The sequence below is a fragment of the Liquorilactobacillus mali KCTC 3596 = DSM 20444 genome, from assembly GCF_000260415.1.
Lineage (GTDB): Bacteria > Bacillota > Bacilli > Lactobacillales > Lactobacillaceae > Liquorilactobacillus > Liquorilactobacillus mali.
Genome location: NZ_BACP01000003.1, coordinates 57,672 through 115,342 on the forward strand (window position 1 = coordinate 57,672; position 57,671 = coordinate 115,342).

53 protein-coding genes, 2 tRNA genes and 1 pseudogene (2 of these 56 cut by a window edge) are annotated in these 57,671 nt (G+C 37.0%); 53 read left to right on the top strand and 3 right to left on the bottom strand.

Translation table 11 applies throughout. The annotated features are described in order from the left end of the window. The 6 genes from argR to GSM_RS00885 all read left to right on the top strand — a co-directional run. Nucleotides 1-173 carry the 3' portion of an arginine repressor gene (gene argR / locus GSM_RS00860; protein ID WP_003688032.1) on the top strand. The gene continues 292 nt to the left of window position 1, outside the view, so the window shows 173 of its 465 coding nt (coding positions 293-465); its start codon lies off the left edge, out of view; the stop codon is at nt 171-173. 108 nt (nt 174-281) lie between these two features. Continuing rightward, nucleotides 282-2,402: a PBP1A family penicillin-binding protein gene (locus GSM_RS00865; protein WP_003688031.1), complete on the top strand. Its 2,121-nt coding sequence runs from the start codon at nt 282-284 to the stop codon at nt 2,400-2,402. A 73-nt stretch (nt 2,403-2,475) separates the two neighbouring features. Continuing rightward, nucleotides 2,476-2,814 (top strand): YlbF family regulator, encoded by a 339-nt coding sequence (locus tag GSM_RS00870; RefSeq protein ID WP_003688030.1) that lies wholly within the window; start codon nt 2,476-2,478, stop codon nt 2,812-2,814. Between the two features lie 167 nt (nt 2,815-2,981). Next, the gene (locus tag GSM_RS00875) at nt 2,982-4,193 is read left to right on the top strand and encodes a metallophosphoesterase family protein (RefSeq protein WP_235720324.1); all 1,212 of its coding nucleotides are present in this window, start codon (nt 2,982-2,984) and stop codon (nt 4,191-4,193) included. Then, on the top strand, nt 4,174-6,408 hold the full coding sequence (locus GSM_RS00880) for an ATP-binding protein (protein WP_003688028.1): 2,235 nt from the start codon (nt 4,174-4,176) through the stop codon (nt 6,406-6,408). The genes GSM_RS00875 and GSM_RS00880 overlap by 20 nt, the downstream gene beginning before the upstream one ends. 21 nt (nt 6,409-6,429) lie before the next feature. Next, a complete protein-coding gene (locus GSM_RS00885) occupies nt 6,430-7,386 on the top strand; it encodes a 3'-5' exoribonuclease YhaM family protein (RefSeq protein ID WP_003688027.1) in 957 nt (318 codons plus the stop codon). A 445-nt stretch (nt 7,387-7,831) separates the two neighbouring features. Here the strand turns inward: GSM_RS00885 and GSM_RS00890 are convergent. After that, a tRNA-Leu gene (locus tag GSM_RS00890) sits at nt 7,832-7,915 on the bottom strand. A gap of 220 nt (nt 7,916-8,135) precedes the next feature. On the opposite strand from GSM_RS00890, the gene GSM_RS00895 reads away from it, so the two are divergent. The 4 genes from GSM_RS00895 to GSM_RS00910 all read left to right on the top strand — a co-directional run bounded on the left by GSM_RS00895 (nt 8,136) and on the right by GSM_RS00910 (nt 11,084). Then, nucleotides 8,136-8,585 (top strand): universal stress protein, encoded by a 450-nt coding sequence (locus GSM_RS00895; protein ID WP_003688026.1) that lies wholly within the window; start codon nt 8,136-8,138, stop codon nt 8,583-8,585. A gap of 16 nt (nt 8,586-8,601) precedes the next feature. Continuing rightward, nucleotides 8,602-8,934 (top strand): hypothetical protein, encoded by a 333-nt coding sequence (locus GSM_RS00900; protein ID WP_003688024.1) that lies wholly within the window; start codon nt 8,602-8,604, stop codon nt 8,932-8,934. A gap of 127 nt (nt 8,935-9,061) precedes the next feature. Further along, a complete protein-coding gene (locus tag GSM_RS00905; protein ID WP_003688023.1) occupies nt 9,062-9,478 on the top strand; it encodes a hypothetical protein in 417 nt (138 codons plus the stop codon). Between the two features lie 163 nt (nt 9,479-9,641). Further along, complete coding sequence (locus tag GSM_RS00910) at nt 9,642-11,084, top strand: APC family permease (protein ID WP_010077677.1); 1,443 nt, start codon at nt 9,642-9,644, stop codon at nt 11,082-11,084. Nucleotides 11,085-11,235: 151 nt separating this feature from the next. On the opposite strand, the gene GSM_RS13790 is transcribed toward GSM_RS00910, so the two are convergent. Then, complete coding sequence (locus GSM_RS13790) at nt 11,236-11,793, bottom strand: nucleotidyltransferase family protein (RefSeq protein ID WP_010077678.1); 558 nt, start codon at nt 11,791-11,793, stop codon at nt 11,236-11,238. Nucleotides 11,794-11,965: 172 nt separating this feature from the next. Between GSM_RS13790 and GSM_RS00920 the strand changes: the two genes are divergently transcribed. The 14 genes from GSM_RS00920 (at nt 11,966) to purD (ending at nt 26,978) form a co-directional block, all read left to right on the top strand. Beyond that, on the top strand, nt 11,966-13,186 hold the full coding sequence (locus tag GSM_RS00920; RefSeq protein WP_010077679.1) for an acetate/propionate family kinase: 1,221 nt from the start codon (nt 11,966-11,968) through the stop codon (nt 13,184-13,186). Between the two features lie 123 nt (nt 13,187-13,309). Further along, nucleotides 13,310-13,513, top strand: coding sequence for a hypothetical protein (locus tag GSM_RS00925; RefSeq protein ID WP_010077680.1), 204 nt, complete (start codon nt 13,310-13,312; stop codon nt 13,511-13,513). Nucleotides 13,514-13,773: 260 nt separating this feature from the next. Next, complete coding sequence (gene purE, locus GSM_RS00930) at nt 13,774-14,238, top strand: 5-(carboxyamino)imidazole ribonucleotide mutase (RefSeq protein ID WP_040538148.1); 465 nt, start codon at nt 13,774-13,776, stop codon at nt 14,236-14,238. After that, the gene (gene purK / locus GSM_RS00935; protein ID WP_010077682.1) at nt 14,231-15,352 is read left to right on the top strand and encodes a 5-(carboxyamino)imidazole ribonucleotide synthase; all 1,122 of its coding nucleotides are present in this window, start codon (nt 14,231-14,233) and stop codon (nt 15,350-15,352) included. The genes purE and purK overlap by 8 nt, the downstream gene beginning before the upstream one ends. A gap of 12 nt (nt 15,353-15,364) precedes the next feature. Continuing rightward, nucleotides 15,365-16,660, top strand: a complete 1,296-nt coding sequence (purB, locus tag GSM_RS00940) for an adenylosuccinate lyase (protein ID WP_010077683.1) — start codon at nt 15,365-15,367, stop codon at nt 16,658-16,660. A 547-nt stretch (nt 16,661-17,207) separates the two neighbouring features. Next, entirely contained in the window at nt 17,208-17,927 is a 720-nt protein-coding gene (purC, locus tag GSM_RS00945; protein ID WP_003688334.1) for a phosphoribosylaminoimidazolesuccinocarboxamide synthase, read from the top strand. A gap of 2 nt (nt 17,928-17,929) precedes the next feature. Beyond that, nucleotides 17,930-18,178: a phosphoribosylformylglycinamidine synthase subunit PurS gene (gene purS, locus GSM_RS00950; protein ID WP_003688332.1), complete on the top strand. Its 249-nt coding sequence runs from the start codon at nt 17,930-17,932 to the stop codon at nt 18,176-18,178. Then, on the top strand, nt 18,178-18,867 hold the full coding sequence (gene purQ / locus GSM_RS00955) for a phosphoribosylformylglycinamidine synthase subunit PurQ (RefSeq protein WP_003688330.1): 690 nt from the start codon (nt 18,178-18,180) through the stop codon (nt 18,865-18,867). Before purS ends, purQ begins: the two co-directional genes overlap by 1 nt. Nucleotides 18,868-18,872: 5 nt before the next feature. Beyond that, the gene (gene purL / locus GSM_RS00960) at nt 18,873-21,092 is read left to right on the top strand and encodes a phosphoribosylformylglycinamidine synthase subunit PurL (protein ID WP_003688326.1); all 2,220 of its coding nucleotides are present in this window, start codon (nt 18,873-18,875) and stop codon (nt 21,090-21,092) included. Next, a complete protein-coding gene (gene purF, locus GSM_RS00965; RefSeq protein ID WP_003688324.1) occupies nt 21,077-22,534 on the top strand; it encodes an amidophosphoribosyltransferase in 1,458 nt (485 codons plus the stop codon). The genes purL and purF overlap by 16 nt, the downstream gene beginning before the upstream one ends. Continuing rightward, complete coding sequence (gene purM / locus GSM_RS00970) at nt 22,531-23,568, top strand: phosphoribosylformylglycinamidine cyclo-ligase (protein WP_003688322.1); 1,038 nt, start codon at nt 22,531-22,533, stop codon at nt 23,566-23,568. The genes purF and purM overlap by 4 nt, the downstream gene beginning before the upstream one ends. A 10-nt stretch (nt 23,569-23,578) precedes the next feature. Beyond that, complete coding sequence (gene purN, locus GSM_RS00975) at nt 23,579-24,160, top strand: phosphoribosylglycinamide formyltransferase (RefSeq protein ID WP_003688320.1); 582 nt, start codon at nt 23,579-23,581, stop codon at nt 24,158-24,160. A gap of 6 nt (nt 24,161-24,166) precedes the next feature. Then, complete coding sequence (purH, locus tag GSM_RS00980; protein ID WP_003688318.1) at nt 24,167-25,705, top strand: bifunctional phosphoribosylaminoimidazolecarboxamide formyltransferase/IMP cyclohydrolase; 1,539 nt, start codon at nt 24,167-24,169, stop codon at nt 25,703-25,705. A gap of 16 nt (nt 25,706-25,721) precedes the next feature. Further along, the gene (purD, locus tag GSM_RS00985) at nt 25,722-26,978 is read left to right on the top strand and encodes a phosphoribosylamine--glycine ligase (RefSeq protein ID WP_003688316.1); all 1,257 of its coding nucleotides are present in this window, start codon (nt 25,722-25,724) and stop codon (nt 26,976-26,978) included. A 125-nt stretch (nt 26,979-27,103) separates the two neighbouring features. On the opposite strand, the gene GSM_RS00990 is transcribed toward purD, so the two are convergent. Then, on the bottom strand, nt 27,104-28,288 hold the full coding sequence (locus GSM_RS00990; protein ID WP_003688315.1) for an aminotransferase-like domain-containing protein: 1,185 nt from the start codon (nt 28,286-28,288) through the stop codon (nt 27,104-27,106). A gap of 134 nt (nt 28,289-28,422) precedes the next feature. Between GSM_RS00990 and GSM_RS00995 the strand changes: the two genes are divergently transcribed. The 29 genes and pseudogenes from GSM_RS00995 to dinB form a co-directional block, all read left to right on the top strand. After that, nucleotides 28,423-29,310 (top strand): LysR family transcriptional regulator, encoded by an 888-nt coding sequence (locus GSM_RS00995; protein ID WP_003688313.1) that lies wholly within the window; start codon nt 28,423-28,425, stop codon nt 29,308-29,310. A 108-nt stretch (nt 29,311-29,418) separates the two neighbouring features. Further along, entirely contained in the window at nt 29,419-30,777 is a 1,359-nt protein-coding gene (locus GSM_RS01000) for an MATE family efflux transporter (protein WP_003688311.1), read from the top strand. Between the two features lie 100 nt (nt 30,778-30,877). Then, the gene (locus tag GSM_RS01005) at nt 30,878-31,090 is read left to right on the top strand and encodes a hypothetical protein (protein WP_003688309.1); all 213 of its coding nucleotides are present in this window, start codon (nt 30,878-30,880) and stop codon (nt 31,088-31,090) included. 43 nt (nt 31,091-31,133) lie between these two features. Further along, nucleotides 31,134-31,204, top strand: a tRNA-Gly gene (locus GSM_RS01010). A gap of 237 nt (nt 31,205-31,441) precedes the next feature. Then, nucleotides 31,442-33,137: pseudogene (gene argS, locus GSM_RS13795) on the top strand (arginine--tRNA ligase). Nucleotides 33,138-33,406: 269 nt separating this feature from the next. After that, complete coding sequence (rny, locus tag GSM_RS01020; RefSeq protein ID WP_003688306.1) at nt 33,407-34,972, top strand: ribonuclease Y; 1,566 nt, start codon at nt 33,407-33,409, stop codon at nt 34,970-34,972. Between the two features lie 228 nt (nt 34,973-35,200). Further along, nucleotides 35,201-35,998: a TIGR00282 family metallophosphoesterase gene (locus GSM_RS01025; protein WP_003688304.1), complete on the top strand. Its 798-nt coding sequence runs from the start codon at nt 35,201-35,203 to the stop codon at nt 35,996-35,998. Between the two features lie 23 nt (nt 35,999-36,021). Then, nucleotides 36,022-38,649, top strand: a complete 2,628-nt coding sequence (gene mutS / locus GSM_RS01030; protein WP_003688303.1) for a DNA mismatch repair protein MutS — start codon at nt 36,022-36,024, stop codon at nt 38,647-38,649. A gap of 28 nt (nt 38,650-38,677) precedes the next feature. Then, nucleotides 38,678-40,636: a DNA mismatch repair endonuclease MutL gene (mutL, locus tag GSM_RS01035; protein WP_003688302.1), complete on the top strand. Its 1,959-nt coding sequence runs from the start codon at nt 38,678-38,680 to the stop codon at nt 40,634-40,636. A gap of 16 nt (nt 40,637-40,652) precedes the next feature. Then, nucleotides 40,653-41,267, top strand: coding sequence for a Holliday junction branch migration protein RuvA (gene ruvA, locus GSM_RS01040; RefSeq protein WP_003688301.1), 615 nt, complete (start codon nt 40,653-40,655; stop codon nt 41,265-41,267). 24 nt (nt 41,268-41,291) lie between these two features. Continuing rightward, a complete protein-coding gene (ruvB, locus tag GSM_RS01045; protein WP_003688299.1) occupies nt 41,292-42,305 on the top strand; it encodes a Holliday junction branch migration DNA helicase RuvB in 1,014 nt (337 codons plus the stop codon). 14 nt (nt 42,306-42,319) lie between these two features. After that, entirely contained in the window at nt 42,320-43,363 is a 1,044-nt protein-coding gene (queA, locus tag GSM_RS01050; RefSeq protein ID WP_003688297.1) for a tRNA preQ1(34) S-adenosylmethionine ribosyltransferase-isomerase QueA, read from the top strand. A gap of 29 nt (nt 43,364-43,392) precedes the next feature. Further along, nucleotides 43,393-44,538, top strand: coding sequence for a tRNA guanosine(34) transglycosylase Tgt (gene tgt, locus GSM_RS01055; RefSeq protein ID WP_003688295.1), 1,146 nt, complete (start codon nt 43,393-43,395; stop codon nt 44,536-44,538). Between the two features lie 81 nt (nt 44,539-44,619). Continuing rightward, on the top strand, nt 44,620-44,973 hold the full coding sequence (gene yajC / locus GSM_RS01060; protein WP_003688294.1) for a preprotein translocase subunit YajC: 354 nt from the start codon (nt 44,620-44,622) through the stop codon (nt 44,971-44,973). A 550-nt stretch (nt 44,974-45,523) separates the two neighbouring features. Continuing rightward, nucleotides 45,524-45,970: a 3-hydroxyacyl-ACP dehydratase FabZ gene (gene fabZ / locus GSM_RS01065; RefSeq protein ID WP_003688293.1), complete on the top strand. Its 447-nt coding sequence runs from the start codon at nt 45,524-45,526 to the stop codon at nt 45,968-45,970. A 75-nt stretch (nt 45,971-46,045) separates the two neighbouring features. Then, a complete protein-coding gene (locus GSM_RS01070; protein ID WP_003688291.1) occupies nt 46,046-46,486 on the top strand; it encodes a MarR family winged helix-turn-helix transcriptional regulator in 441 nt (146 codons plus the stop codon). A gap of 21 nt (nt 46,487-46,507) precedes the next feature. Further along, nucleotides 46,508-47,482: a beta-ketoacyl-ACP synthase III gene (locus GSM_RS01075; protein WP_003688290.1), complete on the top strand. Its 975-nt coding sequence runs from the start codon at nt 46,508-46,510 to the stop codon at nt 47,480-47,482. Nucleotides 47,483-47,503: 21 nt separating this feature from the next. Next, nucleotides 47,504-47,746 carry an acyl carrier protein gene (locus GSM_RS01080; RefSeq protein ID WP_003688288.1) on the top strand — a complete coding sequence of 81 codons (243 nt, stop codon included), beginning with the start codon at nt 47,504-47,506 and terminating at the stop codon, nt 47,744-47,746. A gap of 15 nt (nt 47,747-47,761) precedes the next feature. Next, on the top strand, nt 47,762-48,700 hold the full coding sequence (locus GSM_RS01085) for an ACP S-malonyltransferase (RefSeq protein ID WP_003688286.1): 939 nt from the start codon (nt 47,762-47,764) through the stop codon (nt 48,698-48,700). A 12-nt stretch (nt 48,701-48,712) separates the two neighbouring features. Further along, nucleotides 48,713-49,444: a 3-oxoacyl-[acyl-carrier-protein] reductase gene (gene fabG / locus GSM_RS01090; protein ID WP_010077685.1), complete on the top strand. Its 732-nt coding sequence runs from the start codon at nt 48,713-48,715 to the stop codon at nt 49,442-49,444. 11 nt (nt 49,445-49,455) lie between these two features. Next, the gene (gene fabF / locus GSM_RS01095; protein WP_003688273.1) at nt 49,456-50,691 is read left to right on the top strand and encodes a beta-ketoacyl-ACP synthase II; all 1,236 of its coding nucleotides are present in this window, start codon (nt 49,456-49,458) and stop codon (nt 50,689-50,691) included. Between the two features lie 2 nt (nt 50,692-50,693). Beyond that, nucleotides 50,694-51,155, top strand: a complete 462-nt coding sequence (gene accB / locus GSM_RS01100) for an acetyl-CoA carboxylase biotin carboxyl carrier protein (protein WP_003688272.1) — start codon at nt 50,694-50,696, stop codon at nt 51,153-51,155. Between the two features lie 2 nt (nt 51,156-51,157). Beyond that, on the top strand, nt 51,158-51,583 hold the full coding sequence (fabZ, locus tag GSM_RS01105; RefSeq protein ID WP_003688271.1) for a 3-hydroxyacyl-ACP dehydratase FabZ: 426 nt from the start codon (nt 51,158-51,160) through the stop codon (nt 51,581-51,583). A 14-nt stretch (nt 51,584-51,597) separates the two neighbouring features. Then, entirely contained in the window at nt 51,598-52,962 is a 1,365-nt protein-coding gene (gene accC / locus GSM_RS01110) for an acetyl-CoA carboxylase biotin carboxylase subunit (protein WP_003688268.1), read from the top strand. 3 nt (nt 52,963-52,965) lie between these two features. Then, nucleotides 52,966-53,823, top strand: a complete 858-nt coding sequence (accD, locus tag GSM_RS01115) for an acetyl-CoA carboxylase, carboxyltransferase subunit beta (RefSeq protein ID WP_003688266.1) — start codon at nt 52,966-52,968, stop codon at nt 53,821-53,823. Continuing rightward, nucleotides 53,816-54,604, top strand: a complete 789-nt coding sequence (gene accA / locus GSM_RS01120; RefSeq protein WP_003688263.1) for an acetyl-CoA carboxylase carboxyltransferase subunit alpha — start codon at nt 53,816-53,818, stop codon at nt 54,602-54,604. Before accD ends, accA begins: the two co-directional genes overlap by 8 nt. A 21-nt stretch (nt 54,605-54,625) precedes the next feature. After that, on the top strand, nt 54,626-55,384 hold the full coding sequence (fabI, locus tag GSM_RS01125; protein WP_003688261.1) for an enoyl-ACP reductase FabI: 759 nt from the start codon (nt 54,626-54,628) through the stop codon (nt 55,382-55,384). Nucleotides 55,385-55,486: 102 nt separating this feature from the next. Continuing rightward, nucleotides 55,487-56,941 carry a glucose-6-phosphate dehydrogenase gene (gene zwf, locus GSM_RS01130; protein WP_003688260.1) on the top strand — a complete coding sequence of 485 codons (1,455 nt, stop codon included), beginning with the start codon at nt 55,487-55,489 and terminating at the stop codon, nt 56,939-56,941. Nucleotides 56,942-57,266: 325 nt separating this feature from the next. After that, on the top strand, nt 57,267-57,671 hold the 5' portion of the coding sequence (dinB, locus tag GSM_RS01135; protein ID WP_003688257.1) for a DNA polymerase IV. The gene runs 681 nt beyond the window's last position; 405 of the gene's 1,086 nt are visible here — the first part of the coding sequence; the start codon lies at nt 57,267-57,269; its stop codon lies off the right edge, out of view.

The following is a 57,671-nucleotide window of genomic DNA, read 5'->3' on the forward strand; positions in this document are numbered from 1 at the left end:
CATTGCCTAGAACCGCCAATGTTTTATCTGCAATTATTGATGATCTTAAAAAAGAAGAGGTAGTTGGAACAATTGCCGGATATGATACTATTTTGGTTATCAGTAAGAACAAGGAAGACGCTAAAATCATGAATGACTTATTCAATAAATATTTGAGAATTGGAAGATCATGAGAGTAAAGCAATTTTTAATTATTTTTAACGCTTTTGTTTCAAAAATGAGCATTATTTACAAGTATGATAAAATCATAGAAATACTTGTAAAAGGATTGGATTAAAACAATGGGAAATGGTTCTTTTTTAGAAAATTTGTTGAGTAAAGTGAAGTACTTCTTCAAAAAATTTGGTAAATGGTTAAAAAATAAAATTAGAAGATATCAGTTAATTCGCTGGCTAATCATCGTTTGTTTAGCGTTATTTTTGATAATGAGTATTTACTTGGTCTTTATTGCTAAGACTGCAAATGTTGGAAATTTGAAAGATGAGTTGGAACAAACGACAGAGATATATGACCACTCGGGTAACAAAGCAGGATATTTGTACTCTCAAAAGGGCACGTGGGTGGATATGGATAATATTTCGTCCAATATTACTGATGCTGTTTTGTCAACTGAAGATCGGAACTTTTATCACGAGTATGGTTTTTCGTTCAAGGGTATCGGACGTGCGTCCTTATTGTTATTAAAAAATAAGATATTAGGCAGAAATTATATTAGCGGTGGAGGTAGTACACTTACACAACAATTAGTCAAGAATGCGTTCCTGTCACAAGAACAGACTTTTTCACGTAAAGCAAAAGAGATTTTTATCTCGATGCAGGTTGAAAATGAGTATAGCAAAAAAGAAATTTTAGAGATGTATTTAAACAGCGCCTATTTTGGAAATGGCGTCTGGGGTGTGCAAGATGCTGCAGAAAAATATTTTGGTGTTTCGGCTAAAAATGTTACTGTGGGGCAAGCTGCTACCTTAGCAGGAATGCTTACCAATCCAACGAAATATAATCCGATTGATCATCTAACAAATGCGACAGACCGACGAAATGTTGTTCTGGGGCTGATGGTCGAAAATAAAAAGATCACAGAAGCTCAAGCAAAACAGTATAAGCAGGTTGCGATGACTGTTCATGACAATTATCAATACGAATCTGGTTATAAGTATCCATACTATTTTGATGCAGTAATTAGTGAAGCAATTAGCAGGTATGGATTGAGTGAAACCGAAATTATGAATGGCGGATATAAGATTTATACTTCATTGAACCAGACATATCAGACAAAAATGCAAAACAGTTTTGCTAATTCAACACTATTTCCATACAATGCAAGCGATGGTACTAAGGCACAAGGCTCTTCAATCGCGATTGACCCAAAAACCGGAGGTGTACTGGCACTTGTTGGTGGTAGGGAAGGGTCCCATGTTTTCCGTGGATATAATAGGGCAACACAGTTGATTCGCTCACCTGGTTCTACAATTAAACCGATTGCCGTATATACACCGGCATTGGAATCAGGATACCATTATGATTCTATATTGAAAGATAAATTACGTTCTTATGGGACAAATAAATATACTCCACACAATATAGATGATGATTATGCAGGTAATATTATGATGTACAAGGCACTTGCTGAAAGTAAGAATGCTGCGACAGTTTGGTTGTTAAATAAGATAGGCGTTCAGAATGGATATAATATGGTGAAAAAATTCGGCTTAAATGTCTCAAAAAGCGATGACAATTTGAGCCTTGCCTTGGGGGGACTGACTAAAGGCGTGTCTCCATACCAGATGGCCGAGGCGTACACAACATTTGCCAATGGTGGCGTAAAAACCTCACCGTATTTGATTACAAAAATTGTAGATGCTTCTGGGAAAACAATTGTAAATAATAAGGTCTCTTCAAAACGTATAATCAGTAAGAAGACAGCAAACGAAATGACAAGCATGATGATTGATGTATTTAATGATGGAACTGGGGTAAATGCAAAACCTTATGGTTACACGATTGCTGGTAAAACGGGAACAACAAAGGCAGATTCTGGGACGGCCACAAGTGATAAGGATCATTGGTACATTGGGTATACTCCTGATGTTGTTGTAGCAACATGGGTCGGTTTTGACTCAGCAAAGTACAGTCTTGATAATGAAGGTGTTCGCGGAGGGTCGGCATTATTCAAGAATGAAATGGAGAATATTTTGCCATATACTGCTAAAACATCATTTTCAGTCAAGAGTGCTGCTACTAGGCTTGCGAATACAAAGAGTAGCAGTTCTGCAAACAGTATCTGGAATGGTTTAAAAGATGCGGGAGAAAGTGTTTCTAAGTCTGCCAATAGTTTAAAAGAGAAAGCCAGTGGATTATTTAGTGAAGGAAAAGAAAAAATCCAACAATGGTTTGGAAATTAGACTATTAAAATGTGGAGTTCTGAGGAACTAAAATGGTACAATTGGCATGGATACTAATAAAGGGGGCTATATTGTGATCAATATATATGATTCGGCAAATCAATTAGAAAAGGACTTAAGAAGTACACAGGAATACAAGGATTTAAAGGCTGCGTATGATGTAGTTAAAGCAGATGAAAGTGCTTATCAACAATTTAAAGAATTTCAAAAAGCTCAAATTGATTTTCAGAATAAACAGGTACAGGGAAATATTCAAGAATCTGACCTTAATGATATTAAGGAATTGGGAGAACAAGTTGAAAAAGTCGAAGTGATCATGAATTTGATGAATAAAGAAAGAGCGTTAGCACAATTGATTGATGAAATTAATCAAATCATGTTCAAACCAGTAAGCGAGTTATATCAAGGATAAATGTGGATATTGACTAAAACTACAGGCAAGGTGTTATTTTGTTGTGACTAACTTGAAGTTAGACGAAGAATTTTGATTTGTGGAACGAATTTATATGTAATCAACGGAGGGGATAGGACAAAATATAAATTTTGAACCTACCCCTTTTTATTGTTTGAAATTAAGAGGTGATTAATTTGAAATTTATTCATTGTGCCGATTTACATCTGGGCAGTTCCTTTGAAGGCCTAGATGGTATCGATGATTCACAATTGAAAGTCTTGATAAATTCTGGAATAAGAGCACTCACAAAAGTGATTGCTGTGGCTGTAGCAGAGAAAGTTGATTTTATAATATTTGCGGGTGATATTTTCGATGGACATCAAATTAATTTATCCTTGCAGCTTAAGCTTAAAAGCTTGTTTGAAGAACTACAAAATCATAATATTTATGTATTCATAGCATTCGGAAATCATGATTTTCAAAATTTAGATAAAGTTAATTTTTATTTTCCCGAAAATGTTTATATTTTTCCCAATCAGGTAACAACTAAAAAAATAATAATTGGAAATGACGAAATTGCTGTAACTGGATTCAGCTATGGTGAACGATGGGTAAAAAGTGAGATTGCGAACTATCCCCAACATCTTGATGTGAAATGGCACATTGGCATGTTGCATGGTGCTGCTGTGGAGGACGACAGTTTACAAAATTATGCACCATTTAGACTGAATGAGTTGTTAAGTAAAAATTATGATTACTGGGCTTTGGGACATATTCATAGTCGACGCATCCTTAATGAAAAACCACCAATTATATATGCTGGCTCGCTTCAAGGTAGAAATAATAAGGAAGTTGGAGCAAAAGGTTTCTACATGGTTGGAGAAATCGATGGGCGGCTTTGTCCTGAATTTAGGAAAATCGATGGGCTTAAATGGGAAAATATAGATAAGAGTATTTCAAAAGTTCAGATGTATGAGGACGTAGAGGCTGAATTAATCCAAGATATAGAGCATAAAACAAGTGGAAATAACAAATTGACAGTGATTAGTATTAATTTGAAAATAAATGCAAAAAATACTGAATTGTTGGCAAATATTCAAAATGAATATCTTTTGCGTACTTTAAGAAGAAGTGTAAACAAAGAAGTTTTCATTCGAAAAATAAATTATGAAATAGTTACAGTTGCCGAAACTATTCGCCTAGACCAAGAAATTTTGGAAAAAGTTAAAGATGATGTTTTTAATAAAGAAGTAATTAGTGATCTATTAGGTAAATTAAAGAATTTTGAATTCATTGATGATCATTTTAAAAATGAAGATGTAACCAAGGAAATTTTAGAAAAAGCAAAGTTAAATTTGATTGAGGATGTTGATGACTATGAAGATTTTAGAAGCTAACATTTACGGATATGGTCGCTTTGTTGATCGTCATTTTGATATTTCAAATGATTTTCAAGTTGTTACGGGGGAAAACGAGTCCGGTAAGTCTACATTCATGTCATTTATTAGCTCAATTTTATTTGGATTCCCAACTAAACGAGAAAAAAATGAGAGTTATGTACCCAAAAAAGGTAGTATCTATGGTGGCAATTTAGTAGTTTTACAACATGGGCAAAAGTATTTGATTGAGCGCATCAACAGTGATAAAGGCAATAATTTATCAATAGTAAACAAACAAAATGATGAAAAAATTCCAGAAAGTATATTAAAGAAATGGTTATCAGGAATCGATAAACAGCTATTCAATGAAATTTATGCTGTAAATCAAACTGGTTTACGTGCAATATTGGATTTAAAGCCTAATGAACTCGAGAGAAATTTTTACAGCATTGCAACCAGTGGCAGTCAAGAAATCTTTGAAATGCAAAAGAAGTTTTTGAAGGCAGCTGGAGAATTATATAAACCTAATGGCAGAGTCCCTAAAATTAATGTTATGCTCAAAGACTATGATAGGCAGCAAAAAAACTTACAACATTTAATTAATAGAATGGACGAGTCCAAGCAGCTTGAAGAGAAAATTGTCGAGTTGCAGGAGCAAAATTCACTGTTTCAACAGGAAAAAGGACAATATGAACAGAAAGTATTAGAGCTGCAGCAGCTAATCTCTTCATGGGATTCATATCAAGAGATGTTGAGTACCTCAAAAATGGTTACAGGTAATAAGGCAAAAATTACACTGGCAGTATTTGAACAAATACAGCTTCAAAATAATAAAATCAATGCAATTGAAGAGACACTTAACAGCTTAGAAAAACAAATGGCACATGTAAAATCACAATTAGAAGAAAAAAATTTTGCAGAATTAGATTTTTATTTACGAAATAAAGATGATTTTGATAAATTATTTGTATCATTAAGTTCTTCAAGAAATCAGTCCAAACAGGCGACGGATAATACCAAAATATTAAGTAGGAGAAATAAAAAGTCAAAAAATAGTGAAAATAATCTGATGTTTTTTGGGATACTTGGAATATCGATTTTAATATTGTTTTTTGTTTCCAACGTAGTAATAAAAAGTATTGGATTGATAGGCATTATTGTTGGAATATATGGTTTTAGCAAAACAATCAAAAAAAATTCAGATAATAAACCTGATAGTAGGCTTGAGCAGATTTCAAGGCAGAACAATTTTGATTTTTGTAAAGAAGAATTGGGACTTTCCACTGATTATCCAGAGAATTTAAAAAAAATCTTGAATTTTCAAAATCAAATTAAAGAACAACAAAATCATAAGGACGAGTACGAGGCAAAAAAAAGATTTTTGATTCAAGAGCAAAATGATAAACTATCTAAATTAAGGCAGGAACAAATCCAACTTGATACTCAACTCAAAGAATTTGGATATGATAACTTTACAGTTCTGAGGAATACATACTTTCAACAGCAAAATCAGATTGAAACAGAAAGCAAGTTGCATGGTTTGAAATCACAAATTCCAAGCAGTGTAATTGGAAAATTGAAAAAGTATTCGAGCCAAAATGAGATTGAAGAAGAGAAAGATTATGTTAGTAATGAATTTAAGTTGAAAAAGGATGATTATGATAAGCGGCTTGAACTTGTCATAAATTATAAAATTCAATTGGAAAAAATCGGGGATTCAAATGAGATAGCTGTCTTACAGCAGGAGGCAGCAAATCAAAGAGCACAGATTAATACAAAGATTGAAGAATGGTTAGCATTGTCTCTTACTGACAGATGGCTGGATGATTACTTAGGTAAGTTATCCAAAAATAGATTGCCACAGGTAATTAATCTTGCCACCAATTTTTTTGAAAGATTAACTAGGGGGCATTTTACTAGTATTATTTTAAAAGAAAGCCAATTTATTTTGCAGACCAGCGATAATCAAAGTTTTAAGGTTACAGAACTATCAAGAGCGACGGCAGAACAATTATACCTATCGATGAGACTAGCATTTGTAGTTACTTTCAACAAAAAAATTGGGTTGCCAATTATAATAGATGATGGATTCGTAAATTTTGACAGAAAGCGTAAGTTCCAAATTATTGATTTATTGTTAGAAATCAGTACTGAAACACAAATATTATGTTTTACAGTCGATATTTCTGCCATATGTGATAAGGTAAGTAACGAAGGAATTTTGGTTATTTAGAAAATAAAAGGAGGATTAAGTTTGAGTCAAAATAAAATATATGACTATGCAGTGGACGAAAGTATGGAATTATTCATGCTGATAAAGTCTGCAGATGTCCGGATTGCAAAGAATGGTAATAAATTTATTGCTTTTATGTTTGCCGATAGTTCGGGTGAAATAAGTGCAAAGTTTTGGGATGCATCTGATAATGATATTGCATCATTTGTACCAGGAAAAATAGTTTTTGTTAAGGGTAAGCGGGAAGTTTACCAAGGAAATCCTCAGGTTAAAATATTTAAGATGCGCTTGGCAAATGAACAAGAACCGAATAATGTCAATTCGTTTGTAAAAAAGGCTCCTGTTTCTGTGGATGACATGGAAGATGAGTTTAATGCTACGCTTTTTGAAATTACAAATGCAAATTGGAATCGGATTGTAAGATACCTTTTGACTGAATATCACGATCAATTTTTCAGCTATCCTGCGGCTAAGAAAAATCATCATGCATTTGCGGGAGGGCTTGCCTTTCACACAATATCAATGTTGCGTTTAGCACATGCTGTTGTTAAGGAATATGATAATATTAATGCTCCATTGCTGTATGCTGGGACAATCTTGCATGATTTGGGCAAGGTAATCGAATTATCTGGCCCCGTTGCAACACAGTATACTTTAGCAGGTAATTTGCTAGGACATATCGTACTTATTGATGAACAGATTATTAAAGCAGCTGATAAGTTGAAGATTGATCTTGAAAGTGAAGACATGATCTTACTTCGCCATATGATATTATCACATCATGGGTTATTGGAATATGGATCACCAGTTCAACCTCACATTTTAGAGGCCGAAGTATTGCATCAAATTGATCAATTGGATGCCTCTATTCAGATGTTAAAGGGAACGCTTGAGCATACTGAACCTGGCACGTTTTCTGAAAGAATTTTTGGGATGGACGGGAGAAACTTTTATCGTTCTACAGAAGATAAGAACTAACTAGTTCAGGATACCATTTTTTTAAATGAGAAGATCATGGATTCGAGTTCTAAAGGGATTTCACAATGGTTAAGGTAATAAAAGCTGATTCTTTACGTAAGTTTATGATATAGCATAGTTACTTTGTAGTTATTTTGCACTTAAAATTAAAGTCACACTTCCTATGAAGTGCCCCACAATGATAGCCTTATTATCTAATAATTGTGAGGAACTCAAAGCATGTGGCTTTTTTGTCATAGCAAACATTTTTAATGATAAGCACAAAAATGATCAAGTGTGGAGCATGATAGGGTTATAAAGAAGTATATTTTTGGTATAATAAGGGAAGCTAATGGGTTACAGCGACAAGAATACAACATAAGATATCTTACAGAAAATATGCAAACAAAAAAGTCTTAAAACGTTGGTTTTAAGGCTTTTTTGTTTGCATAAAATGCATAAAGTATGCCCTCGGCAGGAGTCGAACCTGTACTTGGAAACCCAAACAGCGACCTGAACGCTGCGCGTCTGCCAATTCCGCCACGAGGGCAATAAACAATAACACTAAAATATTATACAACAAACTTCTATTAAATAAAAGGATAAAAAACGAAACACTTGCATACTATTTGAATAACATTTAAAATTAAGTAAAGAAAACGTAACCATTTATATCTTGAAGATTAAGATTGCTTAATGAAGCAGTTAGTTAAAGTAAAAAGTTGGAATAGTGATGTTATAATGGTTGCAGGGAATAAGGGGTGAGCTCAATGGAACAAAAATATCATAGTATTCTAGTTCCCGTTGATGGTTCAAAAAATGCAGAGAAAGCGTTAAGAAGGGCAATTGAAGTAGCAAAACGAAATAATGGAAAAATCGAGATCCTGAATGTGATTGATACAAGACAATTCACAAATAACTTTGGTGGAATTGTCAGCATGTCGGGTGATATTATTTATTCTACTTTTGAGGCAGTACAGGAATATCTTGAAAAGCTAAAGAAAAGTATTATAAAGGAAGAAGGCCTTTCTCATGTTGATGTTCATGTAAGATTCGGTTCTCCAAAAGTTGTGATTGCCCATGATTTTTTAGAAGATTACCCAGTAGATTTAATTATTTTGGGAAAAACTGGTATGTCTGCGGTGGGACGCATATTCGTGGGCTCCGTGACAGATGGTGTTGTCAGGGCCGCAAGGTGTGATGTATTGGTTGTAGGCTGAAAGTGAGGTAATGATGATGTCAACACTAGAAATGATTGCTTTATTTAGTTTAATACTATTAATGGCATATAATATTAGGTTAGGTTTGATGGTGAAAAAACTACGTGATAAATTAAGTAAGGGTAAGGAAATTGAACTTACTGAATCTACTAATAAAGAAATTGTTGATGCGATAAAGACAAGAAAAAAATGGACTGTTTTGAGTCAGTGCCTATTTTGGATATCAATTGTTATGATGCTGTATGGCTCAATGGGACTATTGATTTATTTTCTAGACTTGTATACTATTGCAGTAATTTATATAAATCTGGTAAATCGGAAAGTCTTTACCGAGCTCATAAAGTTATAATTAAAGGTAAGTAAGGAAATAAAGCTGGGGTGATTTTCTTAACCTTAGCTTTTTTAGTGAAATAAATTATGTATAAGAGATATTAATTTAAGCATCAAGAAGGATAAGATGAATTGAGGAATGGAAAATGGGAAACTTTGCAAAGTATAGTAGAATTTTAATTAATAGTTTGGTATCATTTGTTATTTTATTGGCATTGGCACAATTAGTTATTCCAACTAGTTGGAAGCTAGTGCTGGATTATTATTTAATTAGCAATTTTTTATTATTAAACCCTTGTAATATGATGCATATTGGAGCGAAAGAAGATGTCAATGTCACTGCTGATACTATGAGTCGAACAAAAAGAACAGTTGAAAAAACAGAAACTCCTGAAGAGGCTGATGCGACTGACCAGATGTTAAAAAGATCAAAAAGAAGAGCAGCTCAAGAAAATGATACAAGAGATATTTTATTAAATTCTTTTTTGAGCTTTATGAAACACTGCTTTTTAATAATAGCAGCGCCAGTAATTTTTATGCAAAAATTGTTAATTAATAACTAAGGTATATATTTTTTCTATATTAACAAAAGAAACAATATGGAAAACAAACTTACTTTTATTAAGATTAAATGAGTTTTTGATAAATAAAAATTAGTTTAGTGGTTGACTTCTCTAATATTCTTGATATAATTTTATTATTTATTAATTTATTGGAGGAGTTTTAATGGGAAAATTTTTAAAGAGATTGCTTTTAAAAGAAGATCCAAATGTTTATCAAGTTAAAGATGCGCATTTGTCTCAAGTACTGACTGTCAAAGATTTTTTGGCATTAGGTGTTGGAACGATTGTTTCTACCTCAATATTCACTCTTCCAGGAGTGGTCGCAGCTACACATGCGGGCCCAGCCGTTGTTATTTCTTTTTTACTGGCAGCTGTTGTTGCAGGACTTGTGGCATTTGCATACGCTGAAATGTCTTCTGTCATGCCATTTGCAGGTTCTGCATATTCATGGATAAATGTTGTTTTTGGTGAGTTTTTTGCGTGGATTGCAGGATGGGCACTTTTAGCGGAATATTTCATTGCAGTTGCCTTTGTAGCCTCTGGGATATCTGCAAATTTTCGCGGATTAGTAGAACCACTCGGTGTCAATTTTCCAAAACAGCTTGCCAATGCTTTTGGGACTGAGGGCGGAATTATTGACTTGGTAGCCATGGTTGTAGTTTTGATAGTTGCTATTTTATTATCAAGAGGTGTTTCAGGAGCAGCACGTGTTGAGAATATTTTGGTTGTTCTTAAAGTTCTTGCAATTATTCTATTTGTAATCGTCGGAATGACTGCCTTGCATAAGGCTAATTATTCGCCATTTATTCCTAAGTATCATCTAAATGCGGATGGCTCCGCTTTTGGCGGATGGCAAGGAATATATGCCGGAATTTCAGCAATTTTTCTTTCGTATATCGGGTTTGATTCAATTGCAGCAAATTCAGCTGAAGCGAAGGATCCTCAGAAAACAATGCCACGTGGAATTTTAGGCTCACTTTTGATTGCTGTTGTATTATTTGTGGTTGTGTCATTAGTAATTGTAGGAATGTTTAAGTATACTAACTATGCTAATAATGCTGAACCAATTGGCTGGGCATTGCGTCAAAGCGGACACCCAATTGTTGCAACAGTCGTACAAACAATTGCTGTTATGGGAATGTTTACAGCTTTAATAGGAATGATGTTGGCGGGATCGCGTTTACTTTACTCATTTGGTAGAGACGGTATGCTTCCAAAATGGTTAGGAAAGTTAAACAAGGACAAATTGCCTAATAATGCAACACTTACACTTTCAACGATTGGTATTGTAATTGGTGCATTGTTTCCATTTGCATTTTTAGCACAATTGATTTCTGCGGGAACGTTGATCGCATTTATGTTCGTTTCTGTAGGGATTTACGCTGTACGTTCGCGTGAGGGTAAAGATTTACCAAAACCAAGTTTTAAAATGCCATTTTATCCAGTGTTACCAGCATTAGCCTTTCTTGGTGCTTTCGGTGTTTTTTGGGGATTAGGAAACGATGCTAAGCTATATGCGCTGTTGTGGTTCTTTATTGGATTGATAATCTATTTTTCGTATGGGATTAGAAATTCATATTTAGGAAAGAAGAACAAAGAAAACTAAATCTATTATAAAAAACAGGGGCTGGTCAAAAGTTATATTTTGATCCAGTCCCTTTATTTATTCCATATAAAAATGTTTCATAAGTCAAAATTTTCCGTCCGATTTCAAATTACCAATAACAAGCATATATATTTATTTTGTCCACATCAGGCTAGTCTACAAAGAAACTGAGTCTTGGCCATTTGACCTGCCATTTTTTATTAATAACACGTGTTTTATATTGCTCAAGTAATGTTTTATCAGATTGGAAACGCGGAGTTGGATGGATCTCAAAATTAAAGAGATGTTCCAAAGAAAATGGTGAAATGATGGTAGATTCAGCGTCATTTAAATTTAGAGCAATGCTATTACAAGTTTCGGGTACATTTTTTAGCGCTGACTCAATGTCTTTTCCGAATGGTTGTATTGATTTTGCATCATTCAAACGGATATTTTCAAGATTCCACAGATATTTGGAATATTTCTGTGAGAAAATTGCTTTTCTCGTTAAGAATTGCTCATATGATTCGCTGGAATCAGCATATAGTACATCAATGTTTTCTAAAACCAAATTGGTTTTCTGAGATGACAGGTTATTCCAAACGATTGTCCGAAGAGCTCCGCTGCAGACAAATGCAGTGCTTAAATGTTCCTTTTTCAAAATCTCAAAGATTTCGGCGAGCTCTGTATTAGTAATCAATGTATCAAGTAATTGTTTTTTGTAGTCCATTAATATCCTCCGTAAAAATTACTAAGATTAATTGTAATGTTTTTTCGTGGAGAATGAAAGGCAAAACTTGTTGAATAATTATTAAATCCGCATTAGTACTAGTGAAAAATATTTTAAAATTTGGTATATTATTATTGTGTAAGCGCTTTGAATATAATGAGGGGGAATTCCCATGTCAAAGATAATTGCAATTAATGCTGGAAGTTCGAGTTTAAAGTTTAAGCTGTTTGAAATGAACACAGAACAAGTTTTAGCACAAGGCCTTTTTGATAGGATTGGCTTAGCGCAGGGAGCAATAAAAATCAAGTATGGCGCTGATGAAGAATTTAAAACCAATGAAGAAATAAAAGATCATTCATATGCTGTTAAGCGTCTACTGGGATTAATGCTTAATCTGGAAATCATTCATGAATTCTCAGAAATAAAAGGTGTGGGCCACCGTGTTGTTGCAGGTGGTGAATACTTTAAACGGTCGGTCGCGATTAATAGTAAAGTTATCCGAAAAATTAATTCATTGGCCGAGTATGCTCCAATTCATAATCCAGCAAATTTGATGGGAATCAAAGCATTTAAGAAAATTCTTCCAACTGCAACAGCAGTAGCGGTTTTTGATACATCCTTTCATCAGACTATGCCAAAAGAAAATTACATCTTTAGCGTACCATATGAATGGTATCAAAAATATGGTGTAAGAAGGTATGGGGCACATGGGACTAGTCATCGGTATGTCGCAGATGTCGCTGCTTCAATGTTAAAGCGTCCATTAAAGGAACTCAAACTAATTAGCTGTCATCTTGGAGCAGGAGCATCAATTTGTGCTATTAAGAATGGTAAATCCTTCGATACTTCAATGGGATTTACTCCTTTAACTGGAATTACAATGGCTACTCGTTCTGGGGATACGGATGTTGCAATGATAGCATTTATGATGCAAAAATTAGATATGCATTCTATGCCTGAAGCAATTTACGATTTGAATAAGAAGTCAGGATTATTGGGTATTTCGGGAGTATCATCCGATATGCGTGATGTCATGGAAGAAAGCACTACAAATTCTCGTGCACAGCTTGCTGTTGATATTTTTGTCAAGGATATTGTTAAGTATATCGGCTCGTATACTGCTGAAATGGGTGGAGTTGATGGAATAATATTTACGGCAGGGATTGGAGAAAATTCTGCGGAAATCAGAAGTGCAGTTTTGAAAAGATTGTCCTACATGGGAATTGAGGTTGATGAAGAGAAAAATTTATTAAGGGGAGAGAACATTGTGATTTCTACAAGTAGCTCAAAAGTCAAGGCTCTTGTGATTCCAACCGATGAAGAATTAATGATTGCACGAGATGTTGACAAAATAATGAAAAAAAAGAATGTCAAAAGTGCAAAATTGGTATAGATAATTTGTGTTCAAGAAAGCAATTTTGTAACGAAATCGTAACATAAAACTGTTCACAAACATGACAAAAAGTGTTAGATTATTCAAGTCGATAAATTAACTAATTTTGGGAGGACTTTTGTCATGGGTAATAAGTTTGATATTTTACACGATTATCAAGAGACAGTTGCTAAAATTGCTGAACTTGACGAAGTTTGTACGAGGATTAGCAACTCAAAACGTGGACGCCACTTATTGAATGCTTACGATGAAAAGAAACGAAATGTTGAAGAAGAACGTGAACAACTTGAAATCATTTTAGAAGCAATGAACGCCGCAGAAGATTAATCAAAGTAAGCAAGAATAAAAAAGAGTTAATAAATTAGAAAATCTCATTAGTAGATTTTCTTTTTTTTATGATTACAAAATAAAATACGAAATAAAAAGTTTTTTTTGAGATAATTAAGGTGATATACTAGCTTAATGCGTATGAATGTACAATTATTACAAATAAAGTTCGATTTTAGCTTTGACAATTATTATATCCTTTGCTAAGCTAAGGCTGTACTTTAGGAGGGATAACGGTGAGCAAGGAAATCAGTATTATAATGGGAAGCTCTTCTGATTGGGAAACAATGAAAGAAGCGGCCAATATAATAGAACAATTTGGTGTTAGTTTTGACAAACAAGTTATTTCAGCACACAGAATGCCACAGGAAATGTTTGATTTTGCCAATAGTGCTGCAGATAATGGAATCAAAGTAATAATTGCAGGGGCTGGTGGTGCGGCACATCTTCCTGGAATGATTGCAGCAAATACGATTTTACCAGTGATTGGAGTACCCGTTCAAAGCCATGCACTTAGTGGACTTGACTCGTTATTATCTATTGTGCAAATGCCTGCTGGAATCCCAGTGGCAACGACTGCAATTGGTGTTGCTGGGGCGAAAAATGCGGCATTGTTAGCATTACAGATACTCGGGATTACTGATTCTCAGGTTGCACAAAAGCTTACAGGCTATCGTAAAGAGATGCATGATAAAGCAGTGAAGAGTGGTGAGACTCTTGTCTAAGATGATTACGCAAGGACAAACAATTGGGATTATTGGTGGAGGACAATTAGGACAGATGCTGGCATTTTCCGCTAAATCCGCAGGTTTTCGTGTACTGATCTTAGATCCTAATCCAGATTGTTCCGCAGGACAGGTTTCTGATGACCAAATTGTTGCAGAATATGAAAATATTTCTGCAATTGAGGAACTAGCGGCACGTTCAGATGTATTAACATATGAATTCGAGAACGTTGATTTAAAAGCATTAGAAGATGTTACACGGATGGTTTCAGTTCCTCAGGGAACAAAATTGTTAGCAATTACTAAAGATAGATTAAATGAAAAGACATTTTTAGCAGATAGCGGCCTGAAGGTAACCCCCTTTGCAGCAATTAACTCTATTACTGACTTAAAGGAAGCAATTCAAAAGTTCGGATATCCCGCGGTTTTAAAGACATGTCAAGGCGGCTATGATGGAAAAGCACAGCTGGTGCTGCATGATGCTGCAGATTTGGCCGAAGCACCTGAACTGATTGAACAAGGACAGTGCATACTTGAGGATTGGGTTGAGTTCTCTAAGGAAATTTCTGTAATGGTTGCAAGAAATGTTGATGGTGCAATTTCGCTATTTCCTACAAGTGAGAATATTCATAGAAATCAGATTTTGCATGAGAGTATTGTACCTGCAAGAATTTCGCATGTTCTACAAGAAAAAGCACAAAAGATGGCCGAAAAAATTGCGACCAAGATTAATCTGTGTGGTATCCTTGGTGTGGAGATGTTTGTAGGCAAAGATGGTGAACTTTATGTAAATGAACTTGCCCCACGTCCACATAATTCGGGGCATTATTCAATTGAGGCATGCAATTTTTCACAGTTTGACGTACACAACCGAGCAATTTGTAACTGGCCAATGCCAAAAATTGAATTACTAGAACCGGTTGTTATGGTCAATATCCTCGGGCAGCATGTTGCAGGAGCAGCAAAATTGGTTTCAGAAAAGCTACAGTGGCATTTTCATGATTATGGCAAGGCTGATGCTCGGCATGATAGGAAGATGGGACATGTTACAATTTTGACTAATAACGTTGAAGAAACACTTTCTGAGATCGAAAAAACAAAAGTATGGGATTAAAGGAGCAAACTAATGATTTCAAGATATTCACGACCAGAAATGGCAGCAATTTGGGAAGATCAAAAAAAATATGAATGCTGGCTTGAAGTAGAGATAGCGGCAGATGAAGCTTGGTCTAAACTTGGACATATTCCTGCTGAAGATGTTACAAAAATTCGCGAGAATGCTAAATTTGATGTTAATAGAATTTTAGAAATCGAAGAGACAACACATCATGATGTAATTGCTTTTACCCGCTGTGTGTCGGAGTCGCTTGGCGAGGAGAAAAAATGGGTTCACTATGGGCTGACTAGTACTGATGTTGTTGATACGGCTTATGGATACCAATTGAAGCAAGTTAATGAGCTATTACGAAAAGACTTGGCACATTTCAAGGAAATTGTTGCCAGTCAAGCGAAAAAATATAGGAATACTGTAATGATGGGTAGGACTCACGGAGTACATGCCGAGCCTACTACTTTTGGTCTGAAGCTTGCAAGATGGTATTCGGAAATAAACCGCGATATTGAACGCTTTGAACATGCTGCCAAGGGAGTTGAAGCTGGTAAAATCAGTGGTGCAGTGGGAACATTTGCCAACATTGATCCATTTGTTGAAAAATATGTTTGTGAGAAATTGGGAATTCGTCCCCAAGAAATCTCAAGTCAGGTTCTACCACGCGATTTGCATGCTGAATATATTGCAGTATTAGCGTTAATTGCAACAAGTCTAGAAAAATTTGCAACTGAGATTCGGGGATTGCAAAAATCTGAAACGAGAGAAGTCGAAGAGCATTTTGCAAAGGGGCAAAAGGGATCATCTGCAATGCCCCATAAACGTAATCCGATTGGCTCGGAAAATATTTGTGGATTGGCACGTGTGGTTCGCGGACATATGGTGACAGCATTCGAAGATGTTACTCTGTGGCATGAAAGAGATATTTCACATTCTTCAGCCGAAAGAATTATTTTACCTGATACGACTATTTTGATAGACTACATGCTGAATCGTTTTGGCAGAATTTTAGAGAATTTGACAGTTTTTCCAGAGAATATGCTGCGTAATATGGGTCGAACATTTGGCTTAATTTACAGTGGAAGAGTTCTTCTTAAACTGATTGACACTGGTATGAGTCGAGAAGAGGCATACGATTTAATTCAGCCCAAAACAGCTGAATCATGGGATAAACAAGTTCAGTTCCGCCCATTGCTCGAACAAGATAAGGAGATTACTAGTCGGCTTTCAAAAGAAGACTTGGATGATGCATTTGATTATCACTGGCATTTACGTCATGTGGATGAAATTTTTGAGCGTGTCGGTTTAGGTTGAATGCAAGAAATTTTTAAAGATAAACGGTAAAGAAACATTGAAGAGTGTGATGTAGGTCTGCGAAACTCAGGCATTAACTTGAGATTATGGGAATAAGAATTCGTTGTTATAAGTAATTTGAAGTTATATTAGAAATTTGAACTTATGGAACATGTCTATATGAAATTAACAGAGGCCGGATCAAAATTTAATTTTTGACCCGGTCTTTTTATTTATTACCGATAGTCATGCAATATAAGTTTTTTTTCTCTAAAAAGCAAACAATAGATATAGTAATACTTTTATGTAATGTCAAATGAATTATAATTACTTATAGTTGGTGTGCAATTTATTGTTCGGTTTAATTATATAATGAAAATATACTGTGTAATTGATTTTGCTATATTCATAAGAAAACAAACAAAATGTAAAATATTAGAAAATAAAGTTCGGATTTTACATATTGACTATTTGTTTTTTATTGTTAATCTTTAAGTGAATTAGTGACCATTTATGGCAGGAGTTGCTCTTAATATTCGCTTATAGTTGAAAGGATTGAGTTTGAAAGATGGAAAAAATGATTTATGCAGGAAAAGCCAAACAAATGTGGACAACTGCAGATGATGAGATTTTAAAGGTAGTTTACATGGATCAGGCAACGGCATTGAATGGTAAAAAGAAAGATCAGATTTCAGGTAAAGGAATTCTGAATAACCATATATCTTCCTTAATTTTTGAATATCTGACACGGCAAGGAATCGAGAATCATTTTATCAAAAGAATTTCAGATACTGAAGAACTTGTTAAGAAAGTAACTATTCTGCCACTTGAAATGGTCACGAGAAATGTAGCAGCTGGTCACTTTACGACTCGCTTTGGAGTTGAAGAGGGCAAGGTATTTGAGACACCAGTTGAGGAAACATATTTTAAAAGTGATGAACTAGATGATCCCTTTATGAATAATTCCCAAATTTTGGCACTAAAAATTGCGACAAAGAGTGAAATCGAAAAGATGTGGGATATCTCACGAAAAGTAAATAGTTTATTGACAGAATTATTTAAGAAGATGGATTTACGTTTGATTGATTTTAAGCTTGAATTCGGAAAACTAAAAGATGGTGAAATTGTTTTAGCAGATGAATTTTCTCCAGATAATTGCCGGCTTTGGGACATGAAGGATAATGCCCATATGGATAAAGATGTGTACCGCCGTGATCTTGGTGATTTGACGATTGTATATGAAGAAGTATTAAAACGACTAGAAAAAGTTCTTACGGAGGATATGTAATTATGGTGAATGTGCGTATTTTTGTGACTTATAAGCAATCAGTTTTTAATCCCCAAGGAGAGACCATTACAGATGCTATCCATAGTTTAGGCTTTTCTGCAGTAAAAAAAGTAAATGTTGGCAAGTTTTTTGATTTACAGATAGAACCTAATGATAAATCAGTCGAAGAAATTGTTAGTCAGGTTTCAGAACAATTATTAGTTAACTTTAATTTAGAAACATATCATTATGAAGTGATGGAGGAAGCGTAATGAAGATTGCTGTTGTGGTTTTTCCTGGTTCGAATTGCGATATTGACCTTTTTGAAGCACTTCATACTGTTTGTGGTGCTGCAGTAGAGTATGTTTCACATAAGAGAGACAACTTAGATGGTTTTGACGCAGTCATGTTACCAGGTGGATTTTCGTATGGTGATTATTTAAGATGTGGCGCAATTGCTCGTTTCAGTAATATCATGCCAGCAATTGTTGAATTTGCTAAGCAAGGCAAACCAGTCTTTGGAACTTGTAATGGTTTCCAGATTTTAACAGAAGCTGGGCTCTTGCCTGGGGCTTTAAAGCAAAACGATAGCTTGAAATTTATTTGTAAGACAGTCTCATTGACAGTTGAAAATAATCAGACTCTTTTTACAACACAATATAAGAAAAAAGAAACAATAGCCTTACCAATCGCACATGCCGATGGGAGCTATTATGCTGATGAAGAAACCTTGGCGGAACTTGAAGAAAATCATCAAGTCGTCTTTCGCTATGCTGGAGAAAACCCAAACGGAAGTTTAAATAATATTGCTGGTATTACAAATAAGGCGGGTAATGTTTTAGGAATGATGCCACATCCTGAAAGGGCAGTTGAAGCAATATTAGGAAATCTGGATGGTCTGCGTTTGTTCAAATCATTACTCGAAAATGGGAAAGTCACTACTGAGGAGGCTGTACGCTAATGGCTGTGAAAGTTGAAATGAGCCCTGTGGAAATAAAAAACAAAAAACCTTATCTTGAGTGGGGATTGACAGAAAAGGAGTATGACTTCATCTCTGAAAAGTTGTTGGAAAGATTGCCCAATTATACTGAGACAGGTCTTTTCTCAGTGATGTGGAGTGAGCATTGTTCTTACAAGAAATCAAAACCAGTATTGCGCGAATTTCCTAACAGAAATGAACGTGTATTGCAAGGACCTGGTGAAGGTGCCGGTATTGTTGATATTGGTGATAACCAAGCGGTTGTATTCAAGGCTGAAAGTCATAACCACCCATCTGCAGTTGAACCTTATGAAGGTGCAGCAACTGGTGTGGGAGGAATAATTCGCGATATCTTCAGTATGGGTGCGAGGCCGATTGCGATGCTTGACTCGCTGCATTTTGGTGAAATTGATAATGCACATACAAGATACTTGATTAATGAAGTGGTTGCAGGAATTGGTGGATATGGTAATTGTATGGGAATTCCAACCGTTGGCGGTGAAACAACTTTTGATGAATGTTATTCAGGTAATCCATTAGTAAATGCAATGTGTGTGGGTATTATGGATCAAAAAGACATGCAAAAAGGACAGGCAAAAGGTGTTGGCAATGCAGTTATGTACGTAGGAGCCAAGACTGGACGTGACGGAATCCATGGTGCAACCTTCGCATCGGCTGACTTTGCAGATGATAGGGAGACACAACGTTCGGCTGTTCAAGTGGGAGATCCATTTATGGAGAAACTATTGATGGAAGCATGCTTGGAATTGACTAGCCAGCATAAGAAATGGTTGGTTGGTATTCAGGACATGGGTGCGGCTGGAATCGTTTCATCGAGTTGTGAAATGGCATCTAAGGCTGGCAGCGGAATGGATTTAACGTTAGATAATGTACCGCAACGAGAAACAGAAATGTCAGCATATGAGATTATGCTAAGTGAGTCGCAAGAAAGAATGCTGTTGTGTGTTCGCGCAGGATTCGAAGAAAAGGTTAAATCTTTATTCAAAGACTATGGATTAGAGGCAGTCGTAATCGGCCGTGTTACAGACGGAAATGACTATGTTTTGAGACATCATGGTGAAATTGTTACCAATATTCCTGTTTCAAGTTTGACAGACGATGTTTTAGAAGAACCTAGTGAAGAAAGAAAACCAGAAAGAATTACACAGGCTGAGAGTTTATCTAATTGGATTCCAGAATTTACAGATGCTAAAGAGATACTACGGAAATTGTTGGTCCAACCAACAATTGCATCAAAGGAAATCTTTACGCAAACGTACGATTCACAGGTTAGAACTAATACAGTTGTTGGACCGGGTAGTGATGCTGCTGTTCTACGTATCAGAAGGACAAATAAAGCTTTAGCAATGACATCCGATGGAAATGGACGTTTCGTATACCTTGATCCTTTTGTTGGTGGACAGATTGCTGTTTTAGAAGCTGCTGCAAACTTGATTGCAAGTGGAGCACTTCCTTTAGCAATGACTGATTGCCTGAACTATGGTGACCCTAATGATCCTGAAATTTATTGGGAATTGCATCAGTCAGTTTTAGGGATGTCAGAGGCTTGTCGCGTGCTGAACACACCCGTAATTTCTGGAAATGTGTCGCTGTATAATGAGAACAATGGTGAAGCAATTTATCCTACTCCAATGGTTGGTATGGTTGGTTTAGTTAAGGATATTAATAAACATTTGACTAATATTTTCAAAAACAGTGGAGCTAAGGTGTTCTTAGTGGGTAATACACGTGCTGATTTTGCAGGCTCAGAAATTCAAAAAATGTTAACTGGTAAAATTTCTGGTATGTTGAACGCTATTGATACTGAATTTGAAAGTAAAAAACTTTTCAAATTACTGCAAGCAATTGAAGCGGGGCTGGTAGATAGTGCTCATGACTTGAGTGAAGGTGGACTTGCTGTAGGCTTGGTAGAGAGTACTTTTTCAAGTGATGTAGGATTAGATATTGAATTAAAGACAATGAAGGCACAAGATTTGTTCAGTGAGACTCCAGGTAGATTCGTTGTGAGCGTGACTCCTGAAAAGGTTGAGAAGTTTGTCGAGATAATGGAAGATGATTGTATGGAAATTGGTGAGACGACCGCAAAGCAGAAGGTACATTTGAAATGTCAAAATGCAGATTTTGAGATTCAAGTTGCGGAAGCTCAGAAAATTTGGGAGGAAGCAATACCATGCCTTATGAAATAAAAGGATTAAATGAAGAATGTGGTGTTTTTGGTGTTTTTGGTACACCAGAAGCAAGTCATCTGACATATTTTGGATTGCATAGTTTGCAACATCGAGGGCAAGAAGGTGCCGGAATTGTTGTGAGTGATGGAGAAAAATTGCAGCAATTTAGAAATCGTGGGTTATTGGCCGAAGTTTTTGCAAACAAGGAAAATTTGGATAAATTAGTTGGAATGGCTGCAATCGGGCATGTACGGTATGGAACAAGTGGAAATAATATTCTTGCGAATGTACAACCTTTTTTATTCCATTTTGGAGATGGTGATGTTGCACTAGCCCATAATGGCAATCTCACTAATGCTGAGACAATTAAGCGTGAACTTGAAAAGGATGGTGCTATCTTTCAGTCTACTTCAGATACTGAAATCTTGATTCATTTGATTCGACAAAAGAAACATATGGACTTTATTGATGCACTTAAAGCAAGTCTAAACCAGGTTCATGGTGGTTTTGCATTCTTGTTATTGCGTGAAGATAGTCTAATTGCAGCGTTAGATCCAAACGGTTTTAGACCATTGTCAATTGGGCAGCTTGCAAATGGTTCTTATGTCGTTGCCAGTGAGACATGTGCTTTGGACATGGTAGGAGCAAAATTAGTCCGGGATGTCCAGCCAGGTGAATTAATAATTATTGATAAGGATGGTCTGCATATAGATCGTTATACAGATGATACTCAATTGGCAATTTGTTCAATGGAATATATTTACTTTTCACGTCCAGATTCGATTATTCACGGTGTGACAGTACACAATGCACGTAAAAAGATGGGTAGATTGCTAGCGAGGCAAGCCCCACTTGATGTCGACATGGTAGTTGGTGTACCTAATTCTTCTTTGTCAGCTGCAAGTGGATATGCTGAAGAAAGCGGCTTACCTTACGAAATGGGATTGATAAAAAATCAATATATTGCAAGAACTTTTATTCAACCAACACAAGAACTGCGTGAGCGTGGGGTCAAAATGAAATTGTCTGCGGTTCGTGGAGTTGTTGAGGGTAAGAAAGTTGCAATTATTGATGATTCGATTGTTCGTGGGACTACAAGCAAACAAATTGTTAGGTTATTAAGGGAGGCTGGTGCTAAGGAAGTTCATATGCGAATTGCTTCACCACCTCTACGCTTCCCGTGTTTTTATGGAATTGACATTTCTACACGTTCTGAACTCATGGCGGCTAATTATTCCGTCGATGAGATGTGTAAAGAAATTGGTGCGGACTCACTTGAGTTTTTGACTATTCCGAATTTAATCAAGGCAATTGATATTCCCGATGCAAATAATGCTCCGAATGGTGGGCTATGTGTTGCTTACTTTGATGGTAAGTATCCAACTCCTTTATACGATTATGAAGAAGGTTACTTGAAGTCGCTAAAACATCAGCATGAATTGGAGGTTGGTGTGAAATGAGCAGGTATCGAGATGCAGGTGTGGATGTAAATGCTGGGTATGAACTCGTAACGCGAATTAAAAATGAAGTTGCAAGTACCAAACAACCTGGTGTTCTCGGTGGACTTGGGAGTTTTGGCGGATTATTTGATTTAGGAGAATTAAATATTAAACATCCGATCTTGGTATCAGGTACCGATGGTGTTGGAACAAAATTGTTGATTGCACAAGGAGCTGATAAGCATGAGACAATTGGAATTGATTGCGTTGCAATGTGTGTTAATGACATTGTTGCACAAGGAGCAAAGCCACTATTTTTTCTAGACTATATTGCAACTGGTCATAACAATCCTGAAAAAATGGCTGCAATCGTCAAGGGAATTGCAAGTGGCTGCCGGCAAGCAAAAGTTGCATTAATTGGTGGTGAAACGGCTGAAATGCCCGATATGTATTCACCTGAAGAATATGATTTAGCGGGATATTCAACTGGCGTAGTAGAAAAAAGTCAGCTATTAACTAATGAAAAACCGCAGGCAGGGGATATTCTGATTGGCTTACCATCAAGTGGACTGCATTCTAACGGTTTTTCATTAGTAAGACAGATTCTTTTCAAGGATAATGACTTTGAACTCTCGGATAAACCAGCAATGTTCAATGGGATGTCACTTGGTGAAGTGTTACTTGAACCGACTAGAATATATGTTAAGTCTCTGTTACCATTATTAGAAGCAGCAATTGTCAACGGTATTAGTCATATTACTGGTGGTGGTCTAATCGAAAATTTACCGCGTATGTTCAACGAGAGATTGCAAGCACAAATTAGGCGGGATTCTTGGCCAATATTGCCTATTTTTGAATATCTAAAAGAACAGGGAAATTTATCAGATGAAGATTGTTTTGAGGCATTTAATATGGGATTAGGAATGATAGTTGCCGTTTCTCCTGCTAACTTAGAGAAAGCAAAATCCATTTTGGCTTCTGAAAAAGAAAAATTTTATATTATTGGTGAGTTAGCCGCTAGACCTGATAATTCTGAAAAAATTAGTTTTAAGTGAGGCAATTGATATGAGAGTTGCAATTTTTGCATCAGGCAATGGGACAAATTTTGAGATATTTGCGGACTTATTTGAGAAAAAAGAGCTTCAAGGTGAATTAGCATTATTGTTTTGTGACCATCCAGATGCTTATGTGGTTGGGCGTGCAAAAAAGCATCATGTGACTTTCGAGACATTTACCGTTAAGGAGTCTGGTGGTAAAAAGAAGTATGAAGAAAAAATTGCAAAGTTGCTTAAGAGTTATAAAATTGATTTTATAATTCTTGCAGGTTATCTAAGAGTTATTGGAGCATCGATTCTCGATAACTATGAAGGTAGAATTGTTAATCTTCATCCAGCTTATCTGCCAGAATATCCAGGTCTTCACTCAATCGAACGCGCTTTTGAAGATCACAAGAAGCAAACCGGCGTAACTGTACATTATATTGATTCAGGCTTGGATTCTGGCCCAATTATTGCACAAAAAAGAATTCCCATTTTTGAGGATGATACCGTTGAGTCTTTGGAAGCACGAATTCATGCATGTGAGCATCAGCTGTATCCTCAGGTCGTAAAATCTATTTTGAATGAATTAACTGAAAAAGGAGAATAATAAAAAATGAAGCGAGCTTTGATGAGTGTTTCTGACAAAACAGGATTGGTGTCATTTGCACAGAAATTGATTGAGAATGATTTTGAAATCATCTCTACCGGTGGTACAAAAAAGGTATTGGAAGATGCCGGTATAGAAACGATTTCAGTGGAAGATGTCACTGGTTTTCCAGAGATTCTTGATGGACGTGTAAAAACTTTAAATCCATTTATTCATGGTGGTTTACTTGGACGAAGAGACTTGCCAGAGCATGTTAAGACGATGAAAGAATTGCACATCCAGCCTATTGATTTGGTTTGTGTAAATCTTTATCCATTCAAAGAAACAATTGAAAAGCCGGATGTGACACTTTCAGATGCAATTGAGAACATTGATATTGGCGGACCTAGTATGTTGCGCAGCGCAGCAAAAAATTATCATGATGTGACTGTTGTTGTTGATAGTGCAGACTATCAGGTTGTTGCAGACGAATTGGATGAATTTGGGGACACCAAGCTAGAAACACGTGCTGGATTTGCTGCTAAGGTGTTTAGACATACGGCTGCTTATGATGCATTGATTGCAAGTTACTTAACTGACAAAGCGGGAATTGTTGCACCAGAGAAATTGACATTAACTTATGATTTAGAGGATACAATGCGTTATGGCGAAAATAGTCATCAGAAAGCATGGTTTTATAAGGATGCATTACCAAAGAGCTACGCAATAACAAATGCCAAGCAGCTGCATGGTAAGAAATTGTCTTATAACAATATCAAAGATGCCGATGCTGCTATCCGAATTGCGCGTGAATTCGCTGAACCAACTGTTGTGGCACTCAAGCACATGAACCCTTGTGGTATTGGAAGAGGGAATACTCTTGAAGAAGCTTGGGATAGAGCTTATGCAGCTGATTCTATTTCAATCTTTGGTGGTGTAATTGTTTTAAATCGTAAGGTTGATTTGGCAACGGCCAAAAAGATGCATGCCTTGTTCTTAGAGATTATCATCGCACCGGCATATGAAGATGAGGCATTTGAAGTTTTAGCTAAAAAGAAAAATATTCGTTTGCTTCAGTTAGACTTCACAAATAAGGATGAAAAACCAAATAAGGAAACTGTTTCTGTAATGGGTGGCTTACTTGTGCAGGAACAAGATGTTTTGGAAGAAGACCCTGCAAACTGGACAGTGGTAACAGAAAAGCAGCCTACGGAAGAACAACTAAAAACACTCTTGTTTGCTTGGAAAGCAGTCAAACATACTAAGAGTAACGCAATTGTTGTGACAAACGAAAACCAAACTCTAGGAATTGGGGCAGGTCAACCTAATAGAATTGATTCAACTAAAATTGCTATTAAAAATGCTGGTAATGACTTGGATGATGCAGCCGTATTAGCTAGTGATGCATTCTTCCCGATGGATGATTGTGTTGAGTACGCTGCTAAACATGGAATTAAGGCAATTGTACAACCTGGAGGCAGTATTCGTGACAAGGATTCAATTGCGATGGCTAACAAATATGGGATTACGATGCTGACAACTGGTATCCGTCATTTCAGACATTAAGCTGGGGGATGTAATTGTGAGTAAGAAACTTAATTTGTTGGTAGTCGGTTCTGGTGGACGCGAACATGCCATCTGTAAATCTTTTAATGAAAGCCAAAATGTTGTTAACGTTTATTGTGCTCCCGGAAATAGCGGGATGGAGTCTGCTGGGATTAAAACTGTGAATATTTCAGAGTTGGATTTTAGCTCTTTGGCAGATTTTGTAGTTGAGAATCAAATTGATTGGACTTTTGTTGGACCAGAAGATGCACTTGTTGCAGGTATTACCGATTATTTCAGAGGACGTGGACTTGCAATCTTTGGACCCAATAAGTTTGCGGCTCAATTAGAAGGTTCAAAGGACTTTGCCTTGAAGTTTATGGTAAGACATGATATTCCAACTGCTGATTATCAGACCTTTCAAAGTGCCAAAGAGGGCATCGCAGCACTTGAAAATTTTGATGCTCCTATCGTGGTCAAGGCAGATGGCCTTGCTGCCGGAAAAGGAGTTACGATTGCAAAGTCAAGAGAAGATGCGCAAAAGGTTATTAGTAAGATGTTTACGAATGGAGAGAGTCAGGTTGTTCTTGAAGAATTTTTAACTGGTCCAGAATATTCTTTGTTTGTTGTAGTTAATGGGACTGATTTTCAGATTTTACCGATGGCACAGGATCATAAACGTGCGTACGATAACGATGAGGGTCCTAACACTGGTGGAATGGGTGCTTACAGTCCTGTTCCGCAATTATTGAAGCAAGATTATCAAGAAATGGTTTCAAAGGTAGTTGAACCTTCGATTGCTGGTCTTAATAAAGATAACTTTGATTATCATGGTATCTTGTACATCGGCTTAATCCTGACAGACAATGGGCCAAAAGTAATTGAGTATAATGTCAGACTGGGAGATCCTGAAACGCAAGTGGTGTTACCAAGATTAAAGACGGATTTTGCGGAAATAATTGATAATTGTCTTAGTGGTATAAAAATGAATCAATTAGAAATTAGTTCGCAGGCATGTCTTGGGATAGTGTTAGCTGCTGAAGGTTATCCAGCTTTACCTGTAAAGGGACAATTGATTCCAAAGTTTGGAAAAGAAGTTGGAATTTCAATCGATTACGCTAATGTGCTTGCAAAAAATGGTCACTTATATGGTAATGGAGGCAGAATCCTTAGCGTAGTTGCACTGCAAGATACTCTTAGTGATGCGCAAAGTAAGGCATACGCATACATAGACGAACTTGAATTTAAAAATTGCTACTATCGCAAAGATATTGGGAATAAGGCGTTGATGTAACCAATATCCAAGAATTTAAAAATAATTGTAAAAAAAGAGTGTAACGAGACAAGAAACAAATCTCGTGTTACACTCCTTTTTAAAATATAATAATTTGGAAATATTGTGAAAAAACGCAGAAATGACTAGATTGCTAATGCTAAGAGCGCATTTTTAATTGTATTGCCAAGATCGATACATCCTTCTTCAATCTGTTTTTCAGTAATTCCGGTAAAATTAAGTCGAAGATGGTTTGCTTCCCTAGAAGTTGCAAATAGGGATGAACCTTCCAAGAATGCCACTCTTTTTGTCTTATTCAATAACTCACGCGCATCAAGTGGTTTAGGCAAATTTACCCAAATAAAGAAACCGCCTTGTGGTTTAGAAAAACTACATTCTACGGGAAGATTTTCTGAAAGTCCAGATAACATTGCATTCATTTTTTGCTGATAAGCAGTACGCAACTTGGTGATATGTGTTGAAATATCATTATGTTCCAAATATTCATCGATGCCTTCTAACAGAATATTTGAAGATTGGCAGTCGTAAGATAGTCTTAATGATGACAGCTGATTGACGATCTCTTTAGCGCCAATCAACCAACCACAACGAAGAGCAGGTGATAAAATTTTTGAAAAACTTCCCAAGGTAACGATATTTTCAGTTAAATCAAATGATTTAATTGAAGGAAGTGAGCTTCCAACGTAGCGCAGTTCACGATAAGGGTCATCTTCAATAACGATAACATTGTACTTTGTGGCTAATTCAGTGAGTTGTTTTCTTTTTTCGACGGACATACAATAACCTGTTGGATTTTGAAAATTTGGAATCGTATAAATAAGCTTGACGTCGTTTTCTTCGAGTGTTTCTGCCAATACATCCATATTCATACCATCATCTTCCATTGGTACTTCGTAATAAGTTGGCTTATGTTCGTTGAATGCTTCGAGCCCACCTACATATGTAGGTGCTTCAACCACAACTCCATCAAAATCATCGAGAAAGAGATCTGCTAGAAGTTTAATTCCTTGTTGTGCACCTTGTGTCAGCATAATATTTTCTGGACTGCACGTTGTTCCAGTTGTTTTAGCATAATCAGCAATTTTTTGGCGTAATGGTTCGTATCCTAGAACTGAGCGATATTGAAAAATTTCAGTAGATGCATTCTTTATTCTATTCTCAAATGCATTGTTAAGTTCCTTTTTAGGAAACAGAGCAGGATCTGGATAGCCACCCGCAAATGAAATCAAGTCAGCTCGGTCACTCAACGCGAATAATGCGTCAAGGCTAGTTGGTTCCTGATTTATGCGACTTGAAAAAGTTGGTATCATAATAAATCCTCCTCAGATATTTTTACTTGTTTTGTTAATGATTAAAGTGTACCGTTATTTCTGAATTAAGTAAAATTCATTTTTTTCAATTTAAGATGAATATAATTCATCATTAAAATATAGAGGTGTCAAATATGTCTACATTTTCGTATGAAGTTTTTAGTGAGGTTGCAAAGCGCAAGACATTTTTTGCTGCGGCAACACAATTGAATGTTACGCCTTCAGCAATCAGTCATTCGATTGCAGGTCTGGAAAAAGAACTTGGGTTTGCATTATTTATTCGCAATAGAACTGGAGTGAAACTGACTCCAGATGGGCAAAAAGTTTTGCCAGTTATTCAGGATATTTTAAATTCTGAGGCAAAACTAGCAGAAGAGGCCGCCCAAATCAATGGGTTGAATCAAGGACGAATTCGGATTGGAGCGTTCAGCAGTGTATGTATTAACTGGCTGCCAGATATTATTCAGAGTTTTAAGAAAGAATACCCGGATATTGAGTTGTCAGTTACACAAGGAAATTTTAATGAGGTTGCAGAACAGGTTCGACTAGGAACACTTGATATTGGTTTCAGTGCATTACCAATCAAAGAAAAGCTGGAAGTTTTGCCATTGCACCGTGACCCGATTTACTGTATAGCACCAGAAAGTTTTAATCCCCAGGCTGGAGTAGTTACAAAAGAAGATATCAAAAATGAAAATTTTATTTTACAGCAAATAGATTATGATCGTGATACTAAGAGGGCTTTGGACACATATGATGTTTCAGTTAATTCCATCCAATACAGTATTGATGATGCTTCAATCATTGCAATGGTCGAAAGCGGTTTGGGGTTAGGTATTTTGCCTGAACTGGCTTTACAAAAATTATCAGGCAATGTGGATCATTATCCTTTCAAGGAACACTTTTATCGCACAATTTGTTTGATTTCTCATTTTGAGACCAAACAAACACCTTCGACAAGAGCGTTTGTTAGCGAAATTCAAAAATATGTGGCAAAACGTTATCCGCAAGAGCAGATATGAGAATTTTTTTGAGATAGGGGTTCATTTGTTTTTCTCCGTATGCTAACATGATAAAATATGATTTCGTATAGTGGTATTTATCGTAAATTTTGAATGGGGGGTAAACTATTGAAGGAGCTAACTGAAGGAAGTCCGATTAAACTTATTTTAATGTTTACCATTCCATTATTAGTAGGTAATCTTTTTCAACAATTATATAGCATTTCAGATACTTTGATTGTTGGACAGACTTTGGGGGTTAATCAACTTGCGGCTGTTGGGGCAACTGGAAGTATCCAGTTTTTAATAATTGGTTTTGCTCAGGGATTAACTGCGGGACTTTCTATTATTACAGCGCAACATTTTGGTGCGGGTAATTATCGCAAAGTTCGACAAAGCTTCGCAGTCAGCATCATTATTAGTGCTATTGCAGCCGTTATTTTAACCTTTTTGAGTCTTTACTTTATTGGCGATATTTTAAATTTGATGCAAACACCCAAAGCAATTGAAGCCGATGCAAAGCTGTTTATCTCAATTATTTTTACAGGAATTTTTTCTTCCATGGCATTCAATCTTCTAGCAAATGAAATACGAGCCCTCGGAGATAGTCGAACCCCTCTTTATTTTCTGATTGTTGCGGCAGTAGTCAATATCATTCTTGAATTGATTTTTATTTTGGTATTCCACATGGGAGTTGACGGTGCAGGATATGCAACTGTTATTGCTCAAATTTTCTCCGTGGCACTATGTATTATTTACATTATGAGAAAAATTCCCTTACTGCAGGTCAAGAAAAAAGATTTTACAATTTTCACAATGAGAGATTTTAAGCAGCATCTCTATGTGGGCCTGCCAATGGCTTTCCAAGCATCAATTATTGCAATTGGTAGTATTATGGTTCAATCGGCTTTAAATGGACTAGGGACCACTGCTGTAGCTGCTACAACAGCGGCAAGCAAAATCGACCAAGTTGCAATTCAACCAATGATGTCTTTTGGAGTTGCCATGGCTACTTTTACTGCACAAAACTATGGTGCTGGAAAATATGGCAGGATTATAAAGGGTGTAAAACAGTGTCTGTTGGTTTCTGGTTTATTCAGTATTGTTGCAGGTGGCCTTGTTATCTTTTTTGGGAGAGACCTCGTTGTCTTATTTGTAGGTAACTCGGAAGAAAAAGTATTACAGTTATCACAGGTTTACTTCAATGCCAACAGCAGTCTTTACGCCATTTTGGCTACATTGTTTATTTTGCGATATACATTGCAAGGTTTAGGACGCAGTATCATTCCAACTATCGCCGGAGTCATGGAACTCGTAATGAGATGTTTAGCAGCTATCTTTTTAGCAACTACGGTTGGATATGTGGGTGCATGCTTTGCCAATCCGTTAGCCTGGATAGGTTCTTGCTGTGTATTGATTGTGTCTTATTTCAGAGCAATGCAGATGTTAAAGAAGAAACAATACGAAATAGATCAGCGAGTATTGTAATTTTTTTAAAAGCATAGTGAAAAACTAGTTTAAATTGTTGATTTGCCTATACAAATTTGATATCATGCTAAAGATTATTGAATAAAGGTAGGTAGGTCATATGGAAACAGAATTTAAAATTGGTGAAAAAGTCAAATGCAAAAAATTCGGAACATTAAGTCATGATTTTGTTGGTGCGGTGGAAAAAATTTATGAAAACTCAGCAATGGTAGCAATTGTGGAACATGATGCTACTGATGAAGTAGCCGTTAATGATTTTCATAATCGGGTAATCGTAAGACTAAAAGACATGAAGAAAGTCACTGTAAAATAATACTGACATAGAAAGTATTTTATGCTATACTACTGTTTGTTGTGCGGGTGTAGTTTAGTGGTAAAATTCCAGCTTCCCAAGCTGATGTCGCGAGTTCGATTCTCGTCACCCGCTTTTGTAGCAGTTGTATATTGTATAATTCCAATCATGAAAATTAGTAGATTAGCGGATTTTTAAGCGACCTTGGGTTGATGTAAGCCAGGGATTGAAACTAATACGAATCGTACTTTCTAGGAAGATAATTTAATAATGAGTGGATTGCTAATCAATTAGAGTGGTACCGCGGGTTTATCTCGTCTCTTACATTTTTTAATGTAAGAGTTTTTTTTATACATAAAAAAGGAGAAAATTATGGATTACAAAAAATTAGTTACAGACGCATTAGTTAAAGTTTTAGATGGTCAAATTTCAGAAGATAAAGTTTACGATTTACTTGAAAAACCCAAAAGTCTAGAGTTGGGTGATTTTGCCTTTCCAGCATTTCCTTTGGCAAAGGTTATGCATAAGGCGCCACAAATGATTGCAGCAGATATTGTTGCAGACATCAACCAGAAGGGATTTCAAAAAATAGAAGCAGTCGGCCCATATGTTAACTTCTTCTTAGATAAGAATATTTTTAGTGCAGATATTTTGCATCAAGTAATTGAAGAAGGTCCAAAATATGGTGATCAAAATATTGGTAATGCAGGAAATGTACCAATTGACATGTCTTCACCTAATATTGCAAAACCAATGTCGATGGGTCATTTACGCTCAACTGTTATAGGAAATTCAATTGCCAAGATACTGAAAAAAATTAATTATAATCCAATCAAGATTAATCATTTAGGTGATTGGGGTACACAATTTGGTAAGTTGATTGAGGCGTATAAACTTTGGGGGAGCGAAGAAGAAGTTAAGGCTGATCCAATCAATAAATTACTTGAGTATTATGTACGTTTTCACAAAGAAGATGTTGATCATCCTGAATTGGACGAAGAAGCCCGTGCATGGTTCAAAAAAATTAGAAGATGGAGACGAGGAAGCCGTTCGTTTATGGAAGTGGTTCCGCAAAGAGTCACTTAAATCGTTTATGAAAATCTACGGTGTGCTGGGTGTTGAGTTTGACTCGTATAACGGAGAAGCTTTTTACAACGACAAGATGGACGAAGTAGTTTCGATGCTTGAAGAGCGTAATTTGTTGAAAGAAAGCCAAGGAGCACAGATAGTTGATCTTGAAAAATATAATCTAAATCCTGCTTTGATCAAAAAGACAGATGGGGCAACGCTATATATTACAAGAGACTTAGCGGCAGCAATCTATCGCAAACGGACTTATGATTTTGTTCAGTCACTTTATGTTGTTGGTAATGAGCAAACAAATCATTTTAAGCAGTTAAAAGCAGTCTTGAATGAAATGGGAGAGGATTGGTCTGAAGACATCCACCATGTCCCATTTGGCTTGATCACACAAGGCGGGAAGAAGCTTTCTACTAGAGCAGGACGTGTTATCTTGCTTGAAGAAGTTTTGGATGATGCAATCAAATTGGCAGAAAAACAAATTGCTGAAAAGAACCCAGATTTGAATAACAAGGAAGAAGTTGCGAATCAAGTCGGAGTTGGTGCAGTAATATTCCACGATTTAAAGAATGAGAGAATGAACAATTTTGACTTTGACTTGGAAGAGGTTGTACGTTTCGAGGGAGAAACAGGACCATATGTGCAGTACTCACATGCTAGAGCAATGAGTATTTTACGAAAAGCAAATAATCCAAAATTAACTGCGGAAATGACATATCAATTGGATGATGAGGATTCATGGGAGGTTATTACTAAGATTGCTGCTTTTTCAGATATAATCAAACGTGCCGCTCAAGAATACGAACCGTCAGTCATTGCAAAGTATTCTTTGCATCTTGCAAAAGCATTTAATAAGTATTACGCACACACAAAAATTTTAGTTGAAGATGAACAAATGCTCTCACGTCTTGCACTAGTTAAGAGTGTTGCAACGGTGTTAAATGAATCCTTGCGTTTATTGGGGATTCAAGCACCTGAAGAAATGTAATTACCGATTTAAGCCGCAAAATAATTAATTATTTTCGATAAAGTTCTGGTAGAATCAAGTTGTCTTGACTCTGTCAGAACTTTTTTGTCTAGAGAACGAGCTTTAATATTGAAGTAGAAAACATTTGCATTATACAAAGTGGTATGTTTTATGTTGACATAACATGGTTTTACAACGTAAAATACACGTGTATGGATAAATTAAAATACATCTAAAAAGTAATGATTGTTAATTTTGTAATCATTTTTTGACGATGTGGAGGTGAAAGTTTGAATTTTACAATTATTATCCTCGCCATCGCTATTATAACTTTTAGTATTGGATTTGCTGGGGGCATCGTAGCTCATAAGAAAAGTTACGAGAAAACACTCGATATTGCTACGCAAACTGCGCAAGGAATCTTGAAGAATGCTGAAAAAGAGGCAGAGACACAAAAAAAAGAAGCTATTTTAGAAGCTAAGGATGAAAGTCATCGTTATCGTGGCGAGATAGAAAGTGAATTAAAGGAACGTAGATCTGAGATTCAAAGACAAGAAAATCGGTTACTGCAAAGAGAGGAAAACCTGGATAGAAAAGACGGAGCACTTGAGAAACGTGAGCAAGGTTTAACTCAAAAAGAAAATCACTTGGAGCGGCAGCAAAAAGAAATTGAAAAGAAACAAGAAAAAGCTGATTCACTGGTTCATGAACAAGAATTAGAGCTAGAAAAAGTTGCAGAATTGTCGCATGAGGATGCTCGCAAAATCGTGATGTCTGAAACAAAAGAGGCGCTAAGTCATGAGATGGCAGTTATGATTAAGGATAGCGAAGACGAGGCAAAGGCTAGCGCTGATCGTACTGCCAGAATTTTGATCGCACAAGCGATTGAGAGAAGTGCTGCAGATACTGTTTCGGAGACGACTGTATCGGTGGTTTCGTTGCCAAACGATGAGATGAAAGGTCGAATTATTGGACGTGAAGGGCGTAACATTCGGACATTGGAGACGTTGACTGGTATTGATTTAATTATTGATGATACTCCGGAAGCCGTTGTTTTAAGTGGCTTTGATCCAATTAGAAGAGAGATTGCTAAGATGACACTTGAAAAGCTGATTCAAGACGGTCGAATTCATCCAGCCAGAATTGAAGAAATGGTTGAAAAATCAACTAAGGAAATGGATGCAAAAGTTCGTGATATTGGTGAAGAAGCAATTTTTGAATTAGGACTGCATTCAATTCATCCTGACTTAATCAAAACAATCGGTCGTTTGAAGTTCCGTACAAGTTATGGTCAGAATGTTCTTGACCATTCGATTGAAGTAGCTAAAATAGCAGGAGTGTTGGCGGCGGAATTAGGTGAAGATGTTAATTTGGCAAAACGTGCAGGATTGTTGCATGATATTGGCAAGGCGATTGACCATGAAGTTGATGGTTCACATGTTCAGATTGGTGTCGAACTTACTAAGAAGTATCATGAGAGCGACACAGTTATCAATACAATAGCTTCACATCATGGCGATGTTGAGGCTAAGTATACGATTGCTGTCTTGGTAGCAGCCGCAGATGCGATTTCTGCAGCAAGACCAGGTGCTCGAAGTGAATCACTTGAAAGTTATATTCACCGACTTGAAAAACTTGAAGAGATTACCAATGCTTTTGATGGCGTTAAGAAGAGTTATGCAATTCAAGCTGGACGTGAAGTACGCGTAATCGTAAAACCTAATGAAGTTAGTGATTTGGAATCAACTGTGTTAGCACGAGATATTAAAAACCAAATCGAAGAAGAGATGGAGTATCCTGGACACATTAAGGTTACTGTTATTAGAGAAGTTCGTGCTATCGAATATGCCAAGTAATTGACTATTTGTTGCTTGCTGATTGTGTTATGTTAGGTTTAATAAATTTTTAAAGGTTGCAAGAAGTTATAAGTGTGACCGAATATGAAAGCTGTGACGGTGTAATGATAGTGTCGCAGCTTTTTTGATTGTTCAGATAAAATTAACAAAAAAACGTATCAAGGTGCACAACAATTCAAGAAAAATGCTAAAATTAAGATTATGAGTTTTGTAGAAAAGAGGAAAAGAATGCGAATTTTGTTCATTGGTGACGTTATGGGAAATTCTGGTCAGAATATGATTGAAGAATATCTTCCTAGATTAAAGAGAAAATTTCATCCGCAGGCAACGATTGTTAATGCTGAAAATGCAACAAGAGGAAGAGGTATTAATGAAAAAGTCTACAAAAAGATTCTGAGTTTGGGAGCAGATGTCATTACGATGGGTAATCATGTCTGGGATAATCCAGAAATAAATGAATTTATAGGCAGAGCAAAAAAAATGGTCCGTCCCGCAAATTTGCCTGCAGGTAAAGTACCAGGTGTTGGCTATACGATAATGCAAATAAATCAGCAAAAACTTGCTGTGATTAATATGCAGGGCAGAGTTTTTATGACCCCTTCCGATGATCCTTTTGCAGTTGCAACGATATTAATTAAAGAAATCAAAAAAGAAACAAACTTCATTTTTGTTGATTTTCATGCTGAGACAACAAGTGAAAAACAGGCTTTTGCTTGGTTTTTTGATGGTCAACTTTCTGCGGTAGTTGGAACTCATACGCATGTTCAAACTAATGATGCACGCGTTTTACCTCAAGGAACAGCATTCTTAGCTGACGTTGGGATGACTGGGCCGTATGATGGCATTATAGGAATGCGTCGTGAAAATGTGATTGAGAGATTTCTTAACCAGATGCCGACAAAATTTGAAGTTGACGAAGATGGAAGGCAGACTTTATCAGGATGTCTAATTGATTTGACAGCTGACGGTACCGCAAAGAAGATTCAAACCATTCAAATTAATACAGATCATCCTTTTGAAGACTAAAAAAGAGTAAAGGAGATTAGGGAATGCCGCAAAAAACAAAGAATACCCCCATGATGGAGCAGTATTTAAAGATTAAAGAACAATATTCTGATGCCTTTTTGTTCTATCGTTTGGGTGATTTTTATGAGATGTTTTATGATGACGCAATCAAAGGATCACAGTTACTAGAGCTGACTTTAACAACTCGTAATAAAAATGCTGCAGATAAAATTCCAATGTGCGGTGTTCCTCATCATGCTGCACAAAACTATATTGATATTTTAGTTGAGCAAGGTTATAAAGTTGCAATTTGTGAGCAGATGGAGGATCCAAAACTCGCACAAGGAATGGTGAAACGTGAAGTAATACAGCTTGTGACGCCCGGAACAATGATTGATAATTCTGTGAATGAAGCAAAAAAGAATAACTATCTGACTGCACTTCATCAAGAAGGAGAACTATACGGCTTCGCCTATACTGATTTATCTACAGGTGAGTTAAAGACTGCAAGTTTAAGTTCTCTTGAACAGGTAATAAATGAATTAATCAGTTTGCAAACTAAAGAATTGGTTGTGGATCAAACAGTAACAACGGCGACGCTAGAAGATTTAGCACCATTAAAAATTTTGATTTCAAAACAAAATGAGACCATCGAAAATTCTGAGTTAAATTATACGATACAGGATTTGAAGGATTCATTAGAAATTGAGACCATACGACATCTAATTAGTTATTTGAGTAATACTCAAAAACGCAGTTTGGGTCATTTACAACGTGCAATTCATTATGAGCCAAGATATTTTCTCAAAATGGATCATTATTCAAAGAGAAATCTGGAATTACTTGAGAATAGCCGTACTGGTAAAAAGGCTGGAACATTGTTGTGGCTTCTTGATGAAACTAAGACTGCAATGGGTGGTAGACTGTTAAAACAATGGATTGATCGGCCTTTATTAGAAAAAGAGAAAATTACAAGGCGTTATAATATGGTCAAGTTGTTGCTTGATCATTATTTTGAGCGCAGTGCGCTTCAAGAGGATTTGACACAAGTATATGATTTAGAACGACTTGCTGGAAGAGTGGCTTTTGGAAGTGTTAATGGCCGTGACTTGATCCAATTAAAGCAGTCCTTACAGCAAGTACCAAAAATTAAATATGTTTTAGAGACAATTAATGATGGTTCGTTAACATCCATTATTGAAGAACTTGATCCTGTTGAAGATGTTGTTGACTTGATAGAACAAGCAATTGTCGATGAGCCGCCGTTATCGGTCACAGATGGTGGTTTGATCAAAGAAGGATATAACTCTGAGCTTGATAGTTATACCGATGCTATGAAAAATGGAAAAAAATGGTTGGCACAAATGGAAAAAAAGGAGCGAGATATAACCGGTATATCAACGCTCAAAATCGGGTTCAACAGGGTTTTTGGTTATTTTATCGAAGTATCGAAGGCCAATTTAGCTAAGTTGCCAGAAGAAAGGTATCAGCGCAAACAAACACTGACAAATGCTGAAAGGTTCATTACACCAGAATTGAAAGAAAAGGAAGAATTGATTCTAGGTGCACAGGGCAAGGCAACCGATTTGGAATATCGGCTATTTGTTGATATTCGTGAACGAATTAAAGACCAAATTAAACGTCTGCAGAGGCTCGCAAAGGCGATAGCTGCATTAGATGTTGTCCAAGGATTCGCTGTAGTCAGTGAACGGCAGCATTTTGTTATGCCAAAATTAATCGAAAATGGTAACGATGTTGAGATTAAAGACGGTTGGCATCCAGTTGTCCAAGAGGTTATGGGTAAACAAAGTTACGTACCAAATGATGTAATAATGCCAAAAGATTTGAATATCTTACTAATTACTGGACCGAATATGTCTGGGAAAAGTACTTACATGAGGCAACTTGCATTAACTGTGGTTATGGCTCAAATTGGATGTTTCGTACCAGCCGATTCTGCAAAATTACCGATTTTTGATCAAATTTTTACAAGAATTGGAGCAGCTGATGATTTGATTGCAGGTCAATCAACATTTATGGTAGAGATGAAGGAGGCCAATCAAGCAATTGAACATGCGACATCAAACTCACTTATCTTGTTTGATGAGATTGGAAGAGGAACTGCAACTTACGATGGAATGGCACTTGCACAGGCGATTATTGAGTATGTACATGATCATGTTCATGCTAAGACGTTATTTTCGACGCACTATCATGAACTCACAGGTTTATCTGAATCTTTGCCTGAATTAGAAAATATTCACGTTGGAGCAATTGAGAAAAATGGTGATTTAATATTCTTGCATAAAATGCAGCCTGGACCGGCCGACAAATCATATGGTGTTCATGTTGCAAAATTAGCAGGAATGCCAGCGGTCTTATTAAAACGTGCGACCGAAATTCTTACTGCGCTTGAGAGTGATGCAAAAGATACTTCTAGGGCAGCAACTGTTTTAGATGATGTTCAATCTTCTGGACAGAAAGAAAAAGTTAAGAATGATCAAGAGACGATTGAAGAAGAGCAACTTTCGTTATTTGGGCCTCCAAAAAAGAAGTTATCAAATAGACGAGAGAAAGTTATGCATAAAATCAAGGAGGCAGATTTAATGTCATTGACTCCGCTTGACGCTCTGAATAAGTTGTATGAGTGGCAAAAAGAATTAAGAAAATAACTAGAGTAGTTGATTGGAGGCGATTGTCTTGGGGAAAATCCATGAATTAACAGATATTTTGGCTGATCAGATTGCTGCCGGTGAGGTTGTTGAGCGTCCTGCATCTGTCGTTAAAGAGTTAGTTGAGAACGCAATTGATGCCAATAGTTCACAAATTGACATTTTAGTGGAAGAAGGCGGATTGGCTAAAATTCAGGTTATCGATAATGGTGAAGGCATCGAAGACAGTGATGTGGAATTGGCTTTTAAGAGACATTCGACTAGTAAAATTTTGACAAAAAAGGATTTGTTCAAAATTAGAACACTCGGTTTTAGGGGTGAGGCTCTTCCAAGTATAGCGTCAGTAGCAGAAGTTGAATTGGAAACGGCCGCTAAGAATGCTGCTGGGACAGCCATTAAGATTAAAGGCGGACAAATCCTTGAAAAGAAAATGGCAGCACGTTCACAAGGAACAACGATAACGGTAGCTGACTTGTTTTTTAATACCCCTGCCAGACTGAAATATCTCAAGAGTATCCAAACTGAACTGGCCGCAATCAGTGATATTGTGAACCGGTTGGCTTTAAGCAACACAAATATTGCATTTTCATTTTCAAGTAATGGCAAGACTTTGCTGCAGACTGCTGGTAATGGGAATTTACAACAGACGATCAGTGCAATCTATGGTGTCAATAATGCAAGGAAGATGCTTGCTTTTACGAATGAAGATCTTGATTTTAAGATTAGCGGCTTTGTATCTTTGCCTGAATTAACAAGGGCATCCAAGAATTATATCAGTATCTTGATTAATGGCAGATATATTAAGAATTATCAACTAACGAATGCAATTATAAAAGGGTATGGATCCAAGCTGATGGTTGGCCGATATCCATTTGCTGTCCTTGCAATTTCGTTGGATCCGCTTTTGATTGATGTTAATGTGCATCCTACAAAACAAGAAGTCAGAATTAGTAAGGAAGAACAATTAGGTGGATTAATACGAGAAAGCATTGCACAAAGAATTGCACCAGAGAATTTGATTCCCGATGCACTGAAGAACCTCGAAAAAAAAGAAAAATCTGCAGTTGATTTAAAACAATTGGAGATTGATTTGAATGAGTCTTCTAGACTTTATCAAACAAAAAATGAACCCCCTGTAAGTTCACAGGAAAATAAAACCACCACTGGTTATGGGGATGCATCAGATAAGGTAAACGAAAAGACACAGGTGGATAAAGAAAGTATCCCAGATGTTTTTGTAGTTGAAAAGAGAGCCGATCTGACAACTAATTTGGCCGCGTGGGATGAAAAATACGGTAATGAAGGCAGTACGGAACAAGATAATACCCATTTTCCTGTAAACCAAGCTGATTTAGACGAGCAAAAAACAAAAAAGAGGTTTCCAGACCTAGTATATATTGGACAAATGCATGGTACATACCTCTTTGCGCAAAGTGATGATGGATTCTACATTGTTGATCAGCATGCGGCACAGGAACGTTGTAAATATGAATACTATCGTAAAAAAATCGGCGAAGTTGGGACTGGTCAACAAAGTTTGTTGGTTCCAATTGTATTGGACTATTCTACAAGCGATGTACTGCTGATAAATCAAAATCTTGATAAACTTGCTACGGTAGGAATTAATCTTGAAGAATTTGGTAGAAATAGTTATATTGTTCATCAGCATCCAACCTGGTTTAAAGCAGGACAAGAGGAATCAATTTTACGTGAATTGATTGATTATATCTTGAAAGACGGTAAGATTGATATTGCAGCCTATCGTGAAAAAACAGCAATTATGATGAGTTGCAAGAGATCGATAAAGGCAAATCATCATCTGGATGACTTGCAGGCAAAAGCTTTGTTAGAAGAACTGAAAAATTGTGAAAATCCATTTAACTGTCCTCATGGACGACCGGTACTAGTGCATTTCAGCAATTCAGATATGGAGCATATGTTTAAGCGAATTCAGGATTCACATCAGAGTCAGCGCTCGTTGGATTAAGGAAGGAACGAAAATCATGTACGAATATTTTGAAGGATTGATTACAACTGTTACTCCGTACTACATTGTTGTTGAAATTCAAGGAGTTGGTTATCAAGTTTATGTTGCAAATCCATTTAGGTATCATGTCGATTTAAAAAAACAAAAAAGGGTATATATATATCAGGCCGTTCGTGAAAACGCAATTACTTTGTATGGCTTTTGGAACCTTGCCGAGAAGAATCTTTTTTTGAAGCTGTTAAATGTTTCTGGAATCGGTCCAAAAAGTGCATTAGCTATCTTGGCAAATGATAATCATTTAGGATTAGTTGAAGCAATCAATGGCGAAAATGTTGTATACCTGACTAAGTTTCCAGGAGTGGGCAAGAAGACTGCACAACAGATCGTATTGGATTTAAAAGGAAAATTAGACGATCTTAGCGAGCAAAGTGATTTTGCTGGGCAGCAGAGCCTTGAATTCAAGGATGATGGCGTTTCTAACGGGAATCTGACTGAAGCACTCGCGGCACTTGATGCTTTAGGGTATACTAAGACGGAAACTAGAAAGATAACGAAGCAATTAAAACAAATAGATGCCGATTCAACTGATGATTATTTGCGGGCAGCACTCAAATTGCTGATGCATAATTAACTTTAGAAGAAAGGAGGACTTTTAATGGTTGATAAAGATCGCGTTGTTTCAGGAAATTCGCAATTCGAAGATGATGAGAGTGAATTATCCTTGCGACCACGCTTCTTTGCGCAATATATAGGGCAGCAGGACTTAAAGAATGAATTAGCAGTATATATTGAAGCAGCCAAAACTAGAGAAGAAGCACTTGATCATGTACTTTTGTATGGTCCTCCAGGTCTTGGTAAAACAACCCTCGCGATGGTGATTGCAAATGAGATGCAGGTTCAAATTAAAACGACAAGCGGGCCGGCAATTGAACGCCCAGGTGATTTGGTTGCACTTTTGAATGAGCTTGAAGCCGGAGATGTATTATTTATTGATGAGATTCATCGGCTTCCTAAGGTAGTTGAAGAAGTTCTCTATTCAGCTATGGAGGATTATTTTGTAGACATTGTGATAGGACAGGGTCCGACAGCACATCCGGTTCATTTTACGTTACCACCATTTACATTAATTGGGGCAACGACTCGTGCGGGCCTGCTCTCAGCACCGTTAAGAGATCGTTTTGGGATAATTGCACATATGAATTATTATTCAGAAGCGGAACTAGCACAGATTATTGTCCGTTCGGCAGGAATATTTGATTCAAAGATTACAACTGAAGGTGCAAAGAAAATTGCATTACGTTCACGTGGGACGCCACGAATTGCTAACCGTTTACTGAAACGCGTCAGGGATTTTGCACAGGTAGCTCAAAAGAAAGTTATTGAAGAAGGTATCGTCAGTTCTTCACTGGATTTGTTGCGAGTAGATGACAAAGGACTCGATGCCACGGATCGTAAGATTTTGGAAACGATGATTGATTTTTATGGCGGTGGTCCAGTCGGTGTCAATACAATCGCTGCAAATGTAGGAGAAGATGTTGAGACAATCATTGATATGATAGAACCTTACCTTCTCCAAATTGGCTTTATTAAGAGAACTCCAAGAGGACGTGTTGCGACAGCAGCAGCTTATAAGCATCTTGGAATTGCAATAGAAAAAAATAATTATTGAAAAGGGTGGCTATTTTGTCAGAGAAGCATCTAACAACAGAGGATTTTGATTATGATTTACCACAAGAATTGATTGCACAAACTCCGTTGAAGCAGCGTGATCATTCGAGAATGTTGATTTTGGACAGTAAATCTGGTGAGTATAAGGATGATATTTTCTATAATGTGATTGATCAATTGAATCCTGGTGATGCACTTGTAATGAATGATTCACGAGTTATGCCTGCACGTATTTATGGTACGAAACCTGATACAGAGGGACATCTGGAAGTGCTTTTACTTAACAATACCGAAGGAGATAACTGGGAAACATTGGTAAAACCTGCAAGAAGAGCAAAAGTCGGTACTAGAATCAACTTTGGTGATGGACAACTTAGTGCAGTGGTTACGGAAGAGTTAGAACACGGTGGACGTATGATACGATTTGAGTATGAAGGCATTTTTATGGAGATTTTGGACAAATTGGGTGAAATGCCATTGCCACCATATATTAAGGAAAAATTAGATGATCCTGAAATGTACCAAACCGTTTACTCACGAGAGGTTGGTTCAGCTGCAGCTCCAACTGCTGGACTCCACTTTACAAAGGAATTGTTGCAAAAGATTGAGGATAAGGGAATCCATTTAGTTTACTTGACGCTGCATGTAGGGTTAGGAACATTTAGGCCTGTCAGTGTTGATAACATAGAAGATCATAAAATGCACAGCGAATTTTATCGTTTGGATGCGGACGCTGCAAAGGTATTGAATGATGTCCGTAAAAATGGTGGAAAAATTGTTGCAACAGGAACTACTTCTATCAGAACGCTTGAGACGATTGGTTCCAAATTTAACGGGGAAATTAAGCCTGACAGTGGATGGACTGATATCTTTATCAGACCTGGCTATGAATGGAAAGTAGTTCAAGCATTTATCACGAATTTCCATTTACCAAAATCAACACTTGTAATGCTTGTATCTGCATTTACAGGGCGAGAGAATATCTTGAATGCATATAAGCATGCTGTTGAGGAAAAGTACCGTTTCTTTAGCTTTGGGGATGCAATGTTTATTAAATAATTAAATGTTTTTAGAAATGGAGAATTTAAATGACTGAACCGGCGATAAAGTATCGTTTAATCAAAAAAGAAAAGCATACCGGGGCGCGTTTAGGAGAAATCATAACCCCACATGGAACTTTTCCTACACCGATGTTCATGCCTGTTGGAACACAAGCATCTGTAAAATCTTTAGCTCCTGAAGAACTTGATAAAATGGGTGCTAATATAATTCTTTCTAATACGTATCATCTTTGGCTAAGACCAGGGGAAGACATCGTTGAAGAAGCTGGTGGGCTGCATCAATTCATGAACTGGAAAAAAGGAATTTTGACAGACTCAGGCGGATTTCAAGTGTTTTCACTTGCTAAGATGCGTGATATTACTGAACGAGGAGTACATTTTAAAAGTCACCTAAGTGGTGAGAAGCTCTTCTTGTCTCCTGAAAAGGCAATTCATATTCAGAATGCACTTGGGTCGGACATCATGATGAGTTTTGATGAATGTCCTCCTTTTTTTGAAAGCTATGATTATATTAAAAAATCAGTTGAACGTACAAGTCGATGGGCTGAGCGTGGTCTAAATGCGCACTTGCATCCTGATCGCCAAGGATTGTTTGGTATTGTTCAGGGTGGTGGACACAAGGAACTACGTGAGTTGAGCGCTAGACAACTGACTTCATTAGATTTTCCTGGCTATTCTATTGGAGGACTCTCTGTCGGTGAAAGCAAGGCAGAGATGAATCATGTTTTGGATTTTACGACACCGCTTCTACCGGAAAATAAGCCGCGCTATTTAATGGGAGTAGGATCTGCCGATGCATTGATTGATGGAGTGATTCGCGGAGTCGATATGTTTGATTGTGTCTTACCGACACGAATTGCACGAAATGGTACGTGTATGACTTCACATGGGCGTTTAGTGGTAAAGAATGCAGCCTATGCTCATGATTTCGGGCCTCTTGATGATAACTGTGACTGCTATACCTGCCGTAATTTTACAAGGGCTTATATCCGTCACTTGATAAAGGCAGACGAAATCTTTGGATTACGTTTAGCAAGTTATCATAATCTTTACTTCTTGTTAAATCTAATGAAGAATGTGCGTCAGGCAATTATGGATGATAATCTGCTAGAGTTTAGAGAATCTTTCTTTGAGGAATATGGTTTCAATGAAAAAAATGCTCGCAATTTTTAATTTCTTTTCAAAAAAGCTAGTAACCAACGCAAATCTTTGCTAAAGTTAAACTTAGTAAATATTAATAGGAGTGAATATAAAATGAATAGTTCAGTTTCAACTATTGTATTGTTTGTTGCAATCATAACTTTGATGTATTTCATGATGATTCGTCCGCAGAAGAAGCAACAGCAAAAACGCAAAGAAATGATGAATCAATTGAAGAAGGGTGACCGCGTAATTACTATCGGCCGCTTGCATGGTGTTATTGATAGCATTAATGATGCTGACCAAACAGTGACACTTGATTGTGATGGTATTTTTTTAACATTTGATCGTACAGCCATTGGTCGTGTTATTCCAGCTGAAAGCACTACAGAAAAAACGGCTACCAAGTCGACTACAATCATTGAGAAGCCAAAAACAGAAGACAGTTCTGAAGATGAGGCGAAATAATCAGTTCCAGAATTAAACTGCTTGATTCTTAAATGGCAGAAGAGCTTACGTTTTTCTGTGATGAGAGAGAGTATTAAGAGTAAACGTAAATATGGTGTTTATGGTTGGGGGGAGTTACTGCAGGACAATTGTTTTGTAGTGACTCTCTCTTTTCATTATTAACCTTAATAATAAATTTTCTGTAGGTACTTCAAAATATGACAAAAGTCCATTTTAAATTATTAATTTTAGATTAGAAATATATATATATAGTTCTAATAATAGAGAAAATAGTAAAAAAGGGTTTGCTTTTACTTATTTAAAAAATTATAATATCATAAGATAAAAATTAATTACACATCTGAGATAACTACCTTTAATTTGAAGTTTAGGTAGATTAATAAAAAAATAAATCTTGGCTAAACTCAGTATTTATATTTTTATATTTAAGCAAAATAAATATATATTTTGCTTAGAAGGAGCGATGTTTGACAATTTTTAGCGATTGTAATATTATTCAATCATCGAATAGTTTGATGTTCGAAATATTATTTTTAGTGAGGTGACGAATGTGGCATTCATGGATACACAAGAAATAATGGATTTGATACCCAATCGATTTCCAATAATCTACATTGATTACGTTGATGAATTGGTTGCAGGTGAAAGCATTGTGGCAACAAAAAATGTTACGATTAATGAATCCTTCTTTCGTGGACATTTTCCGGGTAATCCAGTCATGCCTGGGGTACTAATTATTGAAACATTAGCCCAAGCAGCATCAATTCTTATTTTGAAATCACCAGAATTTTTCGGAAAAACGGCGTATCTTGGAGCAATTCATAAAGCTAAGTTTCGTCGTGTTGTTAGACCAGGTGATGTTTTAAAATTACACATTACTTTGACGAAGAAAAAGGAAAACATGGGAATTGTTGAAACAAAAGCGGTTGTGAATGGTGAAAATGCATGTGTTGCAGAGTTAATGTTTGTCGTAGCTGAAAGAAATGAAAAAATATAAGCAAAAAAGTTGTTTTTTTACTCATTTATTTTGATAATCAAAGTATGAATATACAAGGAAATGGAAGCATAATGAATGAAAAAGCAAGTTAAAACAATTAATGATTCCCTAGTTAGAGTATATGGAGATATCTTGTGGATTGAGGAAAATGAGTTACGGCAGAGTCGTTTCAAGGATTTGACAATCAAGGATATGCATGCGATAAACGCGATTACAATGTATGACAAAAAAACGGCGTCACAAGTTGCTAAGGAGTTACATTTGACTCCAGGAACCTTAACTTCGACAATCAATAGGTTAGAGAAGAAAGACTATGTCAAAAGAATTCGCAGTAGCAACGATAGAAGAGTAATACGATTAGGTCTAACAAAAAAAGGACGTCTAATGTATCGTGCACATGATGCTTTTCATCGCATGATGATTGATAGCTTTCTAAAAGATGTTGAACCCGATGAAATCAAAACAATTGAAAAAGCTCTACGAAATCTTGAAAACTTTTTACGAGAACATTCATAGAGTTAAGGAGTAAAAGTTACTTTGGAAAAAATAAGAATCAATGAAGTTGCTAGTTATGTTCCTGCAAAAGTAGTTACAAACGATGACTTAGGGGAGATAATGGATACATCTGATGAGTGGATTAGCAGTCGTACTGGTATTAAGCAAAGACATATTAGTCTTAATGAAAACACGGCAGGGCTTTGCAGTAAAGTTGCAATAAAACTTCTGCAAGCCAGTTCATGGAGTCCCGAATCAATTGACCTAATCATTGTTGCAACTATGTCACCCGACAGTTATACACCAGCGACAGCTGCATTGGTTCAAGGAAAAATTAAAGCTGTTAATGCGATTGCCTTTGATGTCAGTGCAGCATGCTCAGGATTTGTATATGGAATGTCAGTTGCTGAGGGATTCTTGCTGCAAGAAGATATCAAGAGGGTAATGCTGATTGGTGGAGAGGTCCTTTCAAAGGTGATCGACTGGTCAGACCGAACAAGTGCCGTTTTGTTTGGTGACGGAGCTGCTGGGGTCTTGCTTGAGAAATCTGAGAGTGATTCTGGAATCTTGGCGAGGAACCTAAAAACTTATGGTGAATTAGGCGATAAGCTAGAAGCTGGAAAGACAGACGCAATTGCAGAGTTCCCTAGAATGGGTAAGCATGAAATTTCAGCTTTCTCAATGTCTGGCAGGGATGTATATACATTTGCAACGCATAAGGTACCACAATCAATTCAAAATGCGGCTACAAAAGCTGGAATAGAACTTGAACAGATTGATTGGTTTGTTATGCATCAAGCCAATTCACGAATAGTTACGCAGATTTCTAAGAAATTACAGCAACCCATTGAAAAGTTTCCAATGAATATTGCTGAATATGGAAATACTTCAGCAGCAAGTGTGCCGTTGCTGCTGGATGAGTTAGTGAAAAAAGGTAAAATCAAGCGTGGCCAAATAGTTGCTTTAAGCGGATTTGGTGGAGGCTTGACGGTTGGTACACAAATTATAAAATACTAAATAAATAGGAGTGTTATAAAAATGACAGAACAAGAAATTTTTGAAAAAGTACAAGGTATCGTAGTTGAACAATTGGACGTAGACGCAGCAGATGTAAAGATGGATGCTGATATTAAAGAAGATCTTGAGGCAGATAGTTTAGATGTTTTTGAAATCATGAATGAACTTGAAGACGACTTGGATATCAAGCTTGAAGCAGATGAAAATGTGAAAACAATCAAAGATGTTGTTGATTATGTCAAAAAAGAAGTTGCCACAAAATAGTTTGGAGATTCGATTATGAGAATTGGCTTTTTATTTAGTGGTCAAGGAGCACAATATTCTGAGATGGGACTGGATTTTTATCAAAACGATGAGCTTTTTCGTTCATTGATTGATGAAGTAAGTTCAAGTATCGGAATTGATTTACCTACAGTTTTTAAGAATCAAGATGATCAACTGGCACAGACCAAGTTTGTTCAACCAGCAATCGTAGCAATGAGCCTCGGAATATATCGTATGGTGCAAAGAGATTTGCCAAATTTGGATGTTCGGGGAATGCTTGGTTTGAGTCTTGGAGAATATTCTGCACTAATTGCATCTGGTGCTTTTGATGTTGCAGAAGGGTTCAATGTTTTGAAAGATCGCGCGGCCTATATGCAGGCAGATGCCGATGAAACAGACGGCGCAATGCTTGCTGTAATAAAGACTGAGCATGATATCATTGCTGGAATATGCGAACAGGCAAGTACTTCTGATGAAGTTGTTACGTTTGCAAACTATAATTCACCAAGTCAAGTTGTGATTGGCGGTCATAAAAAAGCGGTAGAGCGTGCACTTGATTTATTTAGAGAGAAAAATATAAAGAAAGTCATTCCATTGAATGTTAGCGGGGCGTTTCATACCCCGCTTTTTCAAAAGACAAGCTTTCAAATGGAAAGACGTTTGGCAGATGTTACGATCCACAAATTAACTGTTCCAGTTTACAGTAACACTACTGGTGAGCAGTTTACTGCCGATAATATTAAACAAGTACTTGCACAGCAAGTTATCTTGCCTACGCATTTTGGCGAGTGCTTGCAAAATATGATTGCAACAAATGGTATTGATACGGTTGTGGAACTTGGACCAGGCAAGACTTTATGCAAATTCACTAAGCAAATTGATAGAAAAATTAATAATTTTAATATCGAAAATATTGCAACCTATACTAAGTTTGTTACAGCAAATCATGATTAAGAGGTTAATAAAATGAATTTAAAAGGAAAAACAGTGTTTATTACTGGAAGCTCTCGCGGAATTGGAGCTGCAACTGCATTGGCTTTTGCCAAAGAGGGCAGCAAGGTTATTTTGAATGCAAGAAAAGCTATTCCGGAAGAACTGCTTTCTGAGATAAATGATTTAGGTAGCGAATATCAGATCGTGTTGGGCGATGTTTCGAAGCTTGACGATGTTAAACGAATGCAAGAAGAAATTTTTCAAGAAAATGAACAACTAGATGTCTTGATTAATAATGCTGGAATTACAAATGACAAATTATTGATTGGTATGAAACAAGAAGATTTCCGCAGTGTTATCGAAACTAATCTGATGGGTACATTCAACTTAACACAACCACTTTTCAGAAAAATGTTGCGCAAGCGTAGTGGTGTAATTATCAACATGGCTAGTGTAGTTGGTTTGCATGGCAATATGGGACAAGCAAATTATGCAGCTAGTAAAGCAGCAATTATTGGCCTGACAAAAACAATTGCTCGTGAAGGTGCAGTCAGACATATCAGATGTAACGCGATTGCTCCTGGAATGATCAAGAGTGATATGACAAGTGTTTTAGACCAAAAAGTGAAAGATCAGGTTTTAACAGAAATTCCATTGGGACGTTTTGGGGAAACACAGGAAATTGCGCAAACAGCTGTTTTCCTTGCACAAAACGAATACGTAACTGGTCAAGTAATTACAGTTGACGGTGGAATGACTATTTAGGAGGTTGTTTGATGAGTAGAGTTGTAATCACAGGTATGGGTGCAGTGACACCTGTTGGAAATGACGTTGAAACATTTATTGCAAATATTTTTTCTGGCAAAATCGGATTTGATAAAATTACAAAGTTTGATGCATCTGAGACAGGAATAACAATTGCTGCCGAGGTAAAGGGTTTTGACCCTACATTGAGAGTTGGCAAAAAACCTTCTAAGCGAATGGACTTGTTTTCTCAATACGCTGTTGATAGTGCTGTTGCTGCAGTTGAGCAAGCTGGAATTGATGAGACAAATACTGATTCATTTGACATGGGTGTTATCTATGGCTCTGGTATTGGTGGATTGACCACTATTCAAGAACAGGTAACCAAAATGAATGAGAAGGGTCCACAAAGAGTGTCACCACTTTTTGTTCCGACGGCAATCGTCAATATGGCAGCTGGTAATATCGCATTGCGTTTTAAGGCTAAGAATATTTGTACTGCCATTGTGACTGCATGTTCTTCTGGAACAAACGCAATTGGTGAAGCATTTCGACAGATTCGTGAGGGTCGTGCAAAGGTAATGCTGGCAGGTGGTTCCGAAGCTTCAGTTAATGAAATCGGAATTGCTGGTTTTGCTGCGCTAACAGCACTGTCAAAAGAAACGGACCCAACACGTGTCTCAATTCCTTTTGATGTTGATCGTTCTGGTTTTGTGATGGGTGAAGGAGCAGCTACCTTAGTGTTAGAGAGTTTGGAACATGCACAGGCACGCGGAGCTAAGATTTATGGCGAGGTTGTTGGTTATGGAAGTACATGTGATGCCTTTCATATGACTTCTCCGGATCCAACCGGTGAAGGAGCAGCTAGAGCAATGCAACAAGCAATTACTGAGGCAGGTGTCACACCTGATGATGTTGGCTATATTAATGCTCACGGGACTGCAACGCATGCAAATGATGTAGGAGAATCTGTTGCAATTAATCGCGTCTTTGGTGAAGACAGCAAGGTCAAGGTAAGTAGTACTAAGAGTATGACAGGACATCTGTTAGGAGCCGCAGGAGCACTTGAAGCAGTAATAACTTTGGCAGCACTTGAAAAAGGCCAATTACCAGTGAATGTTGGAATGAAGACGCAAGATCCCGAATGCCATGTTAACGTGGTTACTAAAAATCAACAAGAGGCACCAGAACTTGAATATGCAATCAGTAATTCACTAGGTTTTGGCGGCCATAATGCTGTTTTGGCATTTAGAAAATGGAGTGAGTAAGTTTGGATTTTATCGAAATACAAAAACTAATATCTGATTTTAATGATTCACCAATGCGTGAACTAGAGATTGAAACAGAAGGCTTAAAACTGAAATTAAGCAAGAATGAACTATCTACACAGATGGTTCAGCAGTTACAAACCAATGCAAAACCTCAACAAGAATCTAAAAAAGCAGAGAAAGATTCCAAGCAGATATCTCAAAATACGACAGTTCCAACCCCAGGATTAACAATTGATGCTCCTATGGTTGGGAGTGTTTATTTGCAACCAGAGCCTTCAAAACCAACTTTTGTCAAGGTGGGTTCAGCAGTCAAAAAAGGTGATGTTGTTTGTGTCATTGAGGCAATGAAGATGATGACAGAAATAAAGAGTGATGTCACTGGAATTGTTAAAGAAGTTCTTGTTAAGAATGAAGAACTTGTTGAATTTGGACAACCACTTTTTAGAATCGAGGAGAATTAAAAATGGTACTAGATATTACTGAGATTCAGAAGATTATTCCGCATCGCTACCCAATGCTTTTAATTGATCGTGTTGACGAACTGGTTCCTGGCGAATCTGCAACAGCACGAAGAAATGTTACAGCGCACGAAGAAGTTTTTAATGGTCATTTTCCTGGAAATCCGGTTATGCCGGGAGTATTAATTGTCGAAGCTCTTGCACAAACTGGAGCGGTTGCTCTGTTGTCATTACCTGAATTCAAGGGGAAGACAGCTTATTTTGGAGGAATCAAGAATGCTAAGTTCAGAAAAGTGGTTCGTCCTGGAGACACGATGATTCTTAAAGTGACGCTGGACAAGATTCGAAATAATGTCGGTCTTGGCAAGGCAATAGCAACGGTTGACGGTCAAAAAGTCTGTTCGGCTGAGCTGACTTTTATGATTGGTTAAGGTAAGGTGATTTGATGTTTAAAAAAGTCTTGGTTGCTAACCGTGGTGAAATAGCGGTACGAATAATTCGTTCATTGAAGGAAATGGGAATAAAATCGGTTGCGATTTATTCAGATGTTGATCGTGAAAGTTTGCATGTTCAATTGGCGGATGAAGCAGTTTGTGTTGGAACCGCAAAGGCTCAAAATTCATATTTGAATATGAAAAATATTTTGAGCGCCGCTGTGGGAACTGGGGCCGAGGCAATTCATCCAGGCTTTGGTTTCTTATCGGAAAATAGTAAATTTGTTGAAATGTGTGAGGCTTGTGGCATCGTGTTTATTGGACCAAAATCCGAGACAATTGATTTGATGGGCAATAAGGCGAATGCACGTGAACAGATGAGACTAAGTGGAGTTCCGGTTATTCCAGGTAGTGAAGGTTTTATATCCAATGTAGAAGAAGCCCAAGAAGTTGCTTCAAAGGTCGGATATCCTGTGATGTTAAAGGCAGCAGCAGGTGGCGGCGGTAAGGGAATTAGACGAGTTGCGAGCCCTGGTGAACTTGGCAAGGCCTTTGTAGAAGCACAACAAGAGGCTCTTGGATCATTTGGCGATAATCGGATGTACTTGGAGAAGATTATGGAAAATGTTAAGCATATTGAGGTTCAGATTTTCCGTGATCAACATGGCAACGCAGTGTTCTTTCCAGAAAGAGACTGTTCATTGCAGAGAAATAAGCAAAAGATGATCGAAGAGAGCCCCTGCGATTTGGTTTCTGCAGAGCAAAGACAGTTTTTGGGAGAAATCTCGATTAAAGCTGCCAATGCGATTGATTATATCAATACGGGTACCTTGGAATACTTAATGGACAAAGATCATAACTTTTACTTTATGGAAATGAACACACGTATCCAGGTTGAACATACTGTGACTGAGATGGTGACGGGTGTAGACTTGGTTAAAGTTCAATTACAGGTTGCTGCTGGAGAAAAGTTGCCATTTGAACAGAGTGATATTAAGTGTCTTGGACATGCGATTGAATGCCGTATTAATGCTGAGGATCCAGCAAATGGATTTGCACCTTCAGTTGGTAAAGTTACGTATTTGTATTTTCCAGTTGGAAATCTTGGAATGAGAATTGACTCTGCACTTTATGCTGGGGCAATGATTTCTCCCTTTTATGATTCAATGATAGCCAAAGTTATTGCACATGGTAAAGATCGAAATGAAGCAATCGCTAAGATGAAACGTTTGCTAAATGAATTGGTTCTAGATGGAATTAAGACAAACCAGCAATTTCACTTGGCAGTGTTGTCAGATAAAAGCTTTGTGCAAAACCAATTTACAACGGAATATTTGGAGAAAGAGTTTATGACTGTATGGAAGGAGGGCATGTAGCCTATGCAACTGTTCAATGAATTAAAAACACTGGGTCAGAAGCATATCAAGGCGGATAAAAAGGCCAATGAACGTGTTCCTTCTGGATTATGGATAGCATGCCCTAAGTGTCACCAGTCCTTATATCACAAAGATCTTGGAATATTTCAAGTCTGCCCGAATTGTGAATATGGTTTTAGAATTACAGCAAGAGAAAGAGTCGCTTGGCTGGTTGATGATTTTGAGGAACTCGATGCGGATATGAAAACTACTGATCCGCTGAATTTCCCTGATTACGATAAAAAGCTAGAAAAAAGTCGCAAAAATACGGGACTAAATGATTCTATCTTGACAGGAATTGCAAAAATTCAAGCAGAAGAGTTTGCACTGGGAATTATGGATCCTAACTTTATAATGGGTTCTATGGGAACTGTTACTGGTGAGAAAATCACGCGTCTGTTTGAATATGCATTGGAAAAGAGGTTACCTGTTGTCTTATTTACTGCTTCAGGTGGTGCAAGGATGCAGGAAGGAATTCTTTCATTGATGCAAATGGCGAAGATTTCTGCTGCTGTGAAGCAGCATTCTAAGGCAGGCCTGTTTTATATTACTGTGTTGACTGATCCAACGACTGGTGGTGTAACTGCTAGTTTTGCGATGCAAGGTGATATAATTTTGTCTGAGCCTAGGGCTTTGATTGGATTTGCTGGAAAAAGGGTAATTGAGCAGACAATTCATCAGAAAGTTCCAAATAACCTGCAGGATGCAGAAACGGTTTTGGAACGAGGATTTATTGATGCAATTGTCCAAAGAAAAGACTTGAAGCAAAAATTAGAATGGTTACTAGGTTCCCACACTAAAGGGGGATTGGTTGATGGTTAATATCTTGGACAGGAAAAAGACTGCCGCACAAATAGTTGCAGGTGCACGCAATCAGGAAAAAATGTCTGCATATGAGTTAATCAATGGTATTTTTGAGGATTTCTTTGAATTACATGGCGATCGTCTTTCAGGTGATGATGCGGCAATTGTCGGTGGAATCGCCACGTTGGCCGGTAAACCTGTTACAGTTATTTCAACCAACAAAGGTGAAAGTGCGCAGGAGCGAATGCTGACACATTTTGGTTGTCCTCAACCATCGGGATACCGCAAGGCGTTACGCTTAATAAAACAAGCTGAGAAATTTGGACGAACTGTTTTTATTTTTGTGAATACAGCCGGTGCATATCCTGGAAAATCAGCTGAAGAAAATGGTCAGGGTGAGGCACTTGCACGTAACTTGTTAGAAATTAGTGATGTAAAAGTGCCAATCGTTTCAGTGATTTATGGTGAAGGTGGCAGTGGTGGTGCTCTTGCATTAGCCTGTGGAGATTCAGTATGGATGGTCGAAAATAGCATGTATTCAGTGTTGTCTCCGGAAGGATTTGCTGCAATTTTATGGAAAGACAGTAAACGTGCCGATGAGGCTGCAGAAGTTATGCAACTTACTCCTGAAAAACTGTTGGCACAAAAAGTTATTGAGGGTATCATTCCAGAGTCTCATTCACACAAAAGAGTGTGTCGGGCCATTAAGAAAACAATTGAACAAGAAATGAAAGAACTAGTAAAATTGTCGTCAGATGAATTGCTTATGAGAAGATATAAGAGATTTAGAAAATTTTAGATGGTGAGTGGAGGCATAAAATTGGAAAAGTTACTTAGTGGGAAAAAAATATTAATAATGGGAGTAGCAAACAAACGCAGCATTGCGTGGGGATGTGCTCAGGCAATGCTTGATAATGGAGCAGAATTGATATTTACATATCAAAATGCACGTCTTAAGAAGAGCATTTTGCGACTTGTACCGGATGAAGAACGCTTGGTTGAGTGTGATGTTTCAAGTGATGATAGTATCAAGAGTGCTTTTGCGGCAATCAAAGAGAAATTTGGTAAAATCGATGGAATTGTTCACGCCATTGCATACGCAAACAAGGATGAACTTGCTGGCGATATCATGAATTCCAGTCGTGAAGGTTATGCACTCGCACAAGATATTTCGGCATTTTCATTGATTGCTGTAGCAAAATATGGAATTGAAATCCTTAATGACCCTGCAAGTATTGTTACATTGACATACTTTGGTTCAGAACGTGCTATTCCTAATTATAATGTGATGGGTGTTGCCAAGGCAGCTCTTGAAGCTAATGTACGTTATCTTGCACGTGATATGGCTAAGTACGGTGTTCGTGTCAACGCAATTTCAGCAGGTGCAATCAAGACACTTGCTGTTACAGGGGTAAAGGATCATGGTGATTTGTTACGTATTTCCGAAGAAAGAACTGTTGACGGAAAATCCGTAACTACTAATGAAGTTGGAGGGGCCGCAGCATTTTTGGTTAGTGACCTTTCAACGGGCGTAGTTGGAGACATTATTTATGTTGATAAGGGAGTACATCTCATTTAGTTTACTAATCTAAAAAGTTGCTGAACACTTGTTTTATCAAAAAAATGCAAGTACACTAATAAGAGAATTCAACAAGTATAGATGAAAGCGGTGCTAGCTATTATGGAAACGGAACAAAAGGCGCTCTTTATTATTTTTGGTGGAACAGGTGATCTTGCCAAACGCAAGCTCTATCCTTCTCTTTTTCAATTATATAAAAAAGGAATATTAAAGGATAACTTTGCAGTGATTGGTACTGCTAGACGACCATGGACTGATGAACATTTACAAGAAGTTGTCAAAGACTCGATTATAAATGATGGTGCACCGCGGGATCAAATAGATGAATTTGCAGGGCATTTCTATTATCAATCACACAATGTTAATGATACGGAACATTATGTGACCTTACGTAAGTTAGCAGAAAAACTTGATTCGAAGTATCAAATTAAGGGCAATCGCTTATTTTATTTGGCAATGTCGCCACGTTTTTTTGGAACAATTGCAAAGCACCTGAAATCACAGAACATTGTGACAGATGAAGGATATAATCGCGTAATAGTTGAAAAACCATTTGGACGTGATTTTGAGTCTGCAAAAGAGTTAAATGATTCAATTAGCAAGTATTTTCCTGAAGAATCATTCTTTAGAATAGATCATTATTTAGGTAAGGAAATGATTCAGAATATAATGGCACTTCGTTTTAGCAATAATTTATTCAGGGCTGTGTGGAATAACCGTTATATTGATAACATTCAAATTACACTGAGTGAGGCTTTAGGTGTCGAAGAACGTGCCGGATATTACGAAACTGCAGGAGCATTAAGGGATATGGTGCAAAACCATATTCTTCAAATTGTTTCTTTGCTCACGATGAATATGCCTGCATCTTACTCAGAGTCCGATATTCGACGTGAAAAGATATATGCTCTTAAGTCACTAAAGAAGTATTCTCCAGCAAAGGTTGCTGAGAACTTTGTGAGAGCTCAGTATATTGCCAGTGATGGACGAGTTGGATATTTACAAGAAAATGAAATTGCCGATGATTCGACCACGGAAACATTCGTTGCTGGTAAGCTATTTGTCAACAATGAAAATTTCTCGGGTGTTCCTATTTACATTAGAACTGGTAAGAGGCTTACTCGGAAGACAACCAGAATTGATATTTCCTTCAAAGAAATGGAGACAAGCTTCTTTGATTCCAAAAAACTTGGACGAAATATTTTGACGATCAATGTTGAACCAGAGGGGCAGGTTTTCTTGCAGACTAATATTAAAAAGATTGGTCAAGGCTTTGATTTAGAACCTAGCCGGATGAATCTACAACTTAACAATGAGCATGAGGTCGTTCCAGAAGCGTATGAAAAGCTATTATTGGATGCATTACTTGGAGATGCAACTAACTTTGCTCATTGGGAAGAAGTTGCTTTTGCATGGAAATTCGTTGATTCTATTCGGGAAGCTTGGGATGCTGGTAATGGAAAATTATCAGAATATGAATGCGGTTCGATGGGGCCAAAAGAGTCGGAAGTTTTATTAGAACATGATGGAAATCATTGGGTATTTACCGGTGAATGAAAAGGTTAAGAAGAGTATGAGATAGTGTTGCAATGAAAACTTTGAATGCTAATATCTATTTATGAATACAGCACATTTTTCGTTGTGTATAATTGGAAGTTGGCAAGTGAATTTCAGCTTATGGAGTACGTTTATACGAAACCGATAAGGGAACTGAATCAAAACCATGATTCGGTTCCTTTTTGATTTTTTGAAAATTTGAGTTGAAATTTAATTTTAAGTGTGCAAGAAGCGAATATTGGATGATACATTCTTTTATTTGAAATCGAACGTCTGTTCCTGTATTATTTTATAGTGAGATGATGAAGGAAAGCAGGCTTGATTTATGGCTGAGAAGCGAAAAATAATTCATGTTGATATGGATGCCTTTTATGCATCTATTGAGATGAGAGATAATCCCAAAATCAAAGAAAAAGCTGTTGTTATTGCCAAAAATCCAAGACATACGGGTGGAAAAGGCGTTGTTGCAACTGCTAATTATATTGCACGAAGCAAGGGTATACATTCGGCAATGAGTGCACAAAAGGCAATGGAATTATGTCCTGATGCTGTATTTGTAACACCTAATTTTAAAAAATACCGAGCAGTTTCGGCTCAAATTCATGAGATATTTCATGAATATACGGATATAATTGAGCCTATTGCATTTGATGAAGCCTATCTTGATGTAACACAAAACAAAAAGGAAATTCATAGTCCTTTGATTATTGCAAGAATGCTGCAGCAAGAG

Excerpts from the sequence above, each read along its gene's own strand:
- GSM_RS01080 (WP_003688288.1), top strand. The coding sequence starts at position 47,504 with ATGACAGAACAAGAAATTTTTGAAAAAGTACAAGGTATCGTAGTTGAA.
- purB (WP_010077683.1), top strand. The coding sequence starts at position 15,365 with ATGATTTCAAGATATTCACGACCAGAAATGGCAGCAATTTGGGAAGAT.
- GSM_RS01005 (WP_003688309.1), top strand. The coding sequence starts at position 30,878 with ATGGAAACAGAATTTAAAATTGGTGAAAAAGTCAAATGCAAAAAATTC.
- ruvA (WP_003688301.1), top strand. The coding sequence starts at position 40,653 with ATGTACGAATATTTTGAAGGATTGATTACAACTGTTACTCCGTACTAC.
- GSM_RS00905 (WP_003688023.1), top strand. The coding sequence starts at position 9,062 with ATGGGAAACTTTGCAAAGTATAGTAGAATTTTAATTAATAGTTTGGTA.
- purH (WP_003688318.1), top strand. The coding sequence starts at position 24,167 with ATGAAGCGAGCTTTGATGAGTGTTTCTGACAAAACAGGATTGGTGTCA.
- GSM_RS00865 (WP_003688031.1), top strand. The coding sequence starts at position 282 with ATGGGAAATGGTTCTTTTTTAGAAAATTTGTTGAGTAAAGTGAAGTAC.
- fabG (WP_010077685.1), top strand. The coding sequence starts at position 48,713 with ATGAATTTAAAAGGAAAAACAGTGTTTATTACTGGAAGCTCTCGCGGA.
- purE (WP_040538148.1), top strand. The coding sequence starts at position 13,774 with ATGGGAAGCTCTTCTGATTGGGAAACAATGAAAGAAGCGGCCAATATA.
- purF (WP_003688324.1), top strand. The coding sequence starts at position 21,077 with ATGCCTTATGAAATAAAAGGATTAAATGAAGAATGTGGTGTTTTTGGT.
- GSM_RS00895 (WP_003688026.1), top strand. The coding sequence starts at position 8,136 with ATGGAACAAAAATATCATAGTATTCTAGTTCCCGTTGATGGTTCAAAA.
- GSM_RS00910 (WP_010077677.1), top strand. The coding sequence starts at position 9,642 with ATGGGAAAATTTTTAAAGAGATTGCTTTTAAAAGAAGATCCAAATGTT.
- fabZ (WP_003688271.1), top strand. The coding sequence starts at position 51,158 with ATGGTACTAGATATTACTGAGATTCAGAAGATTATTCCGCATCGCTAC.
- GSM_RS01085 (WP_003688286.1), top strand. The coding sequence starts at position 47,762 with ATGAGAATTGGCTTTTTATTTAGTGGTCAAGGAGCACAATATTCTGAG.
- accA (WP_003688263.1), top strand. The coding sequence starts at position 53,816 with ATGGTTAATATCTTGGACAGGAAAAAGACTGCCGCACAAATAGTTGCA.
- purM (WP_003688322.1), top strand. The coding sequence starts at position 22,531 with ATGAGCAGGTATCGAGATGCAGGTGTGGATGTAAATGCTGGGTATGAA.
- accC (WP_003688268.1), top strand. The coding sequence starts at position 51,598 with ATGTTTAAAAAAGTCTTGGTTGCTAACCGTGGTGAAATAGCGGTACGA.
- GSM_RS00900 (WP_003688024.1), top strand. The coding sequence starts at position 8,602 with ATGTCAACACTAGAAATGATTGCTTTATTTAGTTTAATACTATTAATG.
- GSM_RS01070 (WP_003688291.1), top strand. The coding sequence starts at position 46,046 with ATGAAAAAGCAAGTTAAAACAATTAATGATTCCCTAGTTAGAGTATAT.
- purQ (WP_003688330.1), top strand. The coding sequence starts at position 18,178 with ATGAAGATTGCTGTTGTGGTTTTTCCTGGTTCGAATTGCGATATTGAC.
- GSM_RS01025 (WP_003688304.1), top strand. The coding sequence starts at position 35,201 with ATGCGAATTTTGTTCATTGGTGACGTTATGGGAAATTCTGGTCAGAAT.
- tgt (WP_003688295.1), top strand. The coding sequence starts at position 43,393 with ATGACTGAACCGGCGATAAAGTATCGTTTAATCAAAAAAGAAAAGCAT.
- mutS (WP_003688303.1), top strand. The coding sequence starts at position 36,022 with ATGCCGCAAAAAACAAAGAATACCCCCATGATGGAGCAGTATTTAAAG.
- zwf (WP_003688260.1), top strand. The coding sequence starts at position 55,487 with ATGGAAACGGAACAAAAGGCGCTCTTTATTATTTTTGGTGGAACAGGT.
- yajC (WP_003688294.1), top strand. The coding sequence starts at position 44,620 with ATGAATAGTTCAGTTTCAACTATTGTATTGTTTGTTGCAATCATAACT.
- purN (WP_003688320.1), top strand. The coding sequence starts at position 23,579 with ATGAGAGTTGCAATTTTTGCATCAGGCAATGGGACAAATTTTGAGATA.
- GSM_RS00880 (WP_003688028.1), top strand. The coding sequence starts at position 4,174 with ATGAAGATTTTAGAAGCTAACATTTACGGATATGGTCGCTTTGTTGAT.
- GSM_RS00995 (WP_003688313.1), top strand. The coding sequence starts at position 28,423 with ATGTCTACATTTTCGTATGAAGTTTTTAGTGAGGTTGCAAAGCGCAAG.
- GSM_RS13790 (WP_010077678.1), bottom strand. The coding sequence starts at position 11,793 with ATGGACTACAAAAAACAATTACTTGATACATTGATTACTAATACAGAG.
- GSM_RS00990 (WP_003688315.1), bottom strand. The coding sequence starts at position 28,288 with ATGATACCAACTTTTTCAAGTCGCATAAATCAGGAACCAACTAGCCTT.
- fabF (WP_003688273.1), top strand. The coding sequence starts at position 49,456 with ATGAGTAGAGTTGTAATCACAGGTATGGGTGCAGTGACACCTGTTGGA.
- GSM_RS00925 (WP_010077680.1), top strand. The coding sequence starts at position 13,310 with ATGGGTAATAAGTTTGATATTTTACACGATTATCAAGAGACAGTTGCT.
- purC (WP_003688334.1), top strand. The coding sequence starts at position 17,208 with ATGGAAAAAATGATTTATGCAGGAAAAGCCAAACAAATGTGGACAACT.
- GSM_RS00920 (WP_010077679.1), top strand. The coding sequence starts at position 11,966 with ATGTCAAAGATAATTGCAATTAATGCTGGAAGTTCGAGTTTAAAGTTT.
- accD (WP_003688266.1), top strand. The coding sequence starts at position 52,966 with ATGCAACTGTTCAATGAATTAAAAACACTGGGTCAGAAGCATATCAAG.
- ruvB (WP_003688299.1), top strand. The coding sequence starts at position 41,292 with ATGGTTGATAAAGATCGCGTTGTTTCAGGAAATTCGCAATTCGAAGAT.
- purS (WP_003688332.1), top strand. The coding sequence starts at position 17,930 with ATGGTGAATGTGCGTATTTTTGTGACTTATAAGCAATCAGTTTTTAAT.